The 57,671-nt window shown below is 73.8% G+C and carries 42 protein-coding genes (2 of these 42 cut by a window edge); 32 read left to right on the forward strand and 10 right to left on the reverse strand.

From position 1 onward, the window contains the following. The 12 genes from NHH00_RS18570 to NHH00_RS18625 form a co-directional block, all read left to right on the forward strand. On the forward strand, window positions 1-1,034 hold the 3' portion of the coding sequence (locus NHH00_RS18570) for a sugar ABC transporter ATP-binding protein (protein WP_253055029.1). The gene continues 508 nt to the left of window position 1, outside the view; only the last 1,034 of its 1,542 coding nucleotides appear in the window; its start codon lies off the left edge, out of view; its stop codon occupies window positions 1,032-1,034. Further along, complete coding sequence (locus tag NHH00_RS18575) at window positions 1,031-2,089, forward strand: ABC transporter permease (RefSeq protein WP_253055030.1); 1,059 nt, start codon at window positions 1,031-1,033, stop codon at window positions 2,087-2,089. The genes NHH00_RS18570 and NHH00_RS18575 overlap by 4 nt, the downstream gene beginning before the upstream one ends. A gap of 80 nt (window positions 2,090-2,169) precedes the next feature. Then, window positions 2,170-3,147: a galactofuranose ABC transporter, permease protein YjfF gene (gene yjfF / locus NHH00_RS18580; RefSeq protein WP_253055031.1), complete on the forward strand. Its 978-nt coding sequence runs from the start codon at window positions 2,170-2,172 to the stop codon at window positions 3,145-3,147. Between the two features lie 270 nt (window positions 3,148-3,417). Next, window positions 3,418-7,296 (forward strand): alpha-L-arabinofuranosidase C-terminal domain-containing protein, encoded by a 3,879-nt coding sequence (locus NHH00_RS18585; protein ID WP_253055032.1) that lies wholly within the window; start codon window positions 3,418-3,420, stop codon window positions 7,294-7,296. A 256-nt stretch (window positions 7,297-7,552) separates the two neighbouring features. After that, entirely contained in the window at window positions 7,553-11,743 is a 4,191-nt protein-coding gene (locus NHH00_RS18590) for a beta-L-arabinofuranosidase domain-containing protein (protein ID WP_253055033.1), read from the forward strand. Between the two features lie 169 nt (window positions 11,744-11,912). Further along, window positions 11,913-14,807, forward strand: a complete 2,895-nt coding sequence (locus NHH00_RS18595; RefSeq protein ID WP_253055034.1) for a family 43 glycosylhydrolase — start codon at window positions 11,913-11,915, stop codon at window positions 14,805-14,807. A gap of 152 nt (window positions 14,808-14,959) precedes the next feature. Further along, the gene (locus NHH00_RS18600) at window positions 14,960-17,377 is read left to right on the forward strand and encodes a family 43 glycosylhydrolase (RefSeq protein WP_253055035.1); all 2,418 of its coding nucleotides are present in this window, start codon (window positions 14,960-14,962) and stop codon (window positions 17,375-17,377) included. Window positions 17,378-17,615: 238 nt separating this feature from the next. Then, a complete protein-coding gene (locus NHH00_RS18605) occupies window positions 17,616-22,553 on the forward strand; it encodes a family 43 glycosylhydrolase (RefSeq protein WP_253055036.1) in 4,938 nt (1,645 codons plus the stop codon). 113 nt (window positions 22,554-22,666) lie between these two features. Further along, window positions 22,667-25,243, forward strand: coding sequence for an immunoglobulin-like domain-containing protein (locus NHH00_RS18610; protein ID WP_253055037.1), 2,577 nt, complete (start codon window positions 22,667-22,669; stop codon window positions 25,241-25,243). Between the two features lie 211 nt (window positions 25,244-25,454). Then, window positions 25,455-27,704: a glycoside hydrolase family 127 protein gene (locus NHH00_RS18615; RefSeq protein WP_253055038.1), complete on the forward strand. Its 2,250-nt coding sequence runs from the start codon at window positions 25,455-25,457 to the stop codon at window positions 27,702-27,704. After that, window positions 27,701-29,719 carry an Ig-like domain-containing protein gene (locus tag NHH00_RS18620; protein WP_253055039.1) on the forward strand — a complete coding sequence of 673 codons (2,019 nt, stop codon included), beginning with the start codon at window positions 27,701-27,703 and terminating at the stop codon, window positions 29,717-29,719. The genes NHH00_RS18615 and NHH00_RS18620 overlap by 4 nt, the downstream gene beginning before the upstream one ends. Before the next feature lie 358 nt (window positions 29,720-30,077). After that, window positions 30,078-30,713 (forward strand): hypothetical protein, encoded by a 636-nt coding sequence (locus NHH00_RS18625; protein ID WP_253055040.1) that lies wholly within the window; start codon window positions 30,078-30,080, stop codon window positions 30,711-30,713. 12 nt (window positions 30,714-30,725) lie between these two features. On the opposite strand, the gene NHH00_RS18630 is transcribed toward NHH00_RS18625, so the two are convergent. Beyond that, on the reverse strand, window positions 30,726-32,039 hold the full coding sequence (locus NHH00_RS18630; RefSeq protein ID WP_253055041.1) for an MFS transporter: 1,314 nt from the start codon (window positions 32,037-32,039) through the stop codon (window positions 30,726-30,728). Window positions 32,040-32,115: 76 nt separating this feature from the next. Here NHH00_RS18630 and NHH00_RS18635 point away from each other — a divergent pair, with 76 nt between their 5' ends. Beyond that, a complete protein-coding gene (locus tag NHH00_RS18635; RefSeq protein WP_253055042.1) occupies window positions 32,116-32,691 on the forward strand; it encodes an ArsR/SmtB family transcription factor in 576 nt (191 codons plus the stop codon). 58 nt (window positions 32,692-32,749) lie between these two features. Here NHH00_RS18635 and NHH00_RS18640 read toward each other — a convergent pair whose 3' ends face one another. Both NHH00_RS18640 and NHH00_RS18645 read right to left on the reverse strand, forming a co-directional pair. Beyond that, window positions 32,750-33,454, reverse strand: a complete 705-nt coding sequence (locus tag NHH00_RS18640; protein ID WP_253055131.1) for a potassium channel family protein — start codon at window positions 33,452-33,454, stop codon at window positions 32,750-32,752. A gap of 163 nt (window positions 33,455-33,617) precedes the next feature. Beyond that, window positions 33,618-34,994 (reverse strand): TrkH family potassium uptake protein, encoded by a 1,377-nt coding sequence (locus NHH00_RS18645; protein WP_253055043.1) that lies wholly within the window; start codon window positions 34,992-34,994, stop codon window positions 33,618-33,620. A 166-nt stretch (window positions 34,995-35,160) separates the two neighbouring features. Here NHH00_RS18645 and NHH00_RS18650 point away from each other — a divergent pair, with 166 nt between their 5' ends. Continuing rightward, complete coding sequence (locus tag NHH00_RS18650) at window positions 35,161-36,402, forward strand: acetoin utilization protein AcuC (protein WP_253055044.1); 1,242 nt, start codon at window positions 35,161-35,163, stop codon at window positions 36,400-36,402. 220 nt (window positions 36,403-36,622) lie between these two features. Beyond that, a complete protein-coding gene (locus NHH00_RS18655; protein WP_003792170.1) occupies window positions 36,623-36,721 on the forward strand; it encodes a 30S ribosomal protein bS22 in 99 nt (32 codons plus the stop codon). Between the two features lie 225 nt (window positions 36,722-36,946). Here NHH00_RS18655 and NHH00_RS18660 read toward each other — a convergent pair whose 3' ends face one another. Continuing rightward, on the reverse strand, window positions 36,947-37,828 hold the full coding sequence (locus tag NHH00_RS18660; RefSeq protein ID WP_253055045.1) for an HAD family hydrolase: 882 nt from the start codon (window positions 37,826-37,828) through the stop codon (window positions 36,947-36,949). A gap of 60 nt (window positions 37,829-37,888) precedes the next feature. On the opposite strand from NHH00_RS18660, the gene NHH00_RS18665 reads away from it, so the two are divergent. Together NHH00_RS18665 and NHH00_RS18670 are read left to right on the forward strand one after the other, a co-directional pair. Continuing rightward, window positions 37,889-38,182, forward strand: a complete 294-nt coding sequence (locus tag NHH00_RS18665) for a glutaredoxin family protein (protein WP_253055046.1) — start codon at window positions 37,889-37,891, stop codon at window positions 38,180-38,182. A 58-nt stretch (window positions 38,183-38,240) separates the two neighbouring features. Beyond that, on the forward strand, window positions 38,241-38,915 hold the full coding sequence (locus tag NHH00_RS18670) for a redox-sensing transcriptional repressor Rex (protein ID WP_253055047.1): 675 nt from the start codon (window positions 38,241-38,243) through the stop codon (window positions 38,913-38,915). A gap of 110 nt (window positions 38,916-39,025) precedes the next feature. Here the strand turns inward: NHH00_RS18670 and NHH00_RS18675 are convergent, their stop codons facing one another. Next, window positions 39,026-39,577: a YceI family protein gene (locus NHH00_RS18675; protein WP_253055048.1), complete on the reverse strand. Its 552-nt coding sequence runs from the start codon at window positions 39,575-39,577 to the stop codon at window positions 39,026-39,028. 172 nt (window positions 39,578-39,749) lie between these two features. On the opposite strand from NHH00_RS18675, the gene NHH00_RS18680 reads away from it, so the two are divergent. The 6 genes from NHH00_RS18680 (at window position 39,750) to ccsB (ending at window position 45,556) form a co-directional block, all read left to right on the forward strand. Continuing rightward, window positions 39,750-40,280, forward strand: coding sequence for a MarR family winged helix-turn-helix transcriptional regulator (locus NHH00_RS18680; protein ID WP_253055049.1), 531 nt, complete (start codon window positions 39,750-39,752; stop codon window positions 40,278-40,280). Between the two features lie 70 nt (window positions 40,281-40,350). Beyond that, on the forward strand, window positions 40,351-41,022 hold the full coding sequence (locus NHH00_RS18685; protein ID WP_253055050.1) for a histidine phosphatase family protein: 672 nt from the start codon (window positions 40,351-40,353) through the stop codon (window positions 41,020-41,022). Between the two features lie 127 nt (window positions 41,023-41,149). Next, window positions 41,150-41,782, forward strand: a complete 633-nt coding sequence (locus tag NHH00_RS18690) for a TlpA family protein disulfide reductase (protein ID WP_253055051.1) — start codon at window positions 41,150-41,152, stop codon at window positions 41,780-41,782. Window positions 41,783-41,889: 107 nt separating this feature from the next. Further along, window positions 41,890-42,645: a cytochrome c biogenesis CcdA family protein gene (locus tag NHH00_RS18695; RefSeq protein WP_253055132.1), complete on the forward strand. Its 756-nt coding sequence runs from the start codon at window positions 41,890-41,892 to the stop codon at window positions 42,643-42,645. A 1-nt stretch (window position 42,646) separates the two neighbouring features. Continuing rightward, the gene (gene resB, locus NHH00_RS18700) at window positions 42,647-44,533 is read left to right on the forward strand and encodes a cytochrome c biogenesis protein ResB (protein ID WP_253055052.1); all 1,887 of its coding nucleotides are present in this window, start codon (window positions 42,647-42,649) and stop codon (window positions 44,531-44,533) included. Window positions 44,534-44,536: 3 nt separating this feature from the next. Continuing rightward, window positions 44,537-45,556, forward strand: coding sequence for a c-type cytochrome biogenesis protein CcsB (ccsB, locus tag NHH00_RS18705; protein WP_253055053.1), 1,020 nt, complete (start codon window positions 44,537-44,539; stop codon window positions 45,554-45,556). Window positions 45,557-45,597: 41 nt separating this feature from the next. Here the strand turns inward: ccsB and NHH00_RS18710 are convergent, their stop codons facing one another. Further along, a complete protein-coding gene (locus tag NHH00_RS18710; protein WP_253055054.1) occupies window positions 45,598-46,068 on the reverse strand; it encodes a PLD nuclease N-terminal domain-containing protein in 471 nt (156 codons plus the stop codon). A 31-nt stretch (window positions 46,069-46,099) separates the two neighbouring features. Here NHH00_RS18710 and NHH00_RS18715 point away from each other — a divergent pair, with 31 nt between their 5' ends. Continuing rightward, the gene (locus tag NHH00_RS18715) at window positions 46,100-46,438 is read left to right on the forward strand and encodes a DUF4229 domain-containing protein (protein ID WP_253055055.1); all 339 of its coding nucleotides are present in this window, start codon (window positions 46,100-46,102) and stop codon (window positions 46,436-46,438) included. Window positions 46,439-46,475: 37 nt separating this feature from the next. On the opposite strand, the gene NHH00_RS18720 is transcribed toward NHH00_RS18715, so the two are convergent. Together NHH00_RS18720 and NHH00_RS18725 are read right to left on the reverse strand one after the other, a co-directional pair. Then, window positions 46,476-47,345 (reverse strand): 1,4-dihydroxy-2-naphthoate polyprenyltransferase, encoded by an 870-nt coding sequence (locus tag NHH00_RS18720; protein WP_253055056.1) that lies wholly within the window; start codon window positions 47,343-47,345, stop codon window positions 46,476-46,478. Between the two features lie 54 nt (window positions 47,346-47,399). Beyond that, window positions 47,400-48,671, reverse strand: coding sequence for an AMP-binding protein (locus NHH00_RS18725; RefSeq protein WP_253055057.1), 1,272 nt, complete (start codon window positions 48,669-48,671; stop codon window positions 47,400-47,402). Window positions 48,672-48,768: 97 nt separating this feature from the next. Here NHH00_RS18725 and NHH00_RS18730 point away from each other — a divergent pair, with 97 nt between their 5' ends. After that, on the forward strand, window positions 48,769-49,845 hold the full coding sequence (locus tag NHH00_RS18730; protein ID WP_253055058.1) for a DUF3048 domain-containing protein: 1,077 nt from the start codon (window positions 48,769-48,771) through the stop codon (window positions 49,843-49,845). Window positions 49,846-49,982: 137 nt separating this feature from the next. Continuing rightward, on the forward strand, window positions 49,983-50,237 hold the full coding sequence (locus NHH00_RS18735; RefSeq protein ID WP_253055059.1) for a hypothetical protein: 255 nt from the start codon (window positions 49,983-49,985) through the stop codon (window positions 50,235-50,237). 8 nt (window positions 50,238-50,245) lie between these two features. On the opposite strand, the gene NHH00_RS18740 is transcribed toward NHH00_RS18735, so the two are convergent. After that, on the reverse strand, window positions 50,246-51,265 hold the full coding sequence (locus NHH00_RS18740) for a 1,4-dihydroxy-2-naphthoyl-CoA synthase (protein WP_253055060.1): 1,020 nt from the start codon (window positions 51,263-51,265) through the stop codon (window positions 50,246-50,248). Between the two features lie 5 nt (window positions 51,266-51,270). Then, window positions 51,271-52,296, reverse strand: a complete 1,026-nt coding sequence (locus tag NHH00_RS18745; RefSeq protein ID WP_253055061.1) for a DMT family transporter — start codon at window positions 52,294-52,296, stop codon at window positions 51,271-51,273. A gap of 67 nt (window positions 52,297-52,363) precedes the next feature. On the opposite strand from NHH00_RS18745, the gene pdxR reads away from it, so the two are divergent. From pdxR to menD, 6 genes are all read left to right on the forward strand, one after another. After that, on the forward strand, window positions 52,364-53,824 hold the full coding sequence (pdxR, locus tag NHH00_RS18750; protein ID WP_253055062.1) for a MocR-like pyridoxine biosynthesis transcription factor PdxR: 1,461 nt from the start codon (window positions 52,364-52,366) through the stop codon (window positions 53,822-53,824). Window positions 53,825-53,899: 75 nt separating this feature from the next. After that, entirely contained in the window at window positions 53,900-54,223 is a 324-nt protein-coding gene (locus NHH00_RS18755) for a DMT family transporter (protein WP_253055063.1), read from the forward strand. 5 nt (window positions 54,224-54,228) lie between these two features. Then, window positions 54,229-54,834, forward strand: a complete 606-nt coding sequence (locus NHH00_RS18760; protein WP_253055064.1) for a TetR/AcrR family transcriptional regulator — start codon at window positions 54,229-54,231, stop codon at window positions 54,832-54,834. 58 nt (window positions 54,835-54,892) lie between these two features. Continuing rightward, a complete protein-coding gene (locus tag NHH00_RS18765) occupies window positions 54,893-55,609 on the forward strand; it encodes a DUF1345 domain-containing protein (RefSeq protein ID WP_253055065.1) in 717 nt (238 codons plus the stop codon). Window positions 55,610-55,666: 57 nt separating this feature from the next. Then, entirely contained in the window at window positions 55,667-56,668 is a 1,002-nt protein-coding gene (locus NHH00_RS18770) for an o-succinylbenzoate synthase (protein ID WP_253055066.1), read from the forward strand. Continuing rightward, on the forward strand, window positions 56,665-57,671 hold the 5' portion of the coding sequence (gene menD / locus NHH00_RS18775; protein ID WP_308202347.1) for a 2-succinyl-5-enolpyruvyl-6-hydroxy-3-cyclohexene-1-carboxylic-acid synthase. 940 nt of this gene lie beyond the right edge of the window; 1,007 of the gene's 1,947 nt are visible here — the first part of the coding sequence; the start codon lies at window positions 56,665-56,667; the stop codon falls past the right edge of the window. The genes NHH00_RS18770 and menD overlap by 4 nt, the downstream gene beginning before the upstream one ends.

Raw genomic sequence — 57,671 nt, forward strand, 5'->3', positions numbered from 1 at the left:
TCCTCGACGAGCCGACCTCGAGCCTCGACGCGGACGAGGTCGCCCAGCTCTTCGCCGTCGTGCGGCGGCTGCGCGACGAGGGCGTCGCGATCCTCTTCGTCTCGCACTTCCTCGAGCAGGTCTACGAGATCTCGGACCGCATGACGGTCCTGCGCAACGGGAAGCTCGTCGGCGAGTACGTGACCGCGGAGCTCCCGCGCCTCGAGCTCGTCTCCAAGATGATCGGCACCTCGCTCGAGGTGCTCGAGGAGCTCGAGGAGGCGCCCAAGCGCTCCGTGGCCGACCGCGACGGGACCACCCCGTTCGTCCAGGCCCTCGGCGTCGGCCGCAAGGGCTCGGTCCAGCCGTTCGACCTCGACGTGTACCCGGGCGAGGTCGTGGGCCTCGCCGGCCTGCTCGGCTCGGGCCGCACCGAGCTCGCGCGCCTGCTCGCCGGCGCGGACCGCGCCGACTCGGGTCAGGTGCGCGTGGGTGGCGCGCCCGCACGCCTGCGCACGCCGCGCAGCGCGATGCAGCGCAAGATCGCGTTCTCCTCGGAGCACCGCAAGGCCGAAGGGATCGTGGGCGACCTGACGATCCGCGAGAACATCGTGCTCGGGCTCCAGGCGGAGCGCGGCTGGGCGCGACGCCTGCCGAAGAAGCAGGTCGACGAGATCGTCGAGACCTACATCAAGGCGCTCGCGATCCGCCCCGGCAACCCGGACGCCCTCATCAAGAACCTCTCGGGCGGCAACCAGCAGAAGGTGCTCCTCGCGCGCTGGCTCGCGACGGCCCCCAAGCTGCTCATCCTCGACGAGCCGACGCGCGGCATCGACGTCGGCGCCAAGGCCGAGATCCAGAAGCTCGTGGCCCAGCTCGCGGGCGAGGGCATGTCGGTCGTCTTCATCTCGGCCGAGCTCGAGGAGGTGCTGCGGCTCAGCCACCGCATCGCCGTCATGCGCGACCGGGTCAAGGTCGCGGAGATCACCAACGACGAGGACGTCACGGTCGAGGACGTCGTCGAGCTCATCGCGAGCGGAGGGCAGGAGTCATGAGCACCACGGCACCCGCCTGGCAGCGCGCCGTCCAGCACCGGCTCTTCTGGCCGATCGTCGCGCTGGTCGTGCTGCTGGCGGTCAACACCATCAACCGGCCGAGCTTCCTGTCGATCCGGCTCCAGGACGGCCACCTCTTCGGGTCGCTCGTCAACCTGCTGAAGAACGGCGCGCCGCTGCTGCTGGTCGCGCTCGGCATGACGCTCGTCATCGCGACGCGGGGCATCGACCTGTCGGTCGGCGCGGTCGTCGCGATCTCCGGGGCCGTGGCGCTGAGCTTCATCGCCTCGTCGCCCTCCCCGGACAGCCTGACCACGGTCCTGGTGGCCGTCGGCATCGCGCTCGCGCTGTCGTTCGTGCTCGGCGTGTGGAACGGCTTCCTGGTCTCGGTCCTCGGGATCCAGCCCATCATCGCGACGCTCGTGCTCATGACCGCGGGCCGCGGCGTCGCGATGCTCATCACGGGCGGTCAGATCACGACGGTCAACAGCGCGCCGTTCAAGGCGATCGGCTCCGGGTTCTGGCTCGGCGTCCCGGTGGCGGTCGTCCTCGCGGGCGTCGTCTTCGTGGCCGTCGCGCTGCTCACGCGCCGGACCGCGCTCGGCATGCTCATCGAGTCCGTCGGCATCAACCCCGAGGCGAGCCGCCTCGCGGGCGTCAAGTCGCGCAGCATCATCTGGACCGTCTACGCGGTGTGCGCCCTCTTCGCGGGCCTCGCGGGCCTCATGATCTCCTCGAGCACCATGGCGGCCGACGCGAACAACGCCGGCCTCTTCATCGAGCTCGACGCGATCCTCGCCGTCGTCATCGGCGGCACGTCGCTCGCCGGCGGCAAGTTCTCGCTCTCGGGCACGCTCGTCGGCGTCCTCATCATCCAGACGCTCACGCTCACGGTGACGATGCTCGGCATCTCGCCGTCGGTCACGCCCCTGTTCAAGGCGATCGTCGTCATCGCGGTCTGCCTCGCGCAGTCCCCGAAGGTGCGCGACCTGGTCGCCGCCCGACGACGTCGCGCGGCCCCGACGGCCGCCGCGGCCGCGGAGGTGAGCGCCTGATGTCCGCCGTGCAGACCCCTGCCCCGACCTCGCCGCCCGACCCCCGGGGCGCCGAGACCGCCACCCCCGGAGGCCCGAGAATGACCGAGCGACTCACGAGCCGCTTCCGCCTCGACCGGCGCTACCTCCCGGTCCTCGGCACGTTCGCGGTGCTCGCGCTCATGCTCGTCGTGGGCGGCAGCCGGTACGAGAACTTCCTCTCGGCCCGCGTCATCTCGAACCTCTTCATCAACAACTCGTTCCTCATCGTGCTCGCGGTCGGGATGACCTTCGTCATCCTCACGGGCGGCATCGACCTGTCGGTGGGCGCGGTCGTGGCGCTCTCGGGCATCACGACGGCGTCGCTGCTCCAGAGCGGCTGGCCCGTCGCCGTCGTGCTCCTCGTCTCGGTCCTCATCGGGACCGTCCTCGGCCTCGCGGTCGGGTTGATGGTGCACGTCTTCGACATCCAGCCGTTCATCGCGACGCTCGCGGCGATGTTCCTCGCGCGGGGCCTCTGCTACGTGATCTCGCTGCAGTCGATCCCGATCACGGACGAGTCGTTCGTCGCCCTGGCGGGCTGGAGCCAGGAGTTCGGCGACGGCTGGCGCATCACGACCGCGGTCATCATCGCCCTGGTCGTCGTCGCGATCGCGTTCTACGTGCTGCACTACACGCAGTTCGGCCGCACCGTGTACGCGATCGGCGGCGGCGAGCAGTCGGCGATGCTCATGGGCCTGCCCGTCGCACGCACCAAGGTGCTCGTGTACGTGGTGAGCGGCACGTGCGCCGGCATCGGCGGCCTGCTGTTCGCGATGTTCTCGCGGTCCGGCTACTCGCTCACGGGCGTGGGCATGGAGCTCGACGCGATCGCCGCGGTCGTCATCGGCGGCACGCTGCTCACGGGCGGCACGGGCTTCGTGCTCGGGTCCGTGCTCGGCGTGCTCGTGCTCGGCCTCATCCAGACGATCATCACCTTCGAGGGCACGCTGAGCTCGTGGTGGACCAAGATCGTCATCGGCGTGCTGCTCCTGGTCTTCGTGATCCTGCAGCGCGTGCTGGTCGTCAGGCGGAGGTGAGCCGTCGGTGCCGGGCCCGGCCGCCGCGGCGTCCTCGTGACGTCGTGGCGGGCGCGGGCCCGGCGCCGCGGCCGTCTGCCCGGGCGTCTCGCCCGGGTTCACCGGAGCTGGACGGGGGCCGGCACCCCTGGGTCGGCCGGGCGCACGCCCGGCTGGCGGTGTGTCATGACATGACCCTTGTCGAATGTGAGCGTTCACACTAGGCTCGGCCACGATCCTGTTAACGCTCACACGCAATGGTGCGTGTCTCTCGACGATGAGAGGAAGCCCATGGATACGTCCTTCCACCCTCCACGGCCCCGCACGGCCCGCCGCCGGGCGGTCGCGCTGGCCGTCGCGACCGGCCTGGTCGGCACGGTCGCGCTCGCGACGTCGGTGCCCGCCACCGCCGCGGAGCCCGACCTGCCGGACGGCGCGTGGGTCGACGCGTTCGACGGCGCCGGCCTCGGCCCCGACTGGACGGTCGTCAACCCCGTTCCCGAGGCGCTGTCCGTCGCCGGCGGGAAGCTCACGCTCGCGTCGCAGCCCGGCGACACCTACCAGGACGCGAACAGCGCGAAGAACGTCGTGCTGCTCGACGTGCCGGCGGGCGACTTCACCGTCGTCACGCACGTGGAGGCGCCCGTCGCCTCCGTCTACCAGGGCGCGGGTCTCGTCGCGTGGCAGGACATGGACAACTACGTCCGTTCCGGGCTGACCTTCGTGGGCGACCTCTCGCCGTCGGGCCGCGCGATCGAGAACGACGTCGAGACCGGCGGCGTCTTCACCGCGGCCGCCTTCACGGACCGCCCGGGCTCCACCGGGGAGACGCTGCGCATGCAGCGCACCGGCGACACCATCGCGACGAGCTTCTGGGACGGCGCCGCGTGGCAGCCCGCGGGCTCCGTGACCGTCGACTTCCCGACGACGCACGTCGGCCTGTACGCGCTCGCCGCGCAGAACGGCACGTCGCACGCGGCGGCGTTCGACTACGTGGCGCTCCAGGCCGCCGAGGGCGCCGACCAGGTGCCCGACGGCGCGTTCACGCTCGCGGGCCCCGGCGACGCCCGGTACCTCGTGGCGACCGACGACGGCCTGGCCCTCGACGACGAGCGCCCCGCGACGACGGTCGCGCTCGCCGCGACCGGGGTCGACGGCCCCGACGGCACGTCCCCGGTCACGCTCACGGCGGGCGACCGCCCCGTCGTCGTGACCGGCGCGTCCCGGCTCTCCCTCGGAGCCGCGGGCGACGACGCGACCCCGCTGCGGCTCACCGACGCGGGCGGCGGCACGGTCTGGCTGCGCGCCGCGGCCGACCCGGAGCGGTACGCCGGCGTGCGCGCGTCCGACGGCGCGCTCGTCCTCGGCCCGCGTGACGCGGCCACGAAGCTCACGGTCACGCCCGCCACGAGCGCGGACCACGAGATCACCGTGGACCTCGCCGGCGAGCGCACGGAGATGAGTGACGAGCTGTACGGCATCTTCTACGAGGACATCAACTACGCGGCCGACGGCGGCCTGTACGCGGAGCTCGTGCGCAACCGGTCGTTCGAGTTCACCTCCCAGGACAACGGGTCGTTCACGGGGCTCACCGCGTGGAGCGCCGCGAACCGCGGCGGCGCGACGGCCACGACGCAGGTCGTGAACGACGCCGGGCGGCTCAACGCGACGAACCGCACCTATCTCAACCTGACGACGACCGCCGCGGGCGCCGGGGTGCGCAACGCCGGGTACAACACGGGCCTGTTCGTCGAGGAGGGGAAGTCGTACGACTTCTCCGTCTGGGCGCGGTCGGCGACGGCGCAGACCGTCACCGTGCACGTCGAGGACGCCGCCGGGACCACGGCGTACGCGACCGGCCAGGTCGCCGTCGACGGCTCGAACGCGTGGAAGAAGTACGACGTCACGCTCACCGCGACCGGCACGACGAACGCCGGGCGGCTCGCGCTGCTCTCCGGCGCGGCGGGCACGCTCGCGCTCGACCAGGTGTCGCTCTTCCCGCAGGACACGTGGGTCGGGCCGGTCAACGGGAAGTCGGTGCTCCGCAAGGACCTCGCCGAGAAGATCGACGCGCTCGACCCGCAGTTCCTGCGCTTCCCCGGCGGCTGCGTGACGAACGTCGGCACGTTCCGCACGTACGAGGAGTCGGGCTTCACCGACCGTCGCCGCACGTACCAGTGGAAGGAGACGATCGGCCCGGTCGAGGAGCGCGCGACCAACTGGAACTTCTGGGGCTACAACCAGTCGTACGGCATCGGGTACCTCGAGTACTTCCTCTTCGCGGAGGACCTCGGTGCGACGCCGCTGCCCGTCGTGTCGGTCGGCGCCAACGGCTGCGGCAGCACGATCCCCGAGATGACGGACTCGGCGCAGATCCAGCGCTGGGTGGACGACACGGTGGACCTCATCGAGTTCGCCAACGGCGACGTGACGACCGAGTGGGGCGCCGTGCGGGCCGAGCTGGGCCACCCCGAGCCGTTCGGCCTGAAGTACGTCGGCCTCGGCAACGAGGAGAACACGAAGACGTTCGAGGCCAACTTCCCGGCGTTCCGCGACGCGATCGCGGCCGCCTACCCGGACGTCCAGATCATCTCGAACTCCGGCCCGGACGACACGGGCCAGCGCTTCGACGAGCTCTGGGAGTTCAACCGCGAGCAGGACGTCGACCTCGTCGACGAGCACTACTACAACGACCCGCAGTGGTTCCTCGAGAACGACGAGCGCTACGACTCCTACGACCGCGAGGGGCCGCACGTGTTCCTCGGCGAGTACGCGTCGCGCGGCAACACCTTCGCCAACGCGCTCGCGGAGGCGTCGTTCATGACCGGTCTGGAGCGCAACTCCGACGTCGTGCGGCTCGCGTCGTACGCGCCGCTGCTCGCGAACGAGTCGTACGTCCAGTGGTCGCCCGACGCGATCTGGTTCGACAACGACGAGTCGTGGGGCTCGGTGAACTACTACGTCCAGCAGATGTTCTCCGCGAACGCGGGCGACGAGGTCGTGCCGAGCACGCACGCGGGCCCGGTGCCCGCCGACGCGACGCTCGACGGCGGCGTGTTCCTCTCCACGTGGAACACGGCCGCGCAGTACGACAACGTGCGCGTCACCGACAACGCGAGCGGCGAGGTGCTCTTCGCGGACGACTTCGAGTCCGGGGCGTCGCAGTGGGAGCCGCAGTCGGGCACCTGGGCGGCGCAGGACGGCGCCTACGTCCAGTCGGCGACGAACGTCACCGACGCCCGGTCGATCGTCGCCGGCGCGTACGCGAAGGACTGGTCGAGCTACACGCTCGAGCTCGACGCGCGCAAGACGTCGGGTGCCGAGGGCTTCCTCGTCGGCTTCGCCGCGGGCGGCCCGAACGACTACTACTGGTGGAACCTCGGCGGGTGGAACAACTCGCGCCAGGCCCTCCAGCGCGCGTCGGGCGGGAGCGCCAACGAGGTGAAGGCCGTCGAGAACCACTCCATCGAGGCCGGCCAGCCGTACCACGTCAAGGTCGTCGTCGAGGGCTCGACCATCGAGCTCTACCTCGACGGCGAGCTCCAGATGTCCTACGAGCAGCCGTCGACCAAGTCGCTCTACCAGGTCGTCAGGCGCGACGACGACACGGGCGACGTCGTCGTCAAGGTCGTCAACCCCACCGCGACCGCGGCGCGCACGCAGGTGCACGTCGAGGGGCTCGGGGCCGGCACGGGCATCGCGTCCGAGGCGACGGTCACGGAGATGGTGGGCGCGCCGTCGGACACCAACACCAAGGCCGACCCCGAGCGGGTCGTCCCGGTGGAGCGGACGCTGACGGGCGTGGGGGAGGAGTTCTCCTACGAGTTCCCCGCGCACTCGATCACGTTCGTGCGGCTGCACGCGTCCGACGCGGCGCCCGAGCTCGACCTCGCGGTCGAGGTCTCGCCGCGCTGCCTGGCGGGGAAGGCATACGTCGCCGTGCGCGCGACGAACGGCGAGGACGTCCCGGTCTCGGTGACGCTCTCCACGCCGTTCGGGCAGAAGACGGTCGCGGACGTGGCGCCGGGCAAGAACGCGTACCAGTCGTTCGCGGCGCGCGCGACGTCGGCCCCGGCCGGCACCGCGAGCGTCACGGGCACGGCGCTGGTCGACGGCGAGCAGGTCACCACGACCGTCGACGTCGCCTACGACGCGCTCGACTGCGGCTGACCCCGAGGTAGAGCCCTGGTCGCCCGAGGTAGAGCCCTGGTACCGCGAGGTAGAGGCGTGGTCATGACCACGCCTCTACCTCGGCGGACCACGCCTCTACCTCGGCGACACAGCGGCTGAGCAGAACTCTTCCCTCGTGGCCGGTCCGGCAGGCCACGAGGGCGCGGCCCGCGCGCGCCTCGCGCGGGCCGCCCCACCCGACGAACCCGTCCGACGCGCGGACGACGACGCCCGCGCGCGACCCTGAGGAGCAACGATGCACCCCCGACCGACCGACGGCGTCCGCCGTCGACCCGGCGGCGCGGCCCGGCTGGCGGCCGTGGCGGCCGCCGCCGCGCTCGCCGTGACCGCGTGGGCACCGTCCGCCGTCGCGGCCGACGCCCTGCCCGCGCCCGTCCTCGACCTCGCGTTCGACGGCGACGTCGCCGACGCGAGCTCGCTCGCCCACCCCGTGGCCCTGCGCGGCCACACCGGCTCCGTGCCGACCGGCTACTCCTACGTCGACGGTGTCGACGGGGAGGGCCAGGCCCTGCGCCTGAGCGGGAGCACGTACCTCGACCTCGGGTCGTCGACCGCGCTGCAGCCCGAGGACCTGACGCTCTCGTTCTGGGTGGAGCCGAGCGGCAAGCTCTCGGGCGAGCACGTGATCACGTGGAACAAGCGGGCCTACAACTCCGACGGCTGGTACCTGTCGTCCGAGTCGGACACGGTGCCGCTCGCGCTGTCGGTCGGGCCGGCGTCGGGCCAGCCGTACAAGGTCCGCGTCGCGAGCTCCGACCGTGCGGCGTTCTTCCCGGCGGACGAGTGGACGCACGTCGTCGTCACGTACGACCACGTGACGAAGGACGTCGCGTTCTACCGCAACGGCGAGAAGGTCCCGTCCACGGTGGCCAACGCCGTCGGCGGCGACGCGACGGGCGTGCTCGGCTCCGACCCGGCGCTGCCCAAGACGATCGGCTTCAACGGGCCGCAGTACAACGGCGCGTACCTCAAGGCGACGCTCGACGACTACCGCGTGTACGACGCCGTCGCGGACCTGGGCGACGTCGTCGGGCTGTACGAGGAGAGCGGGCGCACGGTCGACCGCGACGCCGTCGCGCAGGACGACGCCGACGCGCTGTCGCTGCCCGAGCGCGCGACCGTCGCGCTCGTGCTCCCGACGACGGGCTCGCGCGGGTCGACCGTGTCGTGGCGGTCGTCGCACCCCGACGTGATCGCGACCGACGGGACCGTGGTGCGGCCCGCGATCGGCGAGGACGACGCGCACGTCACGCTCACCGCGACGGTGCGCTACCTCGACGGCGAGCCCGTGACGCGCGACCTCGAGGTCGTCGTGCCGGCGTTCGTCGACGAGACGCCGCTCGAGGACACGGCGCTGCCGTCCGTGCTGCTCTCCGACGACTTCCTCCAGAACGCCGCGGCGAAGGAGCACGAGTACCTGCTGAGCCTCGACTCCGAGACGTTCCTCTACGAGTTCTACAAGGTCGGTGGGCTCACCCCGACCACGGCCGCCGGGTACGGCGGCTGGGAGCGCAGCAACGCGGTGAACTTCCGCGGCCACGCGTTCGGCCACTACCTGTCGGCGCTCGCGATGTCGTGGTCCTCGACCCGGGACCCGGAGACCAAGGACGCGCTGTTCACCGAGATCGAGGAGGGCGTGGGTGGGCTCGCGCGCGTGCAGGACGCGTACGCCGCCGCCCACCCCGGCTCGGCCGGGTACGTCTCGGCGTTCCGCGAGTCGATCCTCGACCAGGTGCAGGGCACCGGGACGTCGGACGAGAACGTCATCGTGCCCTGGTACAACCTGCACAAGGTGCTCGCCGGGCTGCTCGACGTCGCCGAGTACGTCGACGGCCCCGTCGGGGACCAGGCGCTCGCCGTCGCGACCGACTTCGGGCTCTACGTCCAGGGCCGCGTGGCGAAGCTGCCGAGCACCGACGTCATGCTCCGCACCGAGTACGGCGGCATGAACGAGGCGCTGTACGAGCTGTTCGACCTCACGGGCGACGTCCGGATCAAGGAGGCGGCCGAGGCGTTCGACGAGGTGACGTTCTTCCGCCAGCTCGCCGCGGGCCAGGACGTGCTGCCGGGCAAGCACGCCAACACGCAGATCCCCAAGCTGCTCGGCGCGCTCAAGCGCTACCAGGTGTTCACGCAGAACCCCGAGTACTACGACCTGCTCACGCCCGCCGAGAAGGACGAGCTGCCGATGTACCTCGCGGCGGCGGAGAACTTCTTCGACGTCGTGGTGCGCGACCACACGTACGTCACCGGGGCGAACAGCCAGGCCGAGCACTTCCACGCGCCCGGCTCGCTGCACGAGCGCGCCGACGAGCAGGGCACGGCGCGCAACGCCGAGACGGCCGAGACGTGCAACGAGTACAACATGCTCAAGCTCGCGCGCGAGCTGTTCACGCTGAGCAAGGACGTGCGGTACGCGGACTACTACGAGAACACGTTCATCAACACGATCCTCGCGTCGCAGAACCCGGAGACGGGGACGACGACGTACTTCAACCCCATGGCGTCGGGCTACCACCGCGTGTACAACCTGCCGTTCACCGAGTTCTGGTGCTGCACCGGCACGGGCATGGAGAGCTTCTCCAAGCTCGGCGACTCGATCTACTTCACCGGCCAGGGCTCGGTGTGGGTGAACATGTTCTTCTCCTCGACGGTCGAGCACGCCGAGGAGAACCTGCGGCTCACGCAGGAGGCGAACCTGCCGAACGAGGACACCGTGACCTTCCGCGTCGACGCGCTCGACGGCGGTGCGGTCGCCGAGGACGCGACGCTTCGGCTGCGCGTGCCGTCGTGGATCGCGGGTGATCCTGGCCTGGAGGTGAACGGCGCCGCCGTCGAGCCGGTCGTGTCGCGCGGGTACGTCGTGCTGCCCGTCGCCGCGGGCGACGTCGTCCGGTACACGATGCCGATGGCGGCGTCCGTCGTCGACACCCCGGACAACCCGTACTTCGTGGCCTTCCGGTACGGGCCGGTCGTCCTCTCCGCGACCCTCGGCGAGGTCCCCGAGCCCGCGTGGCAGGGCACGGGCATTCTCGTCCGCTCCTCCACGCGCGACGCCGACGCCCAGACCACCATCACGGCGGCGAACATGGGCGCCGACGAGTGGAAGGAGCGCATCGCCGAGAACCTCGTGCGCGTCGAGGACGACGCCGAGGGCCGGGTGCAGCTCCGGCTGCGGAACACCGCCGACGGCGGCGACCTCGTCTTCACGCCCCACCACACCAACTGGGACGTGACCTACGGGCTCTACCTCAACCTCGACGAGCCGGACTCCGCGGCGTCGCAGGAGCGCATCCTGCGCGCCAAGCAGGAGCTGCGCGACGCCGACCGCACCGTCGACAGCCTGACGAGCTTCGACAACAACAACTTCGAGAACGCGAAGAACCTCAAGCAGAGCGGGTCGTCGGTCGGGACGTTCTCGGGCCGCCAGTTCCGCCACGCGAACGGCACGGGCTGGTTCAGCTACGACCTGATGATCGACCCGGCCTCGGCGTCGAACCACCTGGGCGTCACGCTGTACTCGGGCGACCAGGGTCGCGTCTTCGACGTGTACGTGAACGACGAGAAGCTGAAGACGATCACCACGGTCGCGAACGCCCCGACCAAGGACGAGCAGGGGTTCTACGTCGACACGACGCAGCTCCCCGCGAGGTACCTCGAGATCGGCGAGAACACGCGGTGGAAGGTCGACAGCGCGGGCGAGTACGTGCTCGACGAGGACGGCGAGCGCATCCCCGTGGTCACCGTGCGCTTCCAGGCGACGGGCGGCTGGGCCGGAGGCGTGTTCGGCGTCCGGGTCGACCGCGCGGCGTCCTACGACGCGACGCCCCGGCTCGCGGCGCTCGCGTTCGACACCGGCGCGCTCGCGCCAGCGTTCGACCCGGCCGTCACGGACTACACGCTCACCGTGCCCGAGGGCACGACGAGCGTCGTGCTGGACGCCGACCCGCACGTGCCGAGCGGCCTGGTCCGTGTCGACGGCGTGCTGATCGACGACACGCAGGGTCGCGTCGTGCCGCTCCCCGCGGACGGGAGCGCGCGGACCGTGGAGGTCGTCGGCGTCGCGCAGGACCACCGGACGGCCACGACCTACCGGGTCGAGATCGTGCCGGGGGCGGCGGCCGTCGTGCCGCTCGACGTCGAGGTCTCCCCGCGCTGCCTCGCGGGCAAGGTCTACGTGGCCGTGCGGGCGACGAACACGGGCGACGCGCCGGTGGACGTGACCCTGGCGACGCCGTACGGGGAGAGGTCCTACCCGGCCGTCGCCCCGGGCGCGAACGCGTACCAGTCGTTCGCCGCGCGCTCGGTGTCGGTCCCCGCCGGCACCGTGACCGTCACGGGCTCCGCGGTGCTCGACGGCCCCGACGGCCCGCGCGAGGTCACCACGGCGTACGACGTCCCTCTCGACGCCCGCGCCTGCGGCTGACGCCCGTCCCGCCGACGGAGCGACGCAGTCCGCCGGGGAGGTCCCGGGGCCACGGCCCCGCGACCACCCCGGCGGACCGTGGCCCGCGCCGGGCGGGCCCGAGAGCGATATCGGTATCGATACCGCTCTCCGCACGATCGACCATGACCTCGACGAGGAGGAGAGAGAGATGAGCAGGCAGGTGAGGGCGGCCGTCGCGGCGGCGCTGGCGGGAGTGCTCGCGCTCGGCGCGAGCACGACGTCCGCGGCGGTGGCGGACGAGTCGAGCGAGGGACCGGGAGGAACGAGCACGATCACCGGGCTGACGACCACCGACCACGGAGACGGGACGTACGGTGTCCCGCTGCTGGGCAGCGACGTCCCCGACATCTCCGTGGCACGCGTCCCCGCGGCCGAGAGCGACGAGGGTCGCGACGTCTACTACATGATCAGCACCACGATGCACCTCGCGCCGGGCGCGCCGATCATGAAGTCGTTCGACCTCGTGAACTGGGAGATCGTCGGGTACGTCTACGACCGGCTCGGCGTGGGCGACGTCTCCTCGCTGCGCAACGGGCAGAACGGCTACGGCAACGGTCAGTGGGCGTCGTCGTTGCGCTACCACGACGGCACGTTCTACGTGGTCTTCAACACCAACGACCTGGGCGGGTCCTACCTCTTCCGCACGGACGACGTCGAGCACGGCGCGTGGGAGCGCACCGCGCTCGGCCGGGGGTTCCACGACCCGTCGCTCTTCTTCGACGAGGCCGACGGCGGGACGCCGTACATCTTCTACGGCTCGGGCGCGACGAGCGCCGTCCGGCTGAACGACGACCTCACCGCGATCGAGGCGGACTTCCCGAACATCTTCCGTGCCGAGGACTACGCGGGCGAGCGGTTCGTCGGCGGGCTGTTCGAGGGCGCCCAGGTGCACTACATCGACGGCGAGTACTACGTCGCGATCATCACGTGGCCCAGCGGCCAGAACCGCCAGGAGGTGCTCCTCCGCTCGCCGCACCTGCTGGGTCGCTACGAGACCGCCGACGGGTCGAACCCGTACGTGGCGCGCAGCGCGCTGAACTCCGACGGCTTCGCCCAGGGCGGGCTCGTCGAGGTGCCCGACGGCGCGGGCGGCTACGAGTGGTGGGGCATGTTCTTCCGCGACACCTACCCGCTCGGACGCATCCCCGCGCTCATCCCCGCGACGTGGGAGGACGGCTGGCCCACGTTCGGCGACGACGGCGTGGTCCGCGTCGGCGACACGTTCGCCAAGCCGATCGTGCTGGACCCGGCGACGGAGCGCCGGGAGCGGCTGAAGAGCATCGTCGCCTCCGACGACTTCGCGAACGACGCCGAGCACCGCGCGTTCAGCGACACCGTCTGGGAGGTCCCCGACGCGCCCACGTACGACGAGTCCCTGCTCGGCGTCGAGCTCGTCGCCAACCCCGGGTTCGAGGACCCGACGACCGCACCCTGGGCAGCGCAGTTCGGGGCGACGCTGACGCGCGAGACGAGCGGCGCCGCGTCGGGAACGGGCGCGCTGCGCGTGGCGGGCCGGACGCTCAACGGCTCCGGCCCGAACCAGCAGCTCGGCGGGAAGATCCAGGCGGGCGTGACCTACGAGGTCTCGGCCCGGGTCCGGTACGCCACGGGGCCCTCGACGGTCCGCTTCAACCTGGTCGGCGACTGGGGTGCGGGCGTGAAGACCCTGGCCTGGGCGGACGCGACCCCCGGGGAGTGGGCCACGGTCCGCGGCACCTACACGGTGCCGACCGGCACGGACGTGAGCACGTTCAAGCTCGCGGTCGAGACGCCGTGGGCGAACCCGCAGCCGCCGTCGTCGAGCGTCGAGTACCTGCTCGACGACGTGTCCGTCGTGGGCCGCGCGCCGGACGTCGAGACGCCCACGCGCGAGGAGGTGTCGTACAACGGCTCCGACCTCGACCTCGCGTGGCAGTGGAACCACGCGCCGGACAACCGGTACTGGTCGCTCACCGAGCGCGAGGGCTGGCTGCGCCTGACCAACGGGCACGTCGTCACCGGCGAGGCGGAGTACACCAAGGCGCCCGGGCGCGACCTCACGTATCTCGAGGAGGCGCGCAACACCCTCGGGCAGCGCACGTTCGGCCCGACGTCGTCGGCCCAGACGAGGCTCGACGTCTCCGGCATGCTCGACGGCGACGTCGCCGGGCTCGCCGTCTACGGGCGCAGCTTCGCGTACGCGGGGATCCAGCAGGTCGACGGCGAGCGCACGCTCGGTCTCGTCACCCGGCTCCAGCCGTTCGCCGACACGATCGACCGCGAGGCGGTCGAGTCGTTCGTCCCCGGGTCGCAGGTCCCGCTGGGCGAGCGCACGGACGTCCACCTCAAGGCGGACGCGGACTTCGCCTCGCCGAACGGCCAGCTCTGGGTGCAGTACTCCTACAGCCTCGACGGGCGCACCTGGCAGCCGCTCGGGGCCCGCCAGGGGCCGCTCGTCATGGACTGGAGCCTGTCGCACTTCATGGGGTACCGGTTCGGCCTCTTCTCCTACGCCAAGGAGCGGACCGGCGGCCACGTGGACTTCGACCACTTCCTCCTGAGCGACGTGCTCGACGCGGACGGCGGCGCCGACCGGACGGCGCTCGACGCCGTCGTCGCCGAGGCCGAGGGGCTCGATCCGGCGCACTACACGGCCGAGTCGTGGTCCGCCGTCGCGAAGGAGCTGGCGGCGGCGCGGGCCACGACCGCGCCGTCGACGCAGAACGAGGCCGACGCACCCGCGCGGGCGCTCGCGCTCGCCGTCGCGTCGCTCGTGCGGGCCGACGTCGCCGAGGTCGCGTTCACGGCCGAGGCGAGCGTGCGCGCGCTGGCCGGGAAGGACTACGTCGCCGTGCGCGTGACGAACGACGAGGACGTCCCCGTCGACGTCGTCGTCACCACGCCGTACGGCAGCCGGTCGTTCGCCGACGTCGCGCCGGGCCGTCACGCGTACCAGGCCTTCGCGAGCCGCCTCGCGAGCGCCCCGGCGGGCGAGGTGACGGTCTCGGTCACCCGCTCGACCGACGGGTCCACCGCGACCCGCACGGTCACGTACGGCGGCTGACGCGCCGCCGACCCGCCGGCGGGTCGCTCGGGCGGGCCGCCGGTCCCGGACGAGAGGAGGGCGCACGACGACGGCGCGACACCGCCGTCGGGCACGACCGTCCGCGCGAGGCGCGCGGACGAGGCACGACACACACCGATCGAGGAGGATCCATGGACACGCACCACCGCAGACGACGCCGCCTGCGCGGCGCCGTCGCCGGGGCCGCGCTCGCGACGCTGCTCTCGGCGTCGCTCGCCGCGCTCCCGTCGTACGCCGCGGACGAGGAGCTGGTCGTCAACGGCGGCTTCGAGGACGGCACGACCGGCTGGTTCGTCAACAACGGCAACGCGACCGACAAGGCCGTGCTGTCGACCACCGACCAGGCGTTCGCGGGCGAGGCCGCGGCCCTGACCACCGAGCGCGCGACGACCGGCTCCGGTCCGATGCAGGACCTCAGCGGCAAGGTCCGCGCGGGCGAGACGTACGAGCTCACGGCGAAGATCCGGTACGACGCCGCCGCGGCCCCGGCCACCAAGCAGTTCTTCGCCACGATGCACTACGGCGGGGGGACGTACACGAACCTGGTGAGCGTCACCGCGACCAAGGGCCAGTGGGCGACGTTCGACGGCCGGTTCACGATCCCGGCCGACCAGAACGTCAGCACGGCGCGGCTGTTCTTCGAGACGCCGTGGACGAGCAACCCGTCCGCCGACCCGGCGACGCACCTCATGGACTTCGTGCTCGACGACGTCTCCGTCGTCGGCGCGGCGCCGCCCGGGCCGCCCTCGAAGACCATCGAGGTCCTCGGCAAGCTGCCCGGCGAGCACAACCCGCTCATCTCCCACAAGTTCGGGGCCGACGGGTTCGGGTTCGTCGAGGACGGGCGCGTGTACATGTACATGACGAACGACACCCAGGGCTATGCGCCCGACCCGGTGACGGGCGTCTCGCCGCAGATCAACTACGGCAGCATCAACCAGATCACGCTCATCTCGTCCGAGGACCTCGTGAACTGGACGGACCACGGCGAGATCCAGGTCGCCGGACCGCAGGGCGTCGCGCCGTTCACGAACAACTCGTGGGCGCCGGGCATGGCGAAGAAGACGGTCGACGGCGTCGACAAGTACTTCCTCTACTACGCCAACGGCGGCGGGTCGTCGAACGTCATCACGGGCGCCTCGCCGCTCGGGCCGTGGACGAGCGAGCGCGACAGCACGCTCATCGACGGGCGCACCCCGGGTGCCGAGGCCGTGGCCTGGAAGTTCGACCCGGCCCCGCTCGTCACCGACGACGGCGCGTACCTCTACTTCGGCGGCGGCCCGGCGTCGACGTCGATGCCCGCGGCGGAGCGGTTCAACAACCCGAAGAACATCCGCGTCATCGAGCTCGGCGACGACATGGTCTCGACGCAGGGCACCGCGGCCGTCGTGGACGCGCCCGTGGCGTTCGAGGCGGCGCAGGTCTTCGAGCGCGAGGGCAAGTACTACCTGTCGTACTCGTCGCACTTCGGCGGGAACGACTTCGGCGGCAACCAGGCCACGCTCCCGGGGTACCCGGGCGGCGGGCAGATCGGCTACATGATCTCCGACGACCCGATGTCGTTCCCCAAGGAGACGTACGCCGGCGTGATGTTCCCGAACCAGTCGCAGTTCTTCGGCGCGGGCACGGGCGGCAACAACCACCAGTCGGTGTTCGAGCTGGACGGCAAGTACTACTTCACGTACCACGCGCCGACGCTCAACAAGCGCATCAACGGGAACACCACGCAGGGCTACCGCAGCCCGCACATCCAGGAGCTGACGTTCAACGCGGACGGCACGGTCCAGCAGGTCGTCGGGGACTACGCGGGCGTGGACCAGGTCAAGGACCTCGACCCGTTCCAGGTGCTCGAGGCCGAGACGTTCGCGTGGCAGCAGGGCCTCGCCACCGCGAAGGTCGACGGCGGCTCGGCGCAGTTCGGGGACGCGGCGCCGAACCTCGTCGTCCGCGACGTCGACGCCGGGGACTGGTCGGCGCTGTCGTCGGTCGACTTCGGTGACGGTGCCGCGAGCGTCACGGCGCGCGTCAAGCCGCTCGTCGAGGGCGCCACCGTCGAGGTGCGCCTCGACGACCGCGAGGGTGCCGTCGTCGGGACGCTCGACCTCGACACCCCCGTCGGCGAGTGGGCGGACGTGACCGCCGCCCTCGAGGGGGCGAGCGGCGTCCACGACGTGTACTTCACGTTCGCCGGCCCCGCGGGCGCCGACCTCGTCGAGGTGGACACGTGGGAGTTCGCGGCCGACGCCGCCGCCCCGGCCGTCGAGCTCGACGTGACCGCGTCCGCACGCTGCCTCGCGGGCAAGGCCTACGTGGCGGTGCGCGCGACGAACTCCGGGGACGTCCCGGCCGACGTCACGCTCGCCACGCCGTTCGGCACGCGCGTCGTGGAGGACGTCGCGCCGGGCGCGAACGCGTACCAGTCGTTCGCGGCCCGGTCCACGTCGCTCGCGGCCGGGGTCGCGTCCGTCACGGGCACGGCCGTGCTCGACGGCGCCGACGTGAGCACGCCGTACGAGGCCGCGTTCGACGCGCTGGCCTGCGGGGGCTGAGGACGGGACGGACGGCGCGCACGTCGCGCCGAGACCCCCGGGAGCGGGTCGGCGTCCCGGACGCCGGCCCGCTCCGCCGCTGGAGCCGGGCGCCGCAGGAAACTCGATATCGGTTTCGACGACGTAGAGCGCCCTGGACCCTCGTCATGTTTGCGCTCACATGTTAGCGTTCACACGCGCGTCCGACGACGGACCTGCGACCGGCGCTGCCGCCGGGCACGACGACGAGGAGTCACCGATGACCTCACGCCACGAACCACCCCCGACGCCCGCGGAGCCCCGCGCCCGACGCCGACGCCGCTCGCTCGCCGCGCTGCTCGGGCTCGCACTGGTGGCACCGCTCGCGCCCGTGGGCGCGGCGGCCGCCGGCCCGATGCCCGCGGCACCCGCGCCGGTCCCGGCTGCGGCCGAGCCGAGCGCGGAGGGGCTCCGGCTCTGGCTCCCGCTCGACGAGACCGCGGGCACCGTCGCGCACGACGCCTCCGGCAACGGCCTGGACGGGACCCTCACCGGCTCCGGCGGCGGCTGGCAGCCCGGCCAGGGCCTGACGTTCGGCGGGTCGAACCACGTCGACCTGCCCGACGACCTCCTCGCCGGCTACGACGCCGTGACGGTGAGCGCGGACGTGTGGGTCGACGCGTCGCTGACCGGCAACTACTTCTTCTACACCCTCGGCAACCCGGCGGTCGGCACCCCGCAGTCCGGGAACGGCTACCTGTTCTCGACGGGCAACGCGAACTACCGCGCGTCGATCTCCGACCTCGCGTGGGGGCGCGAGCAGAACACCGCCAAGGCTCCCGCCGCCGCGCTGCAGCGCGGAGTCTGGAAGACGATCACGTACACGCTCGGCGGTGGCACCGCGCGGCTGTACGAGGACGGCGCGCAGGTCGGGCAGAACACCGCGGTGACCATCACGCCCGGTGCGATCGGCGGCGGCACGACGACCGCGAACGCGCTCGGGAAGTCGGCCTACGCCGCCGACAACCTCTTCAAGGGCCGCATGAAGGACTTCCGGCTCTACGACCGCGCGCTCACCGCGCAGGAGGTCGCCGACCTCGCGTCCACCGGCGCGCAGCACGCCGTCGCGGCCGACGCCGCGGCCCTCGACCTCGGCGACACGACCGCCGTCGTCACCGACCTCGCGCTCCCCGCGAAGGGCGTCGGCGGCTCGGCGGTGACCTGGGCCAGCTCCGACGAGGCGGTCGTCTCCGCGAGCGGTGCGGTCACGCGGCCCGCGGGCGACGAGCCCGCGACCGCGACGCTCACCGCGACGGTGGCCCTGCGCGGCGCGACCGAGACGCGGACGTTCGACGTCACGGTCCTGCCGGGCGACGGCGACCAGGCCAAGGCCGACGCCGCGGCCGCAGCGCTCGAGGTGACGAACCTCGACGACGTGCGCGGCAACCTGACCCTGCCCACCGCGGGGCTGCACGGCGCGAGCGTGACCTGGGCGTCGTCGTCGGGCACGATCACCCCGACGGGCGAGGTGACGCGCCCGGCCCACGGCGAGGACGCGGACACCGTGACCCTCACCGCGACGGTGACCGTGGGCGAGGCGACCGCCACGCGCGAGCTCGCGGCGCACGTCCCCGCGCTGCCCGAGCAGGAGGACCTCGCGGGCTACCTCTTCTCCTACTTCGTGGGCGAGGGCACCGCCACGGGCGAGCAGGTCTACTTCGGGCTCAGCCAGGGCAACGACCCGCTCAAGTACCAGAACCTCAACGACAATCAGCCCGTCCTCACGTCCGAGCTGGGGGAGAAGGGTCTGCGGGACCCGTTCATCATCCGCTCGCCCGAGGGCGACAAGTTCTACCAGATCGCGACCGACCTGCGGATCTACGACGGCAACGGCTGGGACGCGGCGCAGCGCACGGGCTCGAAGTCGATCATGGTGTGGGAGTCCACGGACCTCGTGAACTGGACCGACCAGCGCCTCGTGCAGGTCTCGCCCGACACCGCCGGCAACACGTGGGCGCCGGAGGCGTACTACGACGAGACGATCGGCGCGTACGTCGTGTTCTGGGCCTCGAAGCTCTACGCGGAGGACGACCCGGACCACACCGGCAACACCTACAACCGGATGATGTACGCCACGACGCGCGACTTCGTGACGTTCAGCGAGGCGCAGGTGTGGGTCGACCCGGGCTACTCGGTCATCGACTCGACCGTGACGCGGCACGACGGCCAGTACTACCGCTTCACCAAGGACGAGCGGAACAACACGTCGTCCACGCCGTGCTCCAAGTTCATCCTCGCGGAGAAGGCGGCCGAGCTGCGCTCGACGGACTACGAGTTCATCACCGACTGCATCGGCAAGGCGAACTCCCTCGGCGGCGGGATCAACCAGGGCGAGGGCCCGACGATCTTCAAGTCGAACACCGAGGAGAAGTGGTACCTCTTCATCGACGAGTTCGGCGGCCGCGGCTACGTGCCGTTCGAGTCGACCTCGCTCGACGCGGCCGAGTGGACCATGTCCACCGACTACGAGATGCCGTCGCGCCCGCGCCACGGCACGGTGCTCCCCGTGACGCAGGCCGAGTACGACCGCCTGCTGAAGACCTACCAGCCCGACGCGTTCGTCGAGTCCGTCGAGGACGTCGCCGTGACCGTCCAGACCGGCTCCGCGCCGGTGCTGCCCGCGAGCGTCACGGCACGCTTCGCCGACGGGTCCACGGGCTCGGTGGACGTCACGTGGGACGCGGTCGACCCGGCGTCCTACGCGCAGGCGGGGTCGTTCGAGGTCGCCGGCACGCTCGGCGGCGGCGTGAGCGTCCGCGCCCGCGCGGTCGTCACCGTGACCGACGACGTCGTCCCCGTCGAGGGCCTGAGCGTCACCCCCGAGTCGCTCGAGGTGGGCGTCGGCGGCACGCGGCAGCTCACCGCGACCGTCACGCCCGCCAACGCGACGGCGCGCGCGATCACGTGGGCGTCGGACGACGCGGACGTCGCCACGGTCTCGGCCGACGGCGTCGTCACGGGCGTCGGCGAGGGCCACGCGCTCGTCACGGCGACCACCGCCGACGGCTCGCACACCGCGTACGTGGCGGTCGAGGTGACCACGGAGATCCCGGGCCTCGTCGTGCGGTACGCGTTCGACGAGACGAGCGGCACGGCGGCGGCGAACACCGCGCCCGGGTCGACGTTCGGCCCGGCGACGCTGACCAACGGCGCGGCGTTCTCCGGCACCGGGGAGGGCGTCCGGCTCGACGGGACGGACGACTACGTCGACCTGCCCGACCACCTGCTCGCCGGACTCACCGACGTCACGGTCGCGCTCGACGTCAAGGTCGCGACGGACCAGGCGACGCCGTACTTCGTCTATGGTCTCGGCAACACGAGCGGCACGGCGGGCAACGGGTACCTGTTCACCACGGGCAACGCATACCGCACGTCGATCGCGACGGGGAACTGGACGACCGAGCAGACCGTCACCAAGAACGCGAACCTCCAGCGCGGGGTGTGGAAGCACCTGACGTACACCTTGTCCGGCACGACGGCCGTGCTCTACGAGGACGGCGTCGAGGTGGGCCGCCAGACGGGCGTCACGATCGACCCGAAGGACATCGGGAACGGCTCGACGCTCGCCAACTACATCGGCCGCTCGCTGTACTCGGGCGACCGCTACCTCAAGGGCTCGGTGCGGGACTTCCGGATCTACGACCGCGCGCTCACGGCGGACGAGGTCTACCAGATCGGGGCCGACCACACGGCGGTCACGGGCGCCGAGCTCGACGCGCTCAAGGTGCCCGCGATCGTCGACGGGGCGAGCTCGACCGTGACGCTCGCCGTCGAGCCGGGCACGGACGTCTCCGCGCTCGCGCCGGTCCTCACGGTCTCGCCGCGCGCGACGGTGACGCCCGCCAACGGCTCGGTGCAGGACCTCACGCAGCCTGTGGCGTACACCGTGACCGGGCCGGACGGGTCGTCGCGCACGTGGACGGTCCAGGCGAAGCAGATGGGCAGCCCCGTACTGCCGGGGACGTACGCCGACCCGAACATCGCGCAGTTCGGCGACACGTTCTACCTCTACGCCACGACCGACGGCACGCCGGGCTGGGGCGGCAAGGACTTCTACGTCTGGAAGTCCACCGACCTCGTGACGTGGGAGCGCTCGGAGCAGCCGTTCCTCACGCTCGACGGCGCGAACGGGAACGTCCCCTGGGCGACCGGCAACGCGTGGGCGCCCACGATCATCGAGCGGGACGGGAAGTACTGGTTCTACTTCTCCGGCCACAACCCGACGTACAACCGGAAGACGATCGGCGTCGCGGTGGCCGACAGCCCCGAAGGGCCGTTCACCGCGCAGCCGACGGCGATGATCACGAACGGCGAGGCGGTCACGTCCGGCCAGGCCATCGACCCGGCCGCGTTCCGCGACCCGGAGACCGGGAAGTACTGGCTCCTGTGGGGCAACGGCGGCCCGTCGAACGGCCCGGTCATGGCCGAGCTGAACGACGACATGACGTCGATCAAGCAGGACACGCTGCGGCGCATCCCCGGCCTGACCGACTTCCGCGAGGGCCTGTTCCTCAACTACCGGGACGGCGTCTACCACCTCACGTACTCGATCGACGACACGGGCTCGGAGAACTACCGGGTCGGCTACGCGACGTCGGACAGCATCGACGGACCGTGGACGTACCGCGGCGTGATCCTCGAGAAGGACGCCTCGCAGGGCATCCTCGGGACCGGGCACAGCTCGATCCTCAACGTCGAGGGCACGGACGACTGGTACATCGCGTACCACCGGTTCGCGATCCCCGGCGGCGACGGGACGCACCGCGAGACGACGATCGACCGCCTCACGTTCGGCGAGGACGGCCTCATCCAGAAGGTCGCGCCGACGCTCGAGAGCGTGGACCCGGTCGACGTCACCCCCGCCCCCCGGGTCGAGCTGACCGTCGAGGCCACGCCGCGGTGCCTCGCGGGCAAGGTCTACGTCGCGGTCCGGGCGACCAACGCGGGCGACGTGCCCGCCGACGTCACCCTCACGACCCCGTACGGCACGAGGACGTTCGCGGGCGTCGCCCCGGGCGCGAACGCCTACCAGTCGTTCGCGACCCGCGCGACGTCGGTCCCCGCCGGCACCGTGACCGTCACCGGCACGGCGACGCTCGACGGCACCCCGGCCATGACGACGTACGACGTCGCCTACGCCGCGCACGCCTGCGGCTGACGACCCCGCCGAGGTAGAGCCGCAGGTCGCGAGGTAGAGCTCCCCGAGCTCTACCTCGCGACCGCGGGCTCTACCTCGCGGCACGACCTGCATCTCGACGAGGAGAGGACGACATGAATTCCACACACCGAGGACGCTCGGCGCTCGCCGCCGGGCTCGTGGGGGCGCTCGCCGTCTCCACGCTCGCCACGGCGGTCGCCGCACCGGCGGCCGCAGACGTCGGGGGGCCCACCGACGACGGGCTCGTCGCGTGGTACCCGCTCGACGCCGCGAGCACGACCGGCGGCACGACGGCGAACCTCGCCGAGGGCTCGACGTTCGGCCCGGCCACCCTGGTGGGCGGCACGGCGACCCCCGACGGCACGACGCTCGACGGCACGGACGACTACGTCGACCTGCCGGACCACCTGCTCGCCGGGCTCACCGACGTCACGGTGAGCCTGGACGTGCTCGTGAGCCAGGACCAGGGGACGCCGTACTTCGTCTACGGGCTCGGCAACTCGAGCGGGACCGCGGGCAACGGCTACCTGTTCACGACGGGCAACGCCTACCGGACCTCGATCGCCACCGGGAACTGGTCGACCGAGCAGACGGTGACCAAGGGCTCCAACCTCCAGCGCGGCGTCTGGAAGACCCTCACGTACACGCTCACCGGCACGACCGCGACGCTCTACGAGGACGGCGTGCAGGTCAAGCAGGCCACGAACGTCACGACCGACCCCGGCCAGATCGGGGGCGGGCAGACGACCGCGAACTACGTCGGCCGCTCGCTCTACTCCGGCGACCGGTACCTCAAGGGCCAGGTCCGCGACTTCCGCCTCTACGACCGCGCGCTCACGGCGGCCGAGGCGGGCGAGCTCGCGGCGGAGACCTCGACGGCGGCTGCCGACGCCGACCTCGCCGCGCTCGACCTCGGCGACACGAGCGCCGTCACCACCGACCTCGTGCTGCCCACGACGGGCGCGCAGGGCTCGATCGTCACGTGGACGTCGTCGGACGCGGGCGTCGTCAGCGCCACGGGGAAGGTCACCCGGCCCGCCGCCGGCGAGGACGACGCGACGGTGACGCTCACGGCGCTCGTCACGCGCGGCGCGGTCGCCCGCACCGCGACGTTCGACGTCACCGTGCTCGCCCACCTCGCCCCCGCCGAGGCCGTGGCGTGGGACGCGAGCCACGTCGTCGTGCCGCACCTCGACGACGTGCGCGGCAACCTCACGCTGCCCGCCGACGGGGCCAACGGCTCCGCCCTCACGTGGGAGAGCTCCGACCCCGCGACCGTCTCGGCCACGGGCGAGGTGACGCGGCCCGCCCACGGCGAGCCGGCCGCCGTCGTGCGGCTCACCGCGACCGCGACCAAGGAGGGTGCGACCGCGACGCACACCTACGACGCGACGGTCCGCCCGCTGCCCGCCGCGGCCGACTACGAGGGCTACTTCTTCCCGTACTTCGAGGGGGAGAGCACCGCGGACGGCGAGTCGGTCTACTTCAGCGCGAGCAACGGCAACGACCCGCTCGACTGGGTGGAGCTCAACGACGGCGAGCCCGTGCTCACGTCGACGCTCGGCGAGAAGGGCCTGCGCGACCCGTTCATCATCCGCTCGCCCGAGGGCGACCGGTTCTTCCTCCTCGCGACCGACCTGCGGATCTACGGCGGCAACAACTTCGGCAACGCGCAGGAGCGCGGGTCACGCGCCCTCATGATCTGGGAGTCGACCGACCTCGTGCACTGGTCCGACCAGCGCATGGTCACGGTGTCGAGCGCGTACGCGGGCAACACGTGGGCGCCCGAGGCGTTCTGGGACGCGCAGCGCGGCGAGTACATCGTCTACTGGGCCTCGGCGCTCTACCCGACGACGTCGACCGACGGCCGCCGCATCGCCGACTCCTACCAGCGCATGATGTACGCCACGACGCGCGACTTCGTGACGTTCTCCGAGCCGCAGGTGTGGATCGACGAGAAGCGCGGCAACGGCCTCGGGATGATCGACTCGTCGATCGTCGAGCACGACGGCACGTACTACCGGTTCACCAAGGACGAGGCGTACATGATCCCGCGTCTCGAGAAGTCGACGGACCTGCGCTCGACCGACTGGGACCTCGTCGCCGAGAAGATCGGCTACGGCCAGCCCAACCCGTGGGGCGGCACGCTCACCGCGGGCGAGGGGCCGACCGTCTTCAAGTCGAACACCGAGGAGAAGTGGTACCTCTTCGTCGACCAGCCGAGCTACCACGGCGGCCAGGGCTACCTGCCGCTCGAGTCCACCGACCTCGACTCGGGCGTGTGGACGTCCGTCGACGCCCACCTGCCGAGCAGCCCCCGCCACGGCACCGTCCTGCCGATCACGGCCGCCGAGCACGCCGCGCTCCTCGCGGCCTACGGCGAGCAGCCGCCGGCGCCCGAGCTCGACCTCGCGGTCGAGGTCACGCCGCGCTGCCTCGCGGGCAAGGCGTACGTCGCCGTGCGCGCGACGAACGGCGAGGACGTCCCGGTGACCGTGACGCTCACGACGCCGTACGGCGAGAAGACGGTCGCCGACGTCGCGCCGGGGAAGAACGCGTACCAGTCGTTCGCCGCCCGCGCGACGGCGGTCCCGGCCGGGACCGTCACGGTGACCGGCGTCGCGACCCTCGACGGGAAGGAGGTGACGACCACGCGCGAGGCGCAGGTCGACGCGCTCGACTGCGCCTGACACCCGCGAGGCCGCACCCCGCCGAGGGAGAGGCGAGGTACCGCGAGGAGAGGCGTGGTCACGACCACGCCTCTCCCTCGACGGACCAGAGCCCTCCCTCGGCGACGCGGCGGCCGGGCGGAACCAGCACGAGCGTCGGACGCGGGGCTTCCCTCCTTGCCGCCGACGACGCTTCCACCACTCGACGACGAGTGAGAAGGAGCGACAGCTCATGCACGTGCACGACTCCAGCTATTCGCGGCGGGCCGTCCTACGGCTCGGGGCGCTGGCCGCCGGGGCGACCGGCGCCGTCGCGCTCGCGGGCGGCGGCAGCGCCCTCGCCGCGCCGCCGGCCCCGGCACTGACGGTCCCGAGCGGACCGCCCGTCAGCCGGGCCTTCCTGCGGTCCCTCGACCGCTCGGTGACCCTCGACGGCTGGGCCGCCGAGCCGTTCCCGATGTCCGACGTGACGCTCGCCCCGAGCGTCGCGACGCGCTCGCAGGACCAGATCCTGCACCTCGCGCGCGAGTACCCCGTGGACCGCGTCCTCGCGGTGTTCCGGCGCAACGCCGGGCTCGACACCCAGGGCGCGTCCGCGCCCGGCGGCTGGGAGGGCTTCGGCCACGCCAACGAGCAGCCGTGGGGACCCGACGACTACCCGGGCCGGGCGAACACCCAGACCGCGAACCTCCTGCGCGGCCACTACGGCGGGCACTTCCTGTCCATGGTGTCGCTCGCGTACGCAAGCACGGGCGAGACGGTGTTCCGCGACAAGGTGGACCAGATCGTCGAGGGCCTGGCGGAGGTCCAGACGGCGCTCGCGGCCATGGGGCGGTTCAGCCACCCCGGGTTCCTCGCGGCCTACGGCGAGTGGCAGTTCAGCCAGCTCGAGAAGTACGCGCCGTACGGCGAGATCTGGGCGCCGTACTACACGTGCCACAAGATCATGGCCGGTCTGCTCGAGGCCTACCGCCTCGCGGGGAACGACCAGGCGCTGGCGCTCGCGTCGTCCATGGCGGCGTGGGTGCACAGCCGCCTGTCGGTGCTGCCGCAGGCGCAGCTCGACCGGATGTGGGGCATCTACATCGCGGGCGAGTACGGCGGCATGAACGAGGTGCTCGCCGACATCGCGTCGATCACGGGCGACGACACGTACGTCGCCACGGCCAAGCTGTTCGACCTCAACACGCTCGTCGACGCGAGCGCCGCGGGCACGGACACGCTCAACGGCAAGCACGCGAACCAGCACATCCCGCAGTTCCCCGGCTACCTCAAGGTCTACGACCTCACGGGCGAGGAGCGGTACCTCAAGGCGGTCGAGGGCTTCTGGGGCATGGTCGTGCCCGGGCGCACGTACGCGCACGGCGGGCACGGCGAGGGCGAGCTGTTCGGACCGCCGAACACCGTCGCGGGCGACATCGGCGCGCGCAACGCCGAGACGTGCGGGACGTACAACATGCTCAAGCTCTCGCGCCTGCTGTACTTCCACTCGCTCGACCCGAAGTACATGGAGTACTACGAGCGCGGGCTGCTCAACCACATCGTCGGCTCGAAGAAGAACACGCAGTCCACGACGAGCCCTGACGTGACGTACATGTACGGCGTCAACCCGGGCACGCGGCGCGAGTACGGCAACACCGGCACGTGCTGCGGCGGGACCGGGCTCGAGAACCACGTCAAGTACCGCGACTCGGTGTACTTCCGGTCCGTCGACGGCGAGGTGCTGTACGTCAACCTCTACCTCGCCTCGACCCTGACGTGGGAGGAGAAGGGCTTCGAGGTCGTCCAGGAGACGCAGTACCCGAAGGTCGGCGCGACCCGCCTCACGGTGAACGGCTCCGGGCCGCTCGACCTGCGCCTGCGCGTGCCCGGCTGGGTGCGCAAGGGCTTCACGGTGACGGTCAACGGCGTGGAGCAGGAGCTCGACGCCGTGCCGGGGACGTACGTGAGCGTGTCGCGCTCGTGGTCGCCCGGCGACGTCGTCGAGGTGACGATGCCGCTGAGCATCCGCGCCGTGCCGACGATCGACAACCCCGCGATCCAGAGCATCGAGAACGGGCCGACGGTCCTGCTCGCGCGCAGCGCGTCGCGCGAGTACCTCAAGCTGTCGCTCTACGCCCACATGGGCCTCGACGGCACGCTCGAGGGCGCGTTCACCGATCTCGGGAACGGGTACTTCCGCCTCGGGGACCTCACGTTCGAGCCCGCGTGGTCGGGCGACGACACGCAGTACCACATGTACGTCGAGCGCTCCGAGCCCCGCGTGGTCTTCGCAGGGCTCGACAGCGGCGTCGCCAACGCCGCGCGGCCGAACGGGACGACGTTCCTCGACGTCGTGTGGGGCGACGGCGGCTTCGCCGACCGCGCCGCGTTCCTCCAGAAGGTCCAGCGCACGGTCGAGCAGTTCACCGCGGACGGCCTCCTGAGCCGCCGCGACGGTCAGAAGGTCCTGGTCACGGCGGGGAAGGCGAGGCTGGCATGAGCGCGCGCACCGACTCATCACGGGGCGCGGGCTCGGCCGTGCTCATCCCGCTCGGGCACGAGCCGGGGACACCCCGGGCCCGACGGCGCGTGGTCGCCACCGCGACCGTCCTCGCCCTCGCCCTCACGGGTGCGGGCGTCGGGGCGTGGGCCGCGACCTCGGGCACCGGGGACGAGGTCCTGGCGGCGGCCGACGAGGCGCCGTCGAACGTGGCGCTGCTCGGCACGCCCGAGGCGAGCTACACCGCGTCGTGGAACAAGGTCGAGGCCGTGAACGACGGCGCGGGCGTGAGCACCGGGGGAGCGCACGACGCGACCTGGGCGACGTGGAGCGGCGACCGACCCGCGACGCAGTGGCTCGAGTACTCGTGGCCCGCGCCGGTCACCGTGGACCGTTCCGTCGTCCGGTTCTGGTCCGACGGCACGGACGCGAACGGCGACAACGTGCGGGTCCCGGCGTCGTGGACGCTCCAGTACTGGGACGCGGACGCCGGCGCGTTCGTCGACGTCCCGAACCCGAGCGGCTACCCGACCGAGCGGCTCACGACCAATGAGACGACCTTCGACGCGGTGACGACGACGCGCCTGCGCGCGACGTTCGACCCGCTGCGGGGGACCACGGCGACGACGTACTCGGCCGTCGGGGTGTCCGAGTGGGAGGTCTGGGGCACGGGCGGCGTCGAGGAGCCGGAGCCGGTCGACCCCAACGGGCCGATCGACTACTCGCCCGTCCACATCCCCACGGACGTCGGCGTCCTGCCCGACCTCCCGGCTGAGATCGACGCGATCTTCACCGACGGTCGCGTCGAGACGGTCTCCGTGGACTGGGACGACGTGACGGCCGACGACGTCGCCGTCGCGGGGGCGTTCGAGGTCACCGGGACGTCGGACGCGCTCGTCGAGCCGGTGAGCGGCACGGTGCACGTGCGCGACGGCGCGCCGGGGGACGTCACCGCGGTGGACAACGTGAGCGTCGTGACGCTCGCGGGCACCGCCCCGGCGCTCCCGGCCACCGTCACGGCCGAGTACGAGGACGCGTCCAAGGACAGCCGCATCCCGGTGACCTGGGGCGCCGTGGACCCGGCCGACTACGCCGAGCCCGACGGCCTGTTCTTCGTCGCCGGGGACGTCGAGGGCACGGACGTGCCGGCCGAGGCCGTCGTGTTCGTCGTCGCGCCGGACACCGGCGAGGACACGACGCCGCCGACCGTCACCGTCACGGCGCAGCCCGGCCCGGCGACGTCGGGCTGGTACGTCCAGCACCCGACCGTCACGGTCGTGGCGTCCGACAACCGCGACCCGGCCCCGGCGGTCGAGGTCTCGGTCGACGGCGGCGCGTGGGCTCCCTACGACGGCCCGTTCGCGGTCGACGAGGACGGCGTGCGCACGGTCGAGGCGCGCGCGACCGACGCGGCGGGGAACGTCGGCACGGGTTCGCGCGAGCTCCGCGTGGACACGGTCGCGCCGGTGACGGTCGCGACGCTGCGCGAGGTCGGCAGCAGCGTCGAGATCACGCTCGCGGCCACGGACGCGGGATCGGGCGTCGACAAGGTGCAGTGGGAGGGCCCCGGCACGTTCTGGGGCACGTACACCGAGCCGTTCACGCGCGCGCTCACCGACGAGCCGCAGGTGATCGAGTTCGCCGCGACCGACGCGGCGGGCAACGAGGAGACGCGCCAGCAGGTCGTGCTGCCCGCGCTGGGCGGCGAGCCGGGGCTGGACCTCGCGGTCGAGGTGTCGCCGCGGTGCCTCGCCGGCAAGGCGTACGTCGCCGTGCGCGTCACGAACGGCGAGGACGTCCCGGTGTCGGTGTCGCTCTCGACGCCGTACGGCGAGAAGGCGTTCGCCGACGTGGCGCCCGGCAAGAACGCCTACCAGTCGTTCGCGACGCGCGCGACGTCGGCCCCGGCCGGCACCGCGACCGTCACCGGGACCGCCACGGTCGACGGCCCCGACGGACTCCAGGAGGTGACCTCCACGGTGGACGCGCCGTTCGCCGCGCTCGACTGCGGCTGACGCCGAGGTAGAGCCCTGGTACCGCGAGGTAGAGCCCCGGTACCGCGAGGTAGAGGCGTGGTCGTGACCACGCCTCTACCTCGCCACGGTGGGTGACCACAGACCCCCGGGTGGTGTGCCGGCACCGTCCGGGTCCGGCTCGGCCCCCGTCGCTCCTCGGAGCGGCGGGGGCCGAGCTTCGTGCTGCCGAGCTTCGTGCTGTCGGCGGCGTCGGCCGGCGGCGAGCGGGTGAACAACCTGGACAGATGTTCAGTTCAGGCGTCCAAGATGGCAAGATGATCGCGGCTGGACGCTCGTCCAGCCGGGTTCGGGGGGACCCAGCAGCGCCCGCCCCGGGCCGGACGAAGAGGTTCATCGCGTGACGACCACCCGCAGGCTGCTCGCCGCCCTCGTGATCGCCGGCTCCCTCGTCGTCCCCGCCGGCGCCGCCTCGGCCGCCGCACTCACCGCCGCCGTCCCCGACCCGGCCGACGGCGTGCGCGTGAGCGTCGAGATCACCGAGCGCGAGGTGCCCGCGGGGCCGCGCGTCGTCGTCGTGGGCGAAGGCCCCTTCGTCGTCGGCGGGGAGCTCGTGGTGCGCGGCACCGGCCTCGCGCCGCACACCACGTACGAGGTCTGGCTCGAGAGCGAGCCCGTGCTGCTCGGCACGGTCACGACCGACGCCGACGGTGCCTTCGAGCTCGTGACGACGATCCCCGCCGGGACGGCACCGGGCGAGCACCACATCCGCCTCGCCGCACCCGGTGACGGTGCCGACGTCCTGTCCGAGCCGTTCGTCGTCCTCGCCGCGCCGGGCGAGCCCCAGGAGCCCGGCGGCACGCCGTCCACGGGCACGGGCGTCACGACCGGCGGCGGGACGTCCGCCTCCCCGCGCCCGGGCGGCCTCGCCACGACCGGCACGGGGCTCGTCGGGGCCGCCGTGCTCGCGGGGCTGGCCGTCGCGGCCGGTGCCGCGCTGCGCCGTCGGGCGCACCAGGGCCGGTCCGCCGCCTGATCGGGGCGAGCCTCAGTCCTCGGGGGCCGCGTCCGCGACCTGCTCGCCCTCGTGGCGCCCGCGGTCGTCGCGCTCGTCGGCGGCGCGCTCCGCGGCGTCCATCGTGCGGTCGTCGACGACGAGCATGCCCAGCAGCGTCGCGGCCGACACCGCCGCCATGACCACGAACACGCTCCGCAGCCCGAAGAGCTCGCCGAGCGCGCCGCCGACCGCCGCCCCCAGCGGCATCGTCCCCCATGCCACGAGCCGGTAGCACGAGTTGAGGCGACCGAGCAGCGCGTCGGGCGTGATCCGCTGCCGGAGCGAGACGGTGACGACGTTCCACACGGCGATCCCCGCCCCGCCGACGGCGTAGACGGCGCCGATGACCCACGCGTCCGTCGTCACCGCGGGGACGCCCACGAGCGCGACGGTGCTGAGCACGGTCAGCGCCAGGGAGCGCGCCCGGCCGACGAGCGCGACGACGCGCTCCGCGACGAAGGACCCGGCGAACGCGCCGACGGCGGTCGTCGTGAGCAGCACGCCGTACGCGGGCTCGGACAGCCCCAGGGGCGAGTCGGGGCCGACGGCGTAGAGCACGAAGATCGCGAACGCGGCGTTGCTCGCGAAGTTGATGCCACCGACCATCAGGGCGAGCGTGCGCAGGATCCGGTCGTGCCACAGGAAGCGCAGGCCCTCGGCGATGTCGGCCCGCAGCGTCGTGCGGGTCGTGCGCTCGGGGCGGTACGAGCCGGGCAGGCCGACGAGCAGCCCGACGGCGATCGCCCACAACGCGCCCGGGAGGCCGAACGCCACCGCCGCGCCCGCAGCGACGAGCAGCCCGCCCAGCGGTGGCCCGACGAACTGGTTCGCGGTGAGCTCGGCCGCGTACAGGCGCCCGTTCGCCCGGGGGAGCGCGGTGCGCGGGACGACCTGCGGCAGGATCGACTGCGCGGCGGTGTCGTAGAGCGTCTCCGTGACGCCCACGCCGAACGCGACGACGTAGAGCACGGCGATGCTGCCGGCGTCGGGCACGAGCGCGACGGCGGCGAGCGCGACGACGAGCAGCGCGCGCGCCACGTTGGCGCCGATCATCGCGTGGCGCCGGTCGAGCCGGTCGGCGAGCGCGCCGGCGGGGAGCGCGAAGAGGAGCCAGGGCAACGTGAGCGCGAACGTCAGCCCGGCGACCAGCGCGGGCGAGTCGGTGTAGCGGACCGCGACGAGCGGCAGCGCGACCTTGAGCACGCCGTCGGCGAGGTTGGAGACCGTCGACGCGGTCCAGAGGCGCCGGAACGGCCCGCCCAGGGGCGTGCCGACCGTCCGTCGTCGGCGGGGTGCGAGGGCCATGGCGTCAGCATGGCACAGTGATCGAGAAATCCCAATCGATCGGTGGATCTCGATCGATCGACGTACGATGGGTGCCATGAGCGCCGAGCCCACGCCGCAGGAGCCCGCAGCGACGACGCGTGCGACGCCGCCCGCCGTGCCCGGACGGCGTCCGCCCACGGCGCTCGAGGCCAAGGCCCTCGCCCACCCCCTGCGCCAGCGCATCGTCCGGCAGTGCGGCACGCGCGAGATGACCAACAAGGAGCTCGCCGACCACCTCGGGGTCGCCCCCGGCACGGCCCTCCACCACGTCCGGCTCCTCGTCCGCGCCGGCCTGCTCGAGCCCGCCGACGTGCGCACCGGCGCCGGGGGAGCGCTCGAACGCCCCTACCGCGCGACCGGCGCGACCTGGTGGCTCGACGACCCCCTACGCGGCACGGCGCCCGACGTCCGGTTCGGACCCTTCGCCGCCGCGCTCGACGACGCCCTCGCCGCGGGTCCCGACGCCGTCTCGACGGCCGCGACCTTCGGCCTCCACCTCTCCGACGACGACGTCGCCGAGCTCGACCGGCGCATCCTCGCCGTCCTCGACGAGTACGTCGCGACCGACGACCAGCGCCTCGACCGCCCCCTGCACCGCGGGGTGTTCCTCCTGCACCGCCCGCAGCCCTGACCTGGCGCGGACGCGACCGCGCGGGCCGCAGCCCGACCCGACCCGGCGACGCGGGGGCTCAGGGGCGGGCGGCGAAGCGCTCCAGGAGGTCGGCGTGGCCGGAGACGATGAGGAGGTCGTTGGCGCTGATGCGGGTCTCGGGGGTCGCGTAGAGGAAGTCCTCGCCGGGGGACTTCACGCCGATGACCGTGACGCCGTAGCGCTCGCGGACCTTGGACTGCGCGAGCGTGAAGCCCTGGACCTCCTTGGGCGGGCGCATCTTGACGATCGTGAACCCGTCCTCGACCTCGATGTAGTCGAGCAGCTTGCCGGAGACCAGGTGCGCGACGCGGGATCCGGCGTCGGCCTCGGGGAACACGACGTGGTGCGCGCCGATGCGCTGGAGGATGCGCCCGTGCTCGGCGGAGATCGCCTTGGCCCAGATCTGGGGCGTGCCCATGTCGACGAGGTTGCCCGTGATGAGCACGCTCGCCTCGAGCGACGTGCCCACGCCGACGACCGCGACGGGGAAGTCGCGCGCGCCGAGCTGCTCGAGGGCGACGGGGTTGGACGCGTCGGCCTCGACGAGAGGGAGCTGCCCGCTCCACTGGGCGACGAGCTCGGGGTCGCGCTCGACGGCGAGCACGTCCTGGCCGAGGCGGTCGAGCGTGGCGGCGATGGCCGTCCCGAAGCGCCCGAGACCGATGACGAGCACGCCGGCGTCCTTGCGCGGCGCCTTCGCCTCGTCGCGGCGGGAGCGCTCGGCGCGCCCGCGCTCGACGATGCGCCGGGCGACGGGGTCCGCCGGCAGGGCGTCCTTCCCGGTCGTCGGCCCGGCGCTCGGGTCGGCGCCGCGGGAGAAGGGGTCGGTCACGGTGGGGCCTCTCGTGTGGTCGGGGTGGGTCGGTGGCGGTGCCCGACGGCGTACGCCGCGGCGGGCGGTCCGCTCACCCGATGATGGGGCGCTCCTCGGGGTAGCGCACGATGCGGCGACGGTCGCGCAGCGCGAGCGCGGCGGCGAACGTCATGGTGCCGGTGCGCCCGACGAACATGAGCCCGACGAGCACGTACTTGCCCGCATCCGGGAGGCTGGGCGTGATGCCGGTGCTGAGGCCGACCGTCGCGAACGCGGAGATCGTCTCGAAGAGGATGACGTCGAGCGTCTCGCCCGTGATCTCCAGCAGGAGCAGGCTCGCCAGCAGGACCGCGGTCGCACCGACGAAGGACACGGCGACGGCGAGCCGCAGGGTGTCGCGGGGGATGCGGCGCCCGAAGGCCTCCATGTCCCGGTCGCCGCGCGCCTCGGACACGATCGCGATGAGCATGACGGCGAGCGTCGTGACCTTGATGCCGCCCGCGGTCGACGCGGAGCCGCCGCCCACGAACATGAGGGCGTCGGTGATGAGCCAGCTCGCCTCGTGCATTCCGCCGGTGTCGACGGTGGAGAAGCCGCCCGAGCGGGGCATGACGCCCGCGAACAGCGAGGCGAGGAGCTTCTCCCCGAACGCGAGCGGGCCGAGCGTGCGTTGGTTCGTCCACTCGACGGCCGCGAACAGGACCGTGCCGACCACGACGAGGGCCGCGCTCGTCGTGAGCGTGAGCTTGGTGTGCAGGCTCCACTTCGACACGCGCTTGCGGTTGCGCATGACGTTGAGGATCACGGGGAAGCCGAGGGAGCCGATGAACACGCCGAGGATGATCGGCAGGCACAGCATCCAGTCGCCGACGTACGGCGCGAGGCCCTGCTCGGTCGGGATGAACCCGGCGTTGTTGAAGGCCGAGATGCCGTAGAAGATGCCGTGCCACGCGGCCTCGCCGAACGTCTCCTCGAGCACGATGAACCGGGGCAGCAGGAGCAGCGCGATGAGGAGCTCGAGCGACGTCGAGGTGATGACGACGACCCGCACGAGCGAGCCGACCTCGCCGAGCCGCGTCGTCTTCGTCTCGGACGCGGTGAGGAGCTTCTGCGTGAGGCCGATGCGCCGCGACACGGCCATGCCGAGGATCGACGCGAGCGTCATGACGCCGAGGCCGCCGATCTTGATGCCGAGCAGGATGACGACCTGCCCGTACGTCGACCAGTACGTGCCCGTCGGGACGACGACCAGACCCGTGACGCACACCGCGGACGTCGCGGTGAACAGGGCGTCGACGAACGGGGCAGCGCGACCGCTCGCGGTCGCCCAGGGGGCCATGAGGAGCGCGGTGAAGACCGCGATGACGGCGGCGAACACGGTGACGGCGAGGCGTGCGGGCGACTGCCGGGCGAGGCGGTCGACGATCTCCCGCCCCTTGAACAGGCGCCCGGTCATGCTCGTCGGCATGGAGCCTCCCTCACCACTCGCGTCACTCTGCCACGGGCCTGGTGACCCGTCATGTCGCCGCTCCGGCGCCGGGACATCATGCCGCGTCCGGCCCCCGTGCGCCGCACCGCGGTCCGGTGACCGGTCCGTCGGGGCGGGGGCGCGGCGCCGGGCGTTACCGTGAGCCATGCCCACGACCGACCCCCCGTCGTCGCCCGCCTCCGCCCGGGGGAGCGCCGCGGCGCCCGGATCCTGCGTCGTGTGGAGCCCCGAGCTCCTCGGGTACGACTTCGGTCCCGGGCACCCCATGTCCCCGGCCCGGCTCGACCTGACGATGGGCCTGGTGCGCGCGCTGGGCCTGCTCGACGGCGACGGTGCGCCTCAGGGTGCGCCCCGCGTCGTCGGGCCGGAGCCTGCGAGCGACGACGTCCTCGGCCTCGTGCACGAGCCGGCGTACGTCGCGGCCGTGCGCGCGGCGTCGGAGCACGGGACCCCCGACCCGGCCCGCGGTCTCGGCACCGAGGACGACCCGGTCTTCCCGGGGATGCACGAGGCCGCGGCCCGGATCGTGGCGGGCTCCTACGAGGCGGCGGGGGAGATCGCCGCGGGGCGCGTCGGGCACGCGGTGAACGTCGCGGGGGGCATGCACCACGCGAAGGCGGGCGCGGCGTCGGGCTTCTGCGTCTACAACGACGCGGCCGTCGCGATCCGGCGCCTCCTGGACGACGGCGTCGCGCGCGTCGCGTACGTCGACCTCGACGCCCACCACGGCGACGGCGTGGAGGAGGCGTTCTGGGACGACCCGCGCGTCCTCACCGTGTCCGTCCACCAGAGCGGCACGACGCTCTTTCCCGGTACCGGGCACCCGACCGACGTCGGGGGCGCGGGCGCCGAGGGCACGGCGGTCAACGTCGGGCTCCCGCGCCGCACGGACGGCGCGCGCTGGCTGCGCGCCGTCGACGCCGTCGTGCCGCCGGTGCTGCGGGCGTTCCGGCCCGAGGTCCTCGTCACCCAGCACGGGTGCGACGCGCACGGCGAGGACCCGCTCTCCGACCTCGACGTCTCCGTGGACGCCCAGCGCACGGCGCTCGCTCAGGTGCACGACCTCGCGCACGAGCTCACCGGCGGACGCTGGCTCGCGCTCGGCGGCGGCGGGTACGCGATCGCGCGCGTCGTGCCGCTCGTGTGGACGGCGGTCGTGGGGGAGGTCGTGCACCGGCCGGTGACGGCGGGCGAGCCGCTGCCCGAGGAGTGGCGCGCCCGCGTCGCCGAGGTCGCCGGGTTCGACGCCCCGCTCGCCTTCGGCCCGCCCGTCGACGTGCGCCGTTGGAGCAGCGGCTACGACCCCGACGACGACGTCGACCGCGCCGTCGCGGCCACGCGCCGCGCCGTCTTCCCGCTGCTCGGCCTCGACCCGCACTTCGACTGAGGCGGTCGTCCCCCGGGATGCCCGGGGCGTCGTGCGGGTCGCGCGCCGGGCGGCGTACCGGGGCACGAGCGCGAGCGGGTAGTCTAGGGGGCGGATTTCTCTCGTGTTGGTCGGCTCGCGGCGCCCTCGTGGTCGCCGGGCGCCCCGATCAACCGTGGACCACACGCGGCCGGTCGACCGGTCGCCGACCGACACGCCGCTCGAGCATTGCGAGGACCGTATGGGCTCCGTCATCAAGAAGCGCCGCAAGCGCATGGCCAAGAAGAAGCACCGCAAGCTGCTTCGCAAGACGCGTCACCAGCGTCGCAACAAGAAGTGACGTCGCGCGCGTCCTGACGCGCCGACCCGCCGTCGAGCCCGGCCCCTCCCGAGGGACCGGGCTCGACGCGTCTCCGACGGTCACGCGAGGTGGAGCCCTGGCCTACCAGGCCTCTACCTCGCGGGACCAGGGTCTTCCTAGGCGGCCCAGGGGTCTTCCTCGCGGGACCGGGGTTCTCTCTTGCGAGGGCGAGGGCGAGGGCGCCGGCTCGGGGGAGCGGGGTGGTCAGAGGCGCGAGATGCGGCGGTCGACGGCGCGGCGGACGGAGCGCAGGACGAGGGCGGCGGCCCAGGCGGCGCCGGCCCAGCTCGCGGTGCGGACGCTGCTGCGGGCGACGCGACGGCGTCGGCCGCGGAACTCGCGGATGGGCCAGCCGACGTCCTGCGCGTGCCGGCGCAGCCGCGCGTCGGGGTTGATGGGGCACGGGTGCCCCACGGCCTCCATCATCGTCACGTCGTTGAGCGAGTCGCCGTAGGCGTAGGACGCGTCGAGGTCGATGTCCTCGCGCTCGGCGAGCGCCCGCACCCCGGCGGCCTTGGCACGGCCGTGCATCATGTCGCCGACGAGCCGTCCCGTGTAGAAGCCGTCCTCGTGCTCGGCGACGGTGCCGAGGGCGCCGGTCGTGCCGAGGCGGCGGGCGATGAGCTCGCCGATCTCGACCGGGGTCGCGGAGACGAGCCACACCTGGTGGCCGGCGGCGAGGTGCTCGTCGAGCAGGCGGCGCGTGCCGGGGTAGATGCGCAGCGAGAGGACGGTGTCGTAGACCTCCTCCCCGATCGCGGTGACCTCGGCGACGGAGCGACCCGCGATGAGGGCGAGCGCGCGGGACCGGATGCGGTCGATCTGCTGCTTGTTCTCGCCGAACAGGAGGTAGCGCGCCTGGTGCACGGCGAAGCGCACGATGTCGAGCGTCGAGAAGAACTCCCGCTGGTACAGCGCGCGGGCGAGGTGGAACGACGACGCGCCGCGGATGATCGTGTTGTCCACGTCGAAGAACGCGGCGGTGCGGTGCGCGGGTGCGGGGGGTGTGCGGCCGGCGTCGGGCGCGGCCTCGGAGGCGGTCGACCCGGGGGTCGGGACGGGGCCCGGACCGGAAGACGTCGCCATGTCCCCACTCTAGGCGGTCCCGCGCTCGGCCCGGGGCCGCGTCCTCGTACCCTGGGAGGCGTGAGCACCTCCGACGCGCCGGCCCCTCCCGTCCTCCTCTACGGCCGAGCGGGTTGCCACCTGTGCGACGACGCGCGCGCCGTCGTCGCGGCGGTGTGCGCCGAGGCGGCCGTCGCGTGGGCGGAGGTGGACGTGGACGCGCCGGACGCGGACCCGGCGCTGCGCGAGCAGTACGGCGAGTACGTCCCGGTCGTGACGGTCGGCGGCGTGCAGCAGGGGTTCTGGCGCGTGGACGCCCGCCGGCTCGCCCGCGCGGTGGGTCGGATTTCGACGGCGCGCGCGGACCTGGGATGATTCCTCCCGGTGGAGCGCGACCGTCGACGAGGACGGTCCCAGGACGACGGGGTGACGGGTGGCTGAGCAGGTAGTCGGTGAGGTGACGGCGCCGGGTATCCCGAGCGCGACGGTGGCGCGGCTCCCGTCCTACCTGCGGGCGCTGCGCGACCTGGTGGCGCGGGGCGTCGCGACGACGTCGTCGGTCGAGCTCGCCGAGCTCTCCGGCGTCGGTCCGGCGCAGCTCCGCAAGGACCTGTCGTTCCTGGGCTCGTTCGGCACGCGCGGCGTGGGCTACGACGTGGACTCGCTCGCGCAGTACATCACCGAGGCGCTGGGGCTCGTGGACGAGCACCGCATCGCGATCGTCGGGATCGGCAACCTGGGGCACGCGCTCGCGAACTACTCGGGGTACGAGCAGCGGGGCTTCCACGTCGCGGCGCTCCTCGACGCGTCGCCGGAGGTCGTGGGCACGCGGGCGGCGGGCCTCGTCGTCGAGCACGTCGACGCGCTGGAGGAGGTCGTGGCGCGGGAGAAGGTGTCGATCGTGGTCCTCGCGACGCCGGCGGCGCACGCGCAGTCCGTCGCGGACCGGGTCGTGGCGGCGGGCGTGCGGGAGATCCTCAACTTCGCGCCGCGTGCGCTGCAGGTGCCCGCGGACGTCGACGTGCGCGGCGTGGACGTCGGCAGCGAGCTGCAGATCCTCGCGTTCCACTCCCAGGCGCGCGCGCTCGCCGAGGCGCAGGACCGCTGAACGACGAGGGGCCGCGTGCTCGCGCACGCGGCCCCTCGGGGCGGCACCCCTGCCGGGGGTGCAGTGTTTCGGGGAACGGTACCGGGGAAGAGTGTCCCGGGAGCCGGTCGTCAGGCCTGCTTGATGGCCGAGACGTCGAGGGCGATCTTGATCTTGTCGCCCACGAGCACGCCGCCGGTCTCGAGCGCGGCGTTCCAGGTGAGGCCGAACTCCTTGCGGGAGATCTCCGTGGTCGCCTCGAACCCGGCGCGCGCGTTGCCGAACGGGTCGGTCGCGGTGCCCGCGAACTCGGTCTCGAGCTCGACCGGCTTGGTCACGCCGTTGATGGTCAGGTCGCCCGCCACGACGAAGTCGTCGCCGTCGCCGGAGATGCTGGTCGACGCGAAGGTCCACGTCGGCTTGTTCTCGGCGTCCCAGAAGTCCGCGCTGCGCAGGTGGTTGTCGCGGTTCGCGTCGCCCGTGCTCACGGACGCGGCGTCGAGCTCGGCGGTCACGGAGGTCGACTCGAGGTCGTCGCCCACGGTGATGGTGCCGGCCGTGATGGCGAGCGTGCCGCGCACCTTGGAGATGCCGGCGTGGCGGACCGTGAAGGCCGCCTGCGAGTGGGACGAGTCGAGGGCGTAGGTACCGGCGTTGAGCCCGGCGGGCAGCGGCGTGGCCATGGGTGCTCCTGAAGGGGTCGAGGGTCCCGGGGGACCGAACTTGGTTGAAGGTTCAACTTCGCACGAGCGTATCAACAGCAGGGGGTGATCCGTCTATTCCCGGTGAGGTGGAACAATGTTCGGCGAGGTTCCACCCCTGAACCCGCCCCCGTCCGCCAGCGCCCGAGGACCCATGACCAGCAACGACGTCGACCACCAGCTGACGACGACCGCCCGCGGGACCACCGCGGCCACGAGCGAGGAGCCGCGCTGGCTCGACGCCGAGCAGCAGCGCCTGTGGCGCGCCTACCTCGACGGGACCGTGCGCTTCATCGAGTCGCTGGGGCGCGACCACGAGGAGCGGTCGGACGTGTCGCTCAACGAGTACGAGCTGCTGGTGCGGCTCTCGGAGAGCCCGGATCACACGCTGCGGATGTCCGCCCTCGCCGACGGGCTCGCCCGGTCCCGCAGCCGCGTGACCCACACCGTGGCGCGCATGGAGGCGCGCGGCCTGGTCCGGCGCTCGGCGAGCACGGGCGACCGCCGCGGGGTCAACTGCGAGATGACGACCGAGGGCTACCGCGTCCTCGTGGCGTCGGCTCCGGCCCACGTGGCCGCCGTGCGCCGGTTCATGGTCGACGTGCTCACGCCGGAGCAGTTCCGGGCGCTCGGCGAGGCGATGGCGGCCGTCGCCGAGGCGTGCAAGGCCGACCGCGACTCCTGACCCGGGTCGCTCCGGGAGCCGCCGGCCCGCGGGTGCCGGTCAGGGCCGGGAGTGCGGGACACTGGTGCGCATGGTCTCCACCATCGTCCACCTCCTGCGCCACGGCGAGGTCCACAACCCCGACGGCGTCCTCTACGGCCGCATCCCCGGCTACCACCTCTCCGAGCGAGGCCACGAGATGGCCCGCCGCGTCGCCGCGCACCTCGCGGGCGAGCCCGGGCCCGACGGCGCGTCCCGCCCCCGCGCGGACCTCGCCGTCGTCGTCGCGTCGCCGCTCCAGCGCGCCCAGGAGACGGCCACGCCCGCCGCCGAGGCGTTCGGGCTCGAGCTCGGCACCGACGACCGGCTCATCGAGGCCGCGAACCACTTCGAGGGCATGACCTTCGGCGTCGGGGACGGGTCGCTGCGCCACCCGCAGCACTGGCGCTTCCTGTGGAACCCGTTCCGGCCGTCCTGGGGCGAGCCGTACACCGAGCAGGTCGCGCGCATGCGCGCCGCGGTCGCCGACGCCCGGGACAAGGCCGCGGGCCACGAGGCGCTCCTCGTGAGCCACCAGCTCCCCGTGTGGCTCACGCGCCTGAGCTTCGAGAACCGCCGCCTGTGGCACGACCCGCGCAAGCGGCAGTGCTCGCTCGCGTCGCTCACGTCGCTGCACTTCGAGGACGACCGCCTCGTCGGCCTGCACTACTCCGAGCCGGTCGCCGACCTCCTCCCGGGCGCCGCGACCGTCGCGGGGGCGTGACGTCGGTCATGTCTCGCGCAGTCGTCGCCGTCCGGACGCCCGAACCGTCCCGTTCGGGAGTGGCGGAGGTCACGTCTCCCAGGTGGCGTCCAGGAACCCCGGGCAGGGTGCCTCCCGTGATGCCGCTGTGACCGCCAGCTCGCGCGCGCGTGCCGCGCGCGCCCTCCCGCCCGTCCGCCGCGTGCTGACCGCGGGCGTCGTGCTCGCCGCGACGCTCGGCCTCGCGGCGTGCGCCCAGGACTCCGGCGCGACGACGGACGTCGTGGGGCAGGGCTACGTCTCCGGCGACGGCTCGGTCCGCACCTGGGACGCGGGCGAGCGGGGCGACGTCGTCGCGCTCACCGGCACCGACTACGAGGGCGAGCCGGTCGACACGAGCGCCTGGCTGGGCGACGTCGTCGTGCTCAACACCTGGTACGCCGCGTGCGCGCCGTGCCGCGCCGAGGCGCCCGACCTCGTGGCCCTCGCGAACGACCGCGCCGACGACGGCGTGCAGGTGCTCGGCATCAACACGACCGACGAGGCGGGCGCCGCGCAGGCGTTCCAGCGCCGGTTCGAGGTGCCGTACCCGTCCATCGACGACCGCAGCGGGGAGGTCGTCGCGGCGCTCTCCGGCACGGTGCCGCTCCAGGCGGTCCCGTCGACGGTCGTGCTCGACCGCGAGGGCCGCGTCGCGGCACGCGTCATCGGGCTCGCCGAGGGCTCGACGCTGAACGCGCTCGTCGACGACGTGCTCGCCGAGGACGAGGCGGCCGGCTGACCGTGGTCACCCTCGCGTCCCTCGCCGCCACCGTCCCGGCCGCCGCGCTCCCCGCCGCCGCGACGAGCGTCGGCGACACGTTCGCCGCGACGGTCTGGAGCGGGTCGATGCTGCTGGCGGTCCCGGTGGCGATCCTGGCGGGGCTCGTCTCCTTCGCGTCGCCGTGCGTGCTGCCGCTCGTGCCCGGCTACGTCGGGTACGTCTCGGGCATGGCCGCGGCGAACGCCGGGAGCGGGCGTGGCGCGTCCGGAGGGACGACGACGGCCACGCGGGTCGCGGCGCCGAGCCGCGGCCGCGTCCTCGCGGGCGTCGGGCTCTTCGTCGCCGGCTTCACGCTCGTGTTCGTCGCGCTGATGGTCGCCGCCGGCGCGATCGGCGTGCACCTGGTCCGGTGGGAGGACGTCATCACGCGCGTCCTGGGCGTGGTCGTCATCCTCATGGGGCTCGCCTTCATGGGGGCGGTCCCGTTCCTCCAGCGCGAGCGGCGCCTGCACCTGAGCCCTCAGGCGGGGCTGTGGGGAGCGCCGCTGCTCGGCATCGTGTTCGGGCTCGGCTGGACGCCGTGCCTCGGTCCGACGCTCGTCGCCGTGCAGTCGCTGTCGCTGAACGAGGCCTCGGCGGGCCGTGGCGCGGTCCTCGGGGTCGCCTACTGCCTCGGTCTCGGCGTGCCGTTCCTGCTCATCGCGCTCGGGCTGCAGAGCTCGCAGCGCATGCTCGGCTTCCTGCGCCGGCACCGCCTCGCGATCATGCGGATCGGCGGCGGGCTGCTCGTGCTCATCGGCCTCGCGCTGGTCACGGGCCTGTGGACGACGTGGACGACGACCATGCAGGGCTGGATCGACGGCTACGTGACGGTGGTGTGAGATGACCGAGCGGACCGGCCAGGCCGAGAGATCAGAAGAGCGTCCGACGTCGACGGGCTACCGCCCCGAGGGCATCGACGACGCGTTCTCCGCGGGCGACGGCCCGGGTGACCGGACGCCGTCGGGTGGCGGGGGCGGCGCGGGAGGCGACGGCGGCCCGGCGCTCCCGAGGCTGGGGTGGCGCGGCACGCTGCGCTGGACGTGGCGGCAGCTCACGAGCATGCGCGTCGCGCTCATGCTCCTCATGCTGCTCGCGGTCGCGGCGGTGCCTGGCTCCGTCCTGCCGCAGCGCCCCCAGGACCCGGCGGCCGTGCTGCGGTACCTGCAGGAGAACCCGACGACGGGGGAGTGGCTCGACCGGCTCGGCTTCTTCGACGTCTACACCTCGGTGTGGTTCTCCGCGATCTACATCCTGCTGTTCGTCTCGCTCGTCGGCTGCATCCTGCCGCGCACGAAGGCGCACTGGCAGGCGCTGCGCACGCGGCCCCCGCGCACGCCGCGACGCTTCGACCGCTTCCCCGCGCAGGCGCGCGCCGTCACCGACGCCTCTCCGGACGAGGTCGTCGCGGCGGCGAGCAGCCACCTGCGCGGCCGGCTCCGCTGGCTGCCGACGTTCCGCGTCGACACGGGCGCCGAGGAGGCCGCCCCGGCGCGGGGCCGTGCCGCCGCGCGGCCCGCGGCACGGACGGTGTCCGCCGAGCGGGGCTACGTGCGCGAGACGGGCAACCTGCTGTTCCACCTGTCGCTCGTCGGCCTCCTCGTCGCGGTCGCGACGGGCCAGCTCCTGCACTACCGCGGCCAGGCGATCGTCACCGAGGGCCGCGGGTTCGCCAACGCGGTCGTCGACTACGACACGTTCGAGAACGGCGCGTGGTTCCGGCCGTCGTCGCTCGTGCCGTTCTCGATGACGCTCGACGCGTTCGAGTCGGAGTTCGCCCAGGACTCCGTCGCGTTCGCGCAGTCGCGCGACTTCACCGCGACGGTCACCGTGCGCGACCCCGACGGCGAGTCCCACGAGGAGACCATCAAGGTCAACCACCCGCTCACCGCCGGCGGCGCCAAGATCTACCTCCAGGGCAACGGGTTCGCGCCCGAGGTCACGGTGCACGACGCCGACGGCGAGGTGGCGTTCTCGGGCCGCGTGCCGTTCCTGCCCGAGGACACGATGTACACCTCGCGCGGCGTCATCAAGGTGCCCGACGTGTCGTCCGGCCTCGACCAGATCGGGCTCGTCGGGTACTTCCTCCCGACGGCCCAGCTCAGCGAGGACGGCGAGACCGCGGAGTCGGTGTACCCGCAGCCGATCAACCCGCTCCTCGTGCTCGAGGTCTACCGGGGCGACCTCGGTCTCGACGAGGGCCTGCCGCAGAACGTCTACCGCCTCGACACCGACGACCTCACGCCGTCGGTCGATGCGGACGGCGAGCGCGTGAAGCTGCTCGTCGCCCCGGGCGAGACGGTCGACCTGCCCGACGGCCTCGGCACGATCACGTTCGACTCGCTGCCGCGCTACGTCGCGCTCGACCTGCGCCACGACCCGTCGCTCACGTGGGTGCTCGTATTCTCGCTCGGCGCGCTCGCGGGTCTCGCCGTCTCGCTGTTCACCCCGCGCCGCCGCGTGTGGGTGCGCGCGTGGCGCGAGGAGGTCCCCGGTGACGGGGACGACGGCCCGCGCGAGCGCACCGTCGTCGCCGTCGCGGGTCTCGCCCGCGGGGACGACGCCGGGCTCCAGGGCGAGGTGGACTCGCTTCTCGCCGCGCTCCCGGGCGTGGCACCATCGGGTGAGGGTGACCTCACCACGTCGTCGGGACGCGCACCGGCCGACCGCACCCGCTCCACCGCGCGTCCCGCACAGGACCCGACCGCGCGACCGCGCACGAAAGGCTGACCGATGACCGTAGCCGAGCTGAGCCAGGACCTCGTCTGGGCCGCTGCGACTGCCCTGACCGTCGCGCTCGTCGCGTTCGCGATCGACCTCGCGCGGCTCGCGGGCCGCGCGGACGACGAGCGGGCCGAGGCACGGGCCGACGCGAAGGCGCCCGGCGCGGAGGTGCTCGCGGGCGCGGGCGCGCCCGTCTCGCCGTACGGCCCGGGCACGCCGGACGTCGTCGACGCCGCACCCGTCGCCGCGCCCGAGCCGTCGCGCAAGGCCGCCAACATCGGGATCTCGCTGACGTGGCTCGGGACGGCGCTGCTGCTCGTCGCGATCGTCACGCGCGGGATCGCTGCCGGCCGCACGCCGTGGGCCAACATGTACGAGTTCACGCTCGTCGGCGCGTTCGTCGCGCTCGCGGTGTTCCTGGCCGTGTCGCTCAAGCGGGACGTGCGCTTCCTCGGGTCGTTCGTCACGGGCCTCGCGGTGCTGTTCCTCGTGCTCGCGCAGAACGCGTTCTTCGTCGCCGCGACCGGCGTGCAGCCCGCGCTCCAGTCCTACTGGCTCGTCATCCACGTGGGCGTCGCGATCATCGCGACGGGCATCTTCACCGTCGCGTTCGTCACGTCGGTGCTCCAGCTCCTGCGCGACTCGCGCGACTCCGGGAACGCCTTCCTCGGCGCGCGCGGCTGGCGCTGGCTCGACTCGACGCCGGGCCCGCTCCAGCTCGAGGCGCTCAGCTTCCGCCTCAACGCGGTCGCGTTCGTGCTGTGGACGTTCACCATCATCGGCGGCGCGATCTGGGCGGAGCACGCCTGGGGCCGCTACTGGGGCTGGGACCCCAAGGAGGTCTGGAGCTTCGTCGTCTGGATCGTGTACGCGGCGTACCTGCACGCCCGCACGACCCGCGGCTGGTCCGGCCGCCGGGCGGCGTACTTCGTGATCGTCGGCTACGCGTGCGTCCTGTTCAACTTCACGGGCGTGAACCTGCTGTTCAACGGCAAGCACTCGTACTCCGGCCTCAACCCGGGCGACTGACCCGGTCCGACACCGCGCTCGACCTCACTGCGGTGGGTCGGTCAGCGGGCGGTGTCGTCGCCGTCGTCGGACCCGTTGCTCGCGCCGGGACGGTGCGCGTCGCCGTCGTCCTCGGTGCGGTCGTCCTCCGTCGTGCCCCCGGCCGCCGGGGGAGCGTCGTCCGTCGCGGGCGAGGGCGCCTCGTCCCGCGCCTGGCGGCGCTGCTGCTGCTCGAGCCGCCAGAGGAACTCGGGGTCGTCGTCGGGCGCGACGGGGGCGTTGCGACGGCGGCGCGTGCCGCCGTTCGACGCACCGCCCGACGGCCGACCGGCCGCGTACCGCGAGCCGGACCGCGACGCGGAGCGCTTGACGAGGATCCAGGCGATCGGACCGAGGAACGGCAGCAGGATGATGAGGACGATCCACAGCCCCTTCGGGATGCCGCCGCGCTCCTCCTCGTCGCTCGAGGCGAGGTCGACGAGCGCGTAGACCGCGAGGCCGACGGCGAGGAGGGGGAGCAGCACGCGAAGCATGGCTCCAGCCTACGGGCCGTACCCTGGAGTCGTGCCTGTCGTGATCTACTCCGTCCTGCGTCTGCTCCTCTTCGCGGTCGCGCTGGGCGTCCTCTGGTTCGCTGGCCTCCGGGGCTGGCTGCTCGTCCTGGTCGCCGCGGTCGTCGCGCTCATGCTGTCCTACCTGACGCTGCGCACGCCCCGTGAGGCGGCGTCGCGCTACCTCGCCGAGCGGGCCGAGCACCGCGCCCGGACGGGCGAGCGGTTCTCGCGCGAGATCGAGGACGACGCGGCGGCCGAGGACGCGGCCCTCGACGCGCAGGAGGACGCCGCCTCGAGAGGTGCGGACACGACGCCGACCGAGCAGCCCGGGGCGTCGTCGGCCCGCTGAGCCCTGCCGCTGCACCCCGGCGCAGGACCGACGGCGCTCAGAGCGCCAGCCCGACCCCCAGCAGCACGCCGTACGCGAGCTCGAACAGCCCGGTCCCGGCGAGCACGGGCACGAGGAGCGGCCCGCGTGCCCCCGCGATCACCGGGACCGTGAGCAGCACCGCGGGCAGCAGGAGCAGCAGGACGGCGAGCGACCAGGGCGCCGCGAACGCGCACACGACCGCCAGCAGCAGCGGGAACCAGATCATCGCGACGTAGCCCCGGCGGGCACGGAAGTCGCCGAGCCGCACCGCGAGCGTCCGCTTGCCCGCGACGACGTCGGTGGGGATGTCGCGGATGTTGTTCACCATGAGGATCGCGCACGCGAGCAGGCCCACCGCGACCGCGCCGACGGCCGACGGCCACGTCACGACGCCCGCCTGCGTGTACGTGGTGCCGAGCGTGGCCACGAGCCCGAAGAACACGAACACCCCGACCTCGCCGAGACCCCGGTAGCCGTAGGGGTTGCGCCCGCCCGTGTAGTACCAGCCCGCGAGGATCGCGAGGGCGCCGACGGCGACCAGCCACCAGTGGCCGGTCACCGCGCAGAGCACGAGCCCGAGCACGGCGGCGACGCCGAACGCGCCGAACGCCGCGGCGCGCACCTGACCGGGTCGCGCGGCGCCGGTCGCGGTGAGCCGCATGGGGCCGACGCGGTCGAGGTCGGTCCCCCGCACGCCGTCGGAGTAGTCGTTCGCGTAGTTCACGCCCACCTGGAGCGCGAGCGCGACGCCGAGGGCGAGCAGCGCGGGCCAGAAGGCGAAGCCGTCCACCTGGGCCGCGGCGCCGGACCCGACGATGACGGGCGTCGCGGCGGCGGGGAGGGTGCGCGGGCGCGCGCCCGCGACCCACTCGGTGGTGCTGGCCATGGTGCTCCGTCTCGGTCGTGCGGGTCGTGCAGGGTGGTGGGACCGCGGGCGGGCTCACCCAGGGGGGACCTGGAGGTGCCCGACGGCGAGCCGCGCCACCGCGGCGCGGTCCACCTTGCCGGGCCCGCGGCGCGGGAGCTCCCCGACGACGAGCACGCGACGCGGTGCCGCCGCACGCTCCAGCCTATCCGCGACGTGGTCCCGGACCGCCGCGAGGAGCGACGCCGGGGCGTCCGCGACGCCGCCGTCGGGGTGGGCGCCGTCGGCGGTCCACGGGGCGGGCGGACGCCCCGCCGTCGTGACGACCGCGACGACCTCCTGCCCCCACTCCGGGTGCGGCACGCCGACGACGCACGCCTCGCCCACGCCCTCGACCTCCACGACGAGGGCCTCGACCGCGGCCGGGGCGACGTTGACGCCGCCCGAGACGACGACGTCGTCGGCCCGGCCGAGCACGGTGAGAGTCGGGTCGTCCGGCGGCCCGTCGAGCCGACCGAGGTCGCTCGTGCGGAACCAGCGCGTGCCGTCGTCGTCGGTCCGGAACGCGTGCCCGGTCGCGCGGGGGTCACCGAGGTAGCCGTCCGCGAGGACGGGCCCGGCGAGCTCGACGACGCCCGCGGCCCCTCCCGACGCGTCCGTCCCCTCCTGGCCCGCGCCGAGCCGCACGCGCACGCCCGCGAGCGGGACGCCGTCGTACACGCACCCGCCGCTCGTCTCCGTCATGCCGTAGGTCGTGACGACGCGCGCGCCCGCCGCCCGCGCGCGGCGCAGCAGGGTGGGAGGCGTCGCGGCACCGCCCAGCAGGACCGCGTCAAGGGCGCAGAGCGCGTCGAGGCCCGCCGTGCCGCCGTCGGAGCCCGCGTCGGCCGCGACGAGGAGGCGGTGGAGCTGCGTCGGGACGAGCGAGACGTACCGGCGCTCCGTGGGCGGGGTGCGGCCGACGAGCGCCGCGAAGCCGGCGGGGGTGAAGGGCTCGTCCGGTGGCGCGACGGTGAGGCCTCGCCCGGCCGCGTGGGCGCGGGCGACGACCTGGACGCCCGCCACGTGCGTCGGGGGGAGCGTGAGGAGCCAGTGGCCCGGGCCGCCCAGCCGGTCGTGCGTCGCCGCGCCCGAGGCCCGCAGCGCGGTCGCGGACAGCACGACCTCGCGCGGCGCGCCCGTCGAGCCCGACGTGCGCAGGACGAGCGCGGCGCCTGGTGGGACGTCGGCGCGCCCGGGACGGTCGAGCAGCGGGACGGGCGCCACCGGGGCGCCCTCGCCGTCCAGGGCGGCGCCGACCGCCGCGACCAGGGCGTCGAGATCGGCGGGGACGACGGCGCGGTTCACCGGATCAGCGTAGGCCGGGCCGTAGGGTGGCCCGGAGACGCACGTCCGTCGCAGGGGCTGCCCCAGGACCGGTCCTGGGCCGACGGGAAGGTCGAGGATGACGAGGACGGGACGAGGGGCCGGCACGCTCCGGGCGGGGCTGGTCGCCGCGCTCGCCGCGGCGACGGTCCTGCTCGCGGGGTGCGGCGGCGAGCCCGCCGCGCCCGTGACGGAGACGGTCGACGCCGACGTGTCCGCGGACAAGGGCACGCCGCCGGAACCGGACGTGCCGCTGGTGTGGCCGCTCACCGGGGTCGCGGCCGAGGAGGTCGCCGACCGGCCGGCGCTCGCGGTGAAGATCGAGAACGCGCCCCAGGCGCGTCCGCAGACGGGCCTCGAGCAGGCCGACGTCGTGTGGGAGGAGGTCGTCGAGGGCGGCATCACGCGCTTCGTCGCCGTCTACCACTCGCAGGTCCCCGAGCGCGTGGGACCCGTCCGGTCGGTCCGGCCCATGGACCCCGCGATCGTCGGGCCGCTGCACGGGATCCTCGCGTACACCGGTGGGCAGCAGCCGTTCATCGACGCCGTCGGTGCGGCGGGCACCCAGTCGGTCGTCATGGACGAGGGCGACGACGGGTTCACCACGACGCGCGCGCGCCGGGCGCCGCACAACGTGTACGGCAGCCCGGAGGAGTTCTGGGCCCAGGCCGACGGCGACCGCACGTCGCCCCCGCCCGCCCAGCTCGTCTTCGCCCGGGAGCCGGGGTCCGGCACGGCCACCGTGGCAGGCGCGTCCGCGGCGCGCCTCGACGTCCGGCTCACGCACGCGAGCCGCGCCGTGTGGGAGTGGAGCGCCGACGAGGGCCGGTACGTGCGCAGCGAGGGCGACACCCCGGCCGTGTCGTCGGACGAGGTGCGGCTCGCGGCCACGAACGTCGTGCTGCTCGCCGCGCCGATGGAGAACACCTCGTTCAAGGATCCCGCGGGGGTGCCCGTCCCGGAGACGAGGCTCGTCGGGACCGGCGAGGGGGTCGTCGCGAGCGGCGGCAAGCAGGTGGCGGTGTCCTGGTCCAAGGAGGCGGTCGACGCCCCGCTCGTGCTCACGGGGGCGGACGGCGCGCCCGTCGAGCTCGAGCCCGGGGCCTCGTGGATCGAGCTCGTGCCGGTCGCGTCGGGGAGCTGGGAGATCTCCTGACGGCCCGCTCGCCCGGCGGCGGGCTCCAGGTCCTCCCCACGGCGTACGACCGCTCCGCCCCGAGGGGGACCGGTGGACGTCCAGGTCGAGCCGCGGGGCCGACGCGCCGACGGGGTCCCGGGCGGCACCGTGGAGTCATGGCAACCGTCGTCCCGCACCCCGCCCACCCGTCCCAGCCCGGCACCCCCGGCGAGGGCGCCCCGCGCCCGACCGAGGGCCAGCTACCGCCGTCCTACGCGCCGCGCACGCCGCGCGACGACGAGCCCGGCGTCGCCCGCTCGGCCGCGCCCGTCGCGATCTCGGTCGGGCTCCTGTTCGGCCTCGCCGTCGCCGCGGCGTTCGTCGGCCGCGGCCTCATCGAGATGCTGACGAGCTTCGTCGGCGGCTCCTGACCCGCAGGTCAGAACGCGTAGCCGAACCGGCCCCAGTCGGGGTCGCGGCGTTCGAGGAACGCGTCGCGGCCCTCCACGGCCTCGTCCGTGAGGTAGGCCAGCCGCGTCGCCTCGCCCGCGAAGACCTGCTGGCCCATGAGCCCGTCGTCCGCGAGGTTGAACGCGAACTTGAGCATCCGGATCGCCTGCGGCGACTTCGTCGCGATCACGCGCGCGTACTCGATCGCGAGCGCCTCCAGGTCGGCGTGGTCCGCGACCTCGTTCACCGCGCCCCACTCGTACGCGTCCTGCGCCGAGTACTCCCGCGCGAGGAAGAAGATCTCCCGCGCCCGCTTCTGCCCCACCTGCCGCGCCAGGTACGCCGAGCCGTAGCCCCCGTCGAACGACCCGACGTTCGCGTCGGTCTGCTTGAAGCGCGCGTGCTCGCGGCTCGCGATCGACAGGTCGGCGACGACGTGCAGCGAGTGCCCGCCTCCTGCGGCCCACCCGTTGACGACCGCGACCACGACCTTGGGCATCGTCCGGATCAGCCGCTGCACCTCGAGGATGTGCAGGCGCCCCGCACGCCCCGGGTCGACGGCGTCGCGCGTGTGCACCTCGCCGCCACCGTCGGGCGCGGTCGTGTACTGGTAGCCGGAGCGCCCGCGGATCCGCTGGTCGCCCCCGGAGCAGAACGCCCACCCGCCGTCCTTGGGGGACGGGCCGTTGCCCGTGAGGAGCACCGTCCCGACGTCGGACGTCATGCGCGCGTGGTCGAGCACGCGGTACAGCTCGTCCACGGTGTGGGGGCGGAACGCGTTGCGCACCTCGGGCCGGTCGAACGCGACGCGCACGACGGGCAGGTCGCGCACGACGGCGCCGTCGGCGTCGCGCTCCACGCCCCGGTGGTAGGTGACGTCGGTCAGTCCCTCGAACCCGGCGACGTCGCGCCACGCGCCCGGGTCGAACGTCTCCGACACCTGGCGGGGGAGCGCGTGCGGGCGGGGGCCGTCGGCGGGGGCTGCGGGGGTGGGGTCGGTGCTGGTCACGACCGTCACGGTAGCCGCTGCGGGGCGAGGCTCGCGCTCGGTGCGGGGGCCGGCTCCTCGGCGCGGCGTGCGGGCGCCGGCGCGTCGGGGCGCCGCGACGTCGCCGCGAGGCCGAGGACGAGCCCGGCCCCGACGACGAGGGTCCCGACGACGGAGCGGGCGTCGGGCGACTCGAACCCGAGGGCGACCGAGGCCCCGAGCGCCGCGACGGGCAGGAGACCCGCGAACAGCCCGGCCCGCGCGGGGCCGATCGCGGCGAGCCCGGAGTACCAGAGGAGGAACGCCACGGCCGTGACGACGACGGCGAGGTACGCGAGCGCGGCGAGCTCGGCCGCGTCGGGCACGACGAGGAACGCCTGCCCCGTGACCTGCTGCCGGACGAGGCCGAGCAGCGCGAGCTGCGGGACGGCGAGGACGCACGCGTACGCGGAGACGCGCAGCGCACCGAGCGTCGGCAGGAGCGGCACGGCGAGCAGCGAGAAGCACACCTCGCACGCGAGCGCGCCGAGCGCGAGCGCGACGCCGACGGGGTCGCCGGAGCCGCCGCCCTCGACGGCCACGACGCCGGCCGTCACCACGACCGCCGCCGCGAGGGTCCGGACCGCGACGCGGCGCGCCCGCAGCGCGGCGGCCGCGGCGAGCACGACCGGCGAGGCGCCGACGACGGCCCCGACGAGGGACGGGTCCGCGCGGCCCGCGCTCTCGACGACGAGGACGCTGAACCCCACGAGCCCGGTCGCGGCGAGCGCGAGGAGGCGGAGCAGCGCGCGCGGCGACGGCAGGACCCACGGCACGCGGCGCGCGGCGAGCACGGCGAGCAGGACGAGCGCCGCGACGGCGTAGCGCGCGGCCTGGCCGCCGAGCACCGGGAAGTCCGCGAGGGCGGCGGACGCGACGAACGACGAGCCGACGATCACCATGCCGACGGCGCACCGCAGGTCGCCGGACCCCGCCGGTCCGGGGAGGCCGGGCGCACGACCGACGACGTCGGACCGAGAGCCGTGGCGAGAGGGACGTGCGAGGAGGGACATGCGTCGACCGTAGGGACGCCCCTGGACCAGGGTGCAGGTCCAGATCCTGCCTGGTTCACTGGGCCAGATGGTGACCCGGATCGAGCCCGACGCGCTGCTGCTCGCCCTCGGCCCGCGCCCCGGGCGCGACGTCGGCCGGTGGCTGCAGGCCGGTCTGCGCGCGGCCGTGGTGGACGGGCGCCTCGAGGCGGGCGCGGCGCTCCCGTCGAGCCGCGACGCGGCGGCGGTGCTCGGCCTCTCGCGCGGCACCGTGACCACCGCCGTCGACGTGCTCGTCGGCGAAGGGCTGCTCGTGTCCCGGCCCCGGTCGGGGGTGGTCGTCGCGGCGCTGCCCGCGCCGCCGTCGGGCCGTCCGGGGACGGCGGCGGGCCCGGCCGGTGCGGTGCCCGGCGCGGAGCCCGGACCCCGGCGGGCGTCAGGGGCGGCGCGGCCGGCGAGCGTCGGGACGCCCGACCCTGCGCTCTTCCCCCGCGCCGCGTGGGCGCGCGCCGTGCGCGACGGGATGCGGGGACTGGCCGACGCCGACCTGGGCTACCCGGACCCGCAGGGGCTGCCGGCGCTGCGCGAGGCGCTCGCGGTCCACCTGCGCCGAGCGCGCGGCGCCCACGTCGGGGCGGAGGACGTGGTCGTGGTGAGCGGGGTCGCGCAGGCGCTCTCCCTCCTCGCCCGGCTGCTCGTCGCGGGGCGGGTCGCGGGCGCGCGACCGGCGGGGCCCGTGCGCGTGGCGGTCGAGGACCCGTCGTCGCGCGGGGCGCTCGAGCTGCTGCGCGACGCCGGCCTGCGCACCGTCGGCGTGCCGGTGGACACGGAGGGTCTGCGCGCGGACCTGCTGCCCGACGACGCGCGCGCCGTCCTCGTGACGCCCGCCCACCAGTTCCCGCGCGGGGTCGTGCTCGGCCCCGCGCGACGGCGCGCCCTCGTCGCCTGGGCCGCGGCGGGCGACCGCCTCGTGCTCGAGGACGACTACGACGCCGAGCTGCGCTACGACCGGGAGCCGGTCGCCTCGGTGCGGGCCCTGGACCCGGAGCGGGTCGTGCTGCTCGGCTCCGTGTCCAAGCTCCTCTCGCCCGCGCTGCGGCTCGGCTGGGTCGTGGCGCCGCCGCGCGTCGTCGGGCCCCTGGTGGAGGCGAAGCGGCACGCGGACCTCGGGACGTCCGTGCCCGAGCAGGCGGCGCTCGCGGCGCTGCTCGGCTCGGGCGCCTACCAGCGCCACCTGCGCCGGGCCCGGCTCGTGTACCAGCGGCGGCGGCGCCTGCTGCTCGACGCGCTCGCGCACGCCCTGCCCGGGGTCGAGGTGGGCGGGGTCGCCGCCGGGCTCCATCTCGTCGTCCCGCTCCCCGGCCCGGCCGCCGAGCGCGCCGCGGTCGCGGGCCTGCACGCGGCGGGCGTGCCCGCCGAGCCGCTGAGCGGGACGGGGGTGGACCGCCACGAGGCGGGGGTGGTGGTCGGGACCGCGCGCGTGCGCGACGGCGACGTCGAGCGCGTCGCGCGCGTGCTCCGGGCGGCGGTCTTGACGGGTCCCGGGTAACTGGTACGTTAGTACCAGTTCTGCGCACGACGGCGGGCCCTGCCACCCGGTGCGCCGACCCGAGGGAGTCTCCCCATGGCATGGATCGTCCTCATCCTCTCCGGCATGCTCGAGGCCGGCTGGGCTCTCAGCCTCAAGGCGTCGCACGGCTTCACCCGGCTGTGGCCGAGCGTCGCGTTCGTCGTCATGCTCGTCCTGAGCATGGTCGGCCTGAGCATCGCCCTGAAGTCCCTGCCCGTCGGCGTGGCCTACGGTGTCTGGGTGGGGATCGGCGCCTCGCTGACCGCGATCCTCGCCGTCGTCCTGTTCGACGAGCCCGTCACGATCCTCAAGGTGATCTCCCTCGTGCTGATCGTCGCGGGGGTCGTGGGGCTCAACCTCTCCGGGGGAGGGCACTGACACCGATGCCGACCGAGACCGTCGACCCGCGACCCGCACCGCGTCGTCAGGCGCGCGGGGTCGCGCGCCGTGACGCGATCGTCCGCGCCGCCGCGGACCTCATCCTCCAGGAGGGCCCCGCCGCGGTGACCCACCGCGCCGTCGCGTCCCGGGCCGACGTCCCGCTCGCCGCCACGACGTACTACTTCACCGGGCTCGACGACCTCATCGGCGCGGCCGGCGAGGTCGTCGTCTCCGGGTGGGCGGACCACGCGCGAGGAGCCGCCGAGCGGGCCGCGCGGGGCGGGGACCAGGCGCGCGAGGACGCGCACGTGCTCGTCGACGCGGTCCTGCCGCCCGGCGGGGAGAGCGAGCTGCGCGGCTTCTACGAGCACCTCGTGGGCGCGGGCCGCTACCCCGCGCTCGCGCGTGCCTACGGCGAGGGCCGGCAGGGGCTCGACGACGCCGTCGCCCAGCTCCTCGCGGTGCGCGGGCTCGCGAGCGTGCCGCCCGCGCTGCTCATCGCCGTGGTGGACGGCGCCGCGGTGAGCGCGCTGAGCGAGGGGCACGACGTGCGCGACCTCGCCCTGCAGCTCGTCCGCGAGCTCGTGGCCCGGTCGCGCGCGAGCTGACGACCGGCCGAGGACGGGTCGGGCACCGCGCCGGACGGTCGCGATAGCCTCGCGGGCCATGAGCCGTCGACCCGCGTCCACCCGACCCGCCCTGCGCGACCGCCTGGTCGCGGAGAGCGTCCGCTCGCTCACGTCGACCGGCGTCGCGCTCGTGCTGGGACCCCTCGCGGTCGTCCTCGCGGTCCGTCCGCTCGGGCTCGACGACGGCACCGCGCCCGTCGCGGCCGGCCTCCTCGTGTGGGTGGTGCTGTCGGGGCTGTACTGCGTGCTCACGTGCGTGGCGTTCGCCGGGCGTCGCGGGCCCGCGCTCGAGCAGGCGCTCGTCGCGGCGCACCCCGACGGCCGGGGCCGGGTCGGCACGTGGCTCCTCGGCGGGGGCTCGGCGGCGTGGTCGGTCCAGTTCGCGCTCATGGCCCTGCTCGTCGGGTTCGTGCTCGCCCAAGGGGTCGCGTGGGCCGCCGTCCCCGCGATCACGGTGCTCGGCGTCGCGGTGATCGTCGTGTCGTGGGTGACGGTCCTCGTCTCCTACTCCGTGCACTACGCCCGGCGCGACGTCGCGGCGGGCGACGGCGGGTTCGCGTTCCCGGGGCAGGGACCGCGGGCCTTCGCCGACTACGTGTACCTCGCGGCGGGCGTGAGCACCACGTTCTCCACCGCCGACGTCACCGTGCTCGACACGGGGACGCGCCGGATGGTCACGACGCACGCCGTCGTGGCGTTCGCGTTCAACGCGGTGATCGTCGCGCTCGTGGTCGCGGTGCTCGTGAACGCCTGAGCGGCGAGCCGACGCCCGGCGACGTGGGGGAGCGTGCGGTGGCCTAGCCTGGAGGGCGTGCCCGACCGCCTCGAGACCGTCGTCTACCGGACCCCTCTGACCACGCGGTTCCGCGGGCTCGACGCCCGCGACGGCGTGCTGCTGCGCGGGGAGGCGGGCTGGGGGGAGTTCTCGCCGTTCTGGGACTACGACGACGCCGAGTCGTCCGCCTGGCTGCGGGCCGCCCGCGAGGCGGCCGACCAGGGCTGGCCCGCCGCCGTCCGCGACCGCGTGCCCGTCAACGTCACGGTCCCCGCCGTCGGGCCGGACCGTGCGCGCGAGCTCGTCGCCGCGTCCGGCGGGTGCCGCACCGCGAAGGTCAAGGTCGCCCAGCGCGGACCCGACGGGACGCTCGAGCCCGTGGCCGCGGAGGTCGCGCGCCTCGAGGCCGTGCGCGACGCGCTCGGCCCGGGCGGGCGGGTCCGGGTCGACGCCAACGGTGCGTGGGACGCCGAGGAGGCCCTGCGGCGCCTGCCGCTCCTCGACCGGGCCGCCGGCGGGCTCGAGTACGTCGAGCAGCCGTGCGCGGACGTCGCCGGGCTGGCGGCCGTCCGGCGCGGGCAGCCGGGCGACAGGGCCGTGCCCGTGGCCGCGGACGAGTCGGTCCGCCGCGCCGAGGACCCGCTCGCCGTGGTCCGCGCCGACGCGGCGGACGTCGTCGTCCTCAAGGTCCAGCCCCTCGGCGGCGTGCGCGCGTGCCTCGACCTCGCCGACCAGATCGGGATCCCCGTCGTTGTGTCGTCCGCGCTCGAGTCGTCCGTGGGCATCGCCGCGGGCGTCGCGCTCGCCGCCGCGCTCCCCGAGCTCCCGTACGCGTGCGGCCTCGCGACGGTGAACCTCTTCGCGGCCGACGTCGTGGACCACCCGCTCGTCCCCGTCGACGGCGCCCTGCCCGTCGTCCGCCCCGAGCCCGCCGCCGCGGCGCTCGCGGCCACCGCGCCCGACGACGAGACGGACCGCCGCTGGCGCGAGCGGCTCGACCGCGTCGCCGGCCTGCTGCTCACGGGGGGTGCCCGGTGACCGCGCCCGTGGGCACGCCCGGCCGGGGCGCCGGCGCCCCGCCCGGCGGCGCGCACCTCGACGCTCTGCTCGACGGCCTGGACGCCCAGCCGCCGGCGGTGCGCAGCGCGTTCGTGCTCGTGCACCGGCTGCTGCACGAGGGCGTCGCCGACGTCGTCCTCGCGCCCGGGTCGCGCAGCGCGCCGCTCGCCTACGCTCTCGCGGCGGCGTCCGACCTCGGGCGCCTCACGCTGCACGTGCGCGTCGACGAGCGCGCGGCCGGCTTCCTCGCGCTCGGCCTGTCGCGCGGCGCCGGGCCGGTCGCTCGCGGGGGCGTCCCGCTGCCCCGGCCCGTCGCGGTCGTCACCACGTCCGGGACGGCCGTCGCGAACCTCCACCCCGCGGTGCTCGAGGCGCACCACACCGGCGTCCCGCTCGTGCTCCTCACCGCCGACCGGCCGCACGAGCTGCGCGGCACGGGCGCCAACCAGACGACGCACCAGGCCGGGATCTTCGGACCGGCCGTGCGGTTCGCCGCGGACGTCCCCGCGCCCGACGGGCGCCCGGGCGAGGTGCGCGACCTCCTCGCCGTCGCGACGCGTGCGCTCGCCGAGGCGGTCGGCGCCCGCTCGGGGCACCCCGGCCCGGTGCACCTCGACCTCGCCTACCGCGAGCCCCTCGTCCCCGACGCGGCGCCCGGCTCCGACGCGCCCGCCACGGACCCGCGCGGCGTCCGCGCGGCCGTCGTGCTGCCGGCCGCGGCGCCGCCCGAGCCGGCGGAGCCGCAGCCGGGCGGTGACGCCGCTCTCCCCGGCGTCGCTCCCGTCGCCGTGCCGGTCCCCGGCGGGCGGACCGTCGTCGTCGCGGGCGACGGCGCGGGCCGGGCCGCGCGCGTCCTCGCCGAGGCGCGCGGCTGGCCGCTGCTCGCGGAGCCGTCGTCGGGGGCGGCGGGCGGCCCGAACCTGGTCGCCGCGCACGCGCTCGTGCTCGGGGTCGACGAGCTCGTGGACGGCGTGGAGCACGT

The sequence above is a fragment of the Cellulosimicrobium cellulans genome (assembly GCF_024124905.1).
Taxonomy (GTDB): domain Bacteria; phylum Actinomycetota; class Actinomycetes; order Actinomycetales; family Cellulomonadaceae; genus Cellulosimicrobium; species Cellulosimicrobium cellulans_G.

Excerpts from the sequence above, each read along its gene's own strand:
- NHH00_RS18675 (WP_253055048.1), bottom strand. The coding sequence starts at position 39,577 with ATGGCCACGCCGCTGCCCGCCGGGCTCAACGCCGGTACCTACGCCCTC.
- NHH00_RS18575 (WP_253055030.1), top strand. The coding sequence starts at position 1,031 with ATGAGCACCACGGCACCCGCCTGGCAGCGCGCCGTCCAGCACCGGCTC.
- NHH00_RS18605 (WP_253055036.1), top strand. The coding sequence starts at position 17,616 with ATGACCTCACGCCACGAACCACCCCCGACGCCCGCGGAGCCCCGCGCC.
- NHH00_RS18595 (WP_253055034.1), top strand. The coding sequence starts at position 11,913 with ATGAGCAGGCAGGTGAGGGCGGCCGTCGCGGCGGCGCTGGCGGGAGTG.
- NHH00_RS18680 (WP_253055049.1), top strand. The coding sequence starts at position 39,750 with ATGACCAGCAACGACGTCGACCACCAGCTGACGACGACCGCCCGCGGG.
- NHH00_RS18765 (WP_253055065.1), top strand. The coding sequence starts at position 54,893 with ATGAGCCGTCGACCCGCGTCCACCCGACCCGCCCTGCGCGACCGCCTG.
- NHH00_RS18635 (WP_253055042.1), top strand. The coding sequence starts at position 32,116 with ATGAGCGCCGAGCCCACGCCGCAGGAGCCCGCAGCGACGACGCGTGCG.
- NHH00_RS18745 (WP_253055061.1), bottom strand. The coding sequence starts at position 52,296 with ATGTCCCTCCTCGCACGTCCCTCTCGCCACGGCTCTCGGTCCGACGTC.
- NHH00_RS18600 (WP_253055035.1), top strand. The coding sequence starts at position 14,960 with ATGGACACGCACCACCGCAGACGACGCCGCCTGCGCGGCGCCGTCGCC.
- pdxR (WP_253055062.1), top strand. The coding sequence starts at position 52,364 with ATGGTGACCCGGATCGAGCCCGACGCGCTGCTGCTCGCCCTCGGCCCG.
- NHH00_RS18760 (WP_253055064.1), top strand. The coding sequence starts at position 54,229 with ATGCCGACCGAGACCGTCGACCCGCGACCCGCACCGCGTCGTCAGGCG.
- NHH00_RS18650 (WP_253055044.1), top strand. The coding sequence starts at position 35,161 with ATGCCCACGACCGACCCCCCGTCGTCGCCCGCCTCCGCCCGGGGGAGC.
- NHH00_RS18620 (WP_253055039.1), top strand. The coding sequence starts at position 27,701 with ATGAGCGCGCGCACCGACTCATCACGGGGCGCGGGCTCGGCCGTGCTC.
- NHH00_RS18755 (WP_253055063.1), top strand. The coding sequence starts at position 53,900 with ATGGCATGGATCGTCCTCATCCTCTCCGGCATGCTCGAGGCCGGCTGG.
- NHH00_RS18630 (WP_253055041.1), bottom strand. The coding sequence starts at position 32,039 with ATGGCCCTCGCACCCCGCCGACGACGGACGGTCGGCACGCCCCTGGGC.
- yjfF (WP_253055031.1), top strand. The coding sequence starts at position 2,170 with ATGACCGAGCGACTCACGAGCCGCTTCCGCCTCGACCGGCGCTACCTC.
- NHH00_RS18720 (WP_253055056.1), bottom strand. The coding sequence starts at position 47,345 with ATGGCCAGCACCACCGAGTGGGTCGCGGGCGCGCGCCCGCGCACCCTC.
- NHH00_RS18735 (WP_253055059.1), top strand. The coding sequence starts at position 49,983 with ATGGCAACCGTCGTCCCGCACCCCGCCCACCCGTCCCAGCCCGGCACC.
- NHH00_RS18710 (WP_253055054.1), bottom strand. The coding sequence starts at position 46,068 with ATGCTTCGCGTGCTGCTCCCCCTCCTCGCCGTCGGCCTCGCGGTCTAC.
- NHH00_RS18645 (WP_253055043.1), bottom strand. The coding sequence starts at position 34,994 with ATGCCGACGAGCATGACCGGGCGCCTGTTCAAGGGGCGGGAGATCGTC.
- NHH00_RS18655 (WP_003792170.1), top strand. The coding sequence starts at position 36,623 with ATGGGCTCCGTCATCAAGAAGCGCCGCAAGCGCATGGCCAAGAAGAAG.
- NHH00_RS18590 (WP_253055033.1), top strand. The coding sequence starts at position 7,553 with ATGCACCCCCGACCGACCGACGGCGTCCGCCGTCGACCCGGCGGCGCG.
- NHH00_RS18585 (WP_253055032.1), top strand. The coding sequence starts at position 3,418 with ATGGATACGTCCTTCCACCCTCCACGGCCCCGCACGGCCCGCCGCCGG.
- NHH00_RS18660 (WP_253055045.1), bottom strand. The coding sequence starts at position 37,828 with ATGGCGACGTCTTCCGGTCCGGGCCCCGTCCCGACCCCCGGGTCGACC.
- resB (WP_253055052.1), top strand. The coding sequence starts at position 42,647 with ATGACCGAGCGGACCGGCCAGGCCGAGAGATCAGAAGAGCGTCCGACG.
- ccsB (WP_253055053.1), top strand. The coding sequence starts at position 44,537 with ATGACCGTAGCCGAGCTGAGCCAGGACCTCGTCTGGGCCGCTGCGACT.
- NHH00_RS18730 (WP_253055058.1), top strand. The coding sequence starts at position 48,769 with ATGACGAGGACGGGACGAGGGGCCGGCACGCTCCGGGCGGGGCTGGTC.
- NHH00_RS18695 (WP_253055132.1), top strand. The coding sequence starts at position 41,890 with ATGCTGCTGGCGGTCCCGGTGGCGATCCTGGCGGGGCTCGTCTCCTTC.
- NHH00_RS18615 (WP_253055038.1), top strand. The coding sequence starts at position 25,455 with ATGCACGTGCACGACTCCAGCTATTCGCGGCGGGCCGTCCTACGGCTC.
- NHH00_RS18610 (WP_253055037.1), top strand. The coding sequence starts at position 22,667 with ATGAATTCCACACACCGAGGACGCTCGGCGCTCGCCGCCGGGCTCGTG.
- NHH00_RS18685 (WP_253055050.1), top strand. The coding sequence starts at position 40,351 with ATGGTCTCCACCATCGTCCACCTCCTGCGCCACGGCGAGGTCCACAAC.